Below are 41652 nucleotides of genomic sequence, written 5' to 3' on the forward strand. Positions count from 1 at the left end.
GCGGACGAGCTCTGCTTCCTCGACATCACCGCGAGCAGCGAGGATCGCGGCATCCTGTTCGACGTGGTGACGCGCACGGCGGAGGCCTGCTTCATGCCGCTGACCGTCGGCGGCGGGGTGCGCTCGATCGAGGATATCAGGCAGTTGCTGCTGGCCGGGGCCGACAAGGTCTCGATCATGACGGAAGCGGTGAAGCGGCGCGAATTCGTGCGCGAGGCGGCGCAGAAATACGGCGCGCAATGCATCGTCGTCGCGATCGACGCCAAGCAGGTTTCGCCGGAGCGCTGGGAGGTCTTCACCCATGGCGGGCGCAACCCGACCGGGCTCGACGCGGTAGCCTATGCCCGCGAGGTCGCCTCCTTGGGCGCCGGCGAGATCCTGCTGACCTCGATGGACCGCGACGGCGCCAAGACCGGCTTCGACATCGCGCTGACGCGGCGGGTCGCGCAGGCGGTATCCATCCCGGTGATCGCGTCGGGCGGCGTCGGCACGCTCGACCATCTCGTCGCGGGCGTGCGCGACGGCCATGCCTCGGCCGTGCTCGCCGCCTCGATCTTCCATTTCGGCACCTTCACCATTCCCCAGGCCAAGGCGCATATGGCGGCTGCGGGCCTGGCGATGCGGCTGGATTGAGCAGATGGCGAACGGCACGCCGTCTTTCCGTCATTGCGAGCGAAGCGAAGCAATCCAGTCTCGTAGAGCTCTGCCGCCCCTGGATTGCTTCGTCGCTTCGCTCCTCGCAATGACGGCCCGGAAGACCCGATGACCACCTTCACCCTCACCGATCTCGAACGCATCGTCGCCGAGCGCGCCAAGGCCTCGCCCGAGGAATCCTGGACGGCGAAGCTCGTCGCCGCCGGGCCCGAGCGCGCCGCCAAGAAGCTCGGCGAGGAGGCGGTCGAGACCGTGATCGCCGCGGTGAAGGGCGATCGGGACGAGCTGATCGCCGAAAGCGCCGATCTGCTGTATCATCTTTTGGTCGTGCTCAGGGTCCGCGATGTTGCATTGCGGGATGTATTGAGCCAGCTTGAGGCTCGTACCGTGCGCTCCGGCCTGGCCGAAAGGGCGTCGCGGCCCGAATGAACACGAGGCAAGTGTAGAGTTGAACCTCGAAGCCTGGAATGCGGGTCGCTTCACCATGGACCAGCGTCTCGTCCCGCCCCCGCCCGATCCCGACCTGGTCTCGCCCTATCGCGCCTTCACGCGCGACGAGTGGGCGCATTTGCGTGCCGACACGCCGCTGACGCTCTCGGTCGACGACCTGACCAAGCTGCAGTCGATCAACGATCCGATCTCGCTCGACGAGATCGTGGCGATCTACCTGCCGCTGTCGCGCCTGCTCTCGCTCTATGTCGCGGCGACGCAAGGGCTGTTCAAGGCGACGCAGCGCTTCCTGATGGCCGAGGCCGAGGTCAAGGTCCCCTATATCATCGGCGTCGCCGGCTCGGTCGCGGTCGGCAAGTCGACCACGGCGCGCGTGCTGAAGGCGCTGCTCTCGCGCTGGCCGAACACGCCCAAGGTCGAGCTCGTCACCACCGACGGCTTCCTCCTGCCCAATGCCGAACTCGAGCGGCGCGGCCTGATGGAGCGCAAGGGCTTCCCGGAAAGCTATGACGGCAACGCCATCCTGCGCTTCCTCTCGGACGTGAAGGCCGGCAAGCGCGCCGTCTCGGCGCCGGTCTACTCGCATCTGGTCTACGACGTCGTGCCGGGGGAAGAGGTCACGGTCGAGCGGCCGGACATCCTGATCCTCGAAGGCCTCAACGTGCTGCAGCCGAGCCGGATGCCGCGCGACGGCAAGGTCATCCCCTTCGTCTCGGATTATTTCGACTTCTCGGTCTATCTCGACGCCGACGAGAACGACCTGCACCGCTGGTATGTCAACCGCTTCATGACGCTGCGCCAGACCGCCTTCCGCGACCCGCGCTCCTTCTTCCGCAAATATGCCGAGATCGCCGAGGACGAGGCACTCGCCATCGCGCAGCGGCTCTGGACCGGCATCAACCTGCCGAACCTGCGCGAGAACATCGTGCCGACCCGCCAGCGCGCCAGCCTGATCCTGACCAAGGGCGCCAGCCATCGCATCCAGCAGGTCGCGCTGCGGCGGCTGTAGCGCGGGCGTGAAAGCGCCATGACGACCTATGTCGCTCTCCTGCACTCGATCGTGCTCGGCCCCGGCAAGCGTCTGGTGATGGCGGATCTGAAAGCCATGGCGGCAGAGCTCGGTTTTGGCGATCCGCGCACCTGGGTCGCCACCGGCAACCTGATCTTCGAGGGCGACGATGCGCCCCTCGCAGCGATCGAGAGCCGGTTGGAAGCGGCTTTCCGCTCCCGTTTCGGGAAGCATGTCGATATCATCCTGCGCACGGCGCCGGCCTGGCAGCAGCTTGCCGTCCAAAATCCCTTTCCGCGCAGGAATGGCGCCGATATCGGCATCCGCGTCATGCGAACGCCTTTAGGCCCGGACGCCCTGTCCACCCTCGGCAGGATCGCGACGCCCGGCATTGCGCTCGCCCTCGCCGAAGGCAATTTATGGATCGATTTCGGCGGCAAACCGAGCGAGACTAGGCTGCTCTCGCATCTGACGACCAAGAAGCTCGGCGTTGGTACGCTGCGCAACGCCAACACCGTCAATGCACTTGCCGCGATGCTGGCCTGATGCCCCGGCCAGCTCGTTCGGCGCGTTAGGAACCTGGCGGTGCTGGAGCAGCTCGATCTTTCCGCCCTCGGCCTGATGGCCGGTGCGGCCTTCGTCGCCGCGACGCTGCTGCCGGCCCAGTCGGAGGCGGTCTTCCTCGGGCTGCTGGCGGCGAAATCGGCCGATCCGACGCTGCTCTTCACCGTCGCGAGCATCGCCAACACCGCCGGCTCGGTCGTCAACTGGTGGCTCGGCCGGCTGATCGCGCAAGGCGGACTGGAGCGCCTGCCGAAGCGGCTGCGACCCGATCCCGCCCGCTTCGCCAAGGCACAGGGCTGGTTCGCCCGCTTCGGCTGGCCGTCCCTGCTCTTCGCCTGGCTGCCGATCGGCGGCGACCCGCTGACCTTCGTCGCCGGCTCGCTGAATTATCCGCTCGGGCGCTTCGTCCTGCTGGTGTTCATCGGCAAGGCGGCACGCTACGCCCTGCTCTGGGCCGGCTGGGTGGCGGCGTTCTAGACCGCCGTGCGTCCATCCGGACGCAGAGATGGCGATCTAGCTCCTTGTTGTAGCATCGGATTCAACCGAAAATCGGATTCCACTTTTCGGTCCGATGCTCTGGGCAATTGCGCGGCCGGAGGTCTCGGGCTACCAGCAAGCTCCACCCTTCTGGAGACTGAGACCATGAGCATCAAGCGCATCGCCCCCGGCCCCCGCATGTCCAAGGCCGTGGTGCATGGCGACACCGTCTATCTCGCCGGTCAGGTCGCCGACAAGGCGGCGGGCAAGAGCGTCGCCGAGCAGACCAAGGAGATCCTCGGCATCATTGACGGGCTTCTGGCCGAGGCCGGCTCCGACAAGAGCAAGCTGCTGATGGTCAATATCTGGCTCTCCGACATGTCGACCTTCGCCGAGATGAACGGCGTCTGGGATTCCTGGGTCTCGCAGGGCAACACGCCCGGCCGCGCCACCGTCGAGGCCAAGCTCGCCGGCCCGCAGTTCACGGTCGAGATCGCGGCCATCGCCGCCCGCTGACGTCAGCGTCCATGAGGCCAGCGACCCATGAACCAGGAAATCACGGCCATCCTGGCGCGGGTCTCGCAGCGCGAGGGCGTGCCCCCCGCGCTGCTGCTGGCGGTGCTCGCGGCGATGGGCCAGGCCTCCGGCAAGCCGGATTTCAGCCGCATCGAGCATGATCTGACACGCAAGGCCGGCGAGTTCCGCAGCCTGCGCGAGCGCCTGCTGAAGCCCTCGGGCACCGATCCGGAGCTCGACCGGCTGCGCGCCGAGGCGGCCAGCAGCCTTACCGAGGGGCGCTTCGCCGAAGCCGACCGGGCACTGGCCCAGGCCGAGCTCAGCAATCTCGACGGCACCGTCGCACTCGACAAGATGTCGCAGGAGAAGCTGCTCGCCGCCGCGGCGGGCAGGGCCGACCGCGGCGCGACCGCGATGCTGCGCCTCAATGCGGAGGCCTATCACGATGCCGCCCAGCGTTTCGCCGAAGCGGCGCTGATCGCCGGTACGGCCAGTTCCGAGCAGGCCCGCATCTACGCATGGCAGCAGGGCGACGCGCTCGCCCGGATCGGCGCCGATTTCCGCGACAAGACCGGCTTCACCGCCTCGATCGCGCATTTCCGGGCGATGCTGAGCAAGCTCGACAATTTCGAGGAGACCGTGCCCTGGGCGGCGACGCAGCAGCGGCTGGCGCGGGCGGTCAACGGGTTGGCGCGGCTGCAGGGCGACCGGGCGCTGCTGCGGCAGGCGATCGAGCTCTACCGCACCGCGCTCGAGGACCTCGGCCAGAAGCAGGCGCCGGCGCTCTGGGCGGCGATCCAGAGCCGCTTCGGCGAGACGCTGACCACGCTCGGCGAGGCCGAGGACGACGCCTCGATGCTCGAGGAGGGTATCGCCGCCTTTCGCGCCGCGCTGGCGGCGACCGACCGCAGCAAGATCCCGGCGGAGTGGACGCGGCTGAATTTCGAGCTCGGCCGGGCCTATGTCGCGCTCGGCCTGCGCGCCAGCGGCGCAGCCGCGCTCGAAGCCGCGATCAACGCCTTCAAGCGCGTGCTGGACGACTGGCAGCAGGCCGCCCGCCCGCTCGACTGGGCCGAGGTCCAGGACCGCATCGGCGCCGCGCTCTGCGGCCTCTCCAGCTATTATCGCGAGCCGGTCGTGCTGGAAGAGGCGATCGCCGCCTTCGATGCGGCGCTGCTGGAAAGGCGGCGCGAGATGGTCCCCGAGCTCTGGGCCGCGAGCAGCGGGAACCGCGCTGAGGCAAGGCTGCGGCTTGCCGAGCAGTTGCGCGAGCGCCGGATGGCCGAAGCGGCGGCGGCGGAGCTGATGGACGCGATCGAGACCTTGCGCGGCCTCGGCCTCGCCGCCGAAGCCAAGCGCTTCGAGCCCGGCCTGATCCGGGCCGGCGCCCTCGTCGAGAAGCTGCGGAAGACCTGATCAGCCCCTGCGGGCGGCCGCGAGCCGTTCCAGCGCCGCATCGAGCGTGGCGTCGTGCTTGGCGAAGCAGAAGCGCACGACATTGCGCACCGCCCCTTGCGCATAGAAGGCGCTGACCGGGATCGCGGCGACGCCGTTCTCCGTCACCAGCCGCTGGCACCAGGCGACGTCGTCGCTCTCGCCGAGCGGCGCGATGTCGACATTGAGGAAATAGGTGCCGGCGCTCGGCAGCACGCTGAAGCCGAGATCGGCGAGCCCCTTGGCGAAGCGGTCGCGCGAGCGCTGGAAATCGGCGCGCATGCCCTCGAAATAGGAATCATCCTTGCCGAGCCCATAGGCCACCGCTGTCTGCAGGTTCGGCGGGGTGGTGAAGGTCAGGTACTGGTGCGCCTTGGCGAGCACGCGCATCAGTTCGGGCGCAGCCATGACCATGCCGACCTTCCAGCCGGTCAGCGAGAAGATCTTGCCGGCCGAGGAGATCTTCACCGTGCGCTCGCGCATGCCGGGGCGGCTCATCAGCGGCCGGTGGCGGTGGCCGTCGAAGACGACATGCTCCCAGACCTCGTCGCAGATCGCGACCGCGTCGTGGCGCACGCAGAAATCGGCCAGCAGATCGAGATCGGCGTCGCTGAAGATCGTCGCCGTCGGGTTCAGCGGGTTGTTGAACAGCACGATTCGGGTCTTCGGCGAGAAAGCCTGCGCCAGCGCCGCCTCGGAGAGGCCGAACTCCGGCGGGGTCAGCGTCAAGAATTTCGGGATGCCGCCGGCACGCCGCACCAAGGGCACATAGGCGTCGTACATCGGCTCGAACAGCACGACCTCGTCACCCGGCGAGACCAGCGCCATCAGCGCGCCGGCGATCGCCTCGGTCGCGCCCGAGGTCACCATCACCTCGCTGTCGGGGTCGAGCTCGAGCCCCTGCCAGTGCCGGAAATGCGTCGCCGTCGCCTGCCGCAATTCCGGCAGGCCCATCATCGGCGGATACTGGTTCCAGCCGGCCATCACCGCATCGGCCGCCTTGCGCCGCACATCCTCGGGACCGGGATCGTCGGGAAAGCCCTGGCCGAGATTGACGGCCTGGTGCTCGCGGGCGAGCCGCGACATCACCTCGAAGACGCTGGTCTGGAGAGCGGAGAAGATCGGGTTCATCGGAGCGTCTTGGACCTGTCCGGGAAGGCGGGAAGCCGGCCATAGCACGCGCCGCCGCGGCGCGCACTCACCCGGAAATTGCTTCGAAAACTATGGAATGATGAATATTGACATTCGTCAAAGCTCAGTGTCTGTTGCCGCCAGCCGGTTCACGACAGCCGCCTGCGGTTTCTTCGCCCCTTTGAGGCCGCAGGATGCTGGCGTGGATCGGTGAGCTTTTTCAGGGCCGGCCGCCTGCTTGCCGGCGCCGCGGCCACCGCCTATCAGGCGCACATGGCCCAGCTTCGCCCCACCCCCGCGCTGATGGTGCTCGGCACCGGTTCGAATGTCGGCAAGTCGCTGATCGTCGCCGGGCTGTGCCGGCTGTTTGCCGATCGCGGCCTGAAGGTGCGCCCGTTCAAGCCGCAGAACATGTCGAACAACGCCGCGGCGACGCCGCTGGGCGAGATCGGCCGGGCACAGGCGCTGCAGGCGCGCGCCGCCCGCATCGCGCCGCATGTCGACATGAACCCGGTGCTGCTCAAGCCGGAAAGCGACACCGGCAGCCAGATCGTGCTGCAGGGCCGCGTCGCCGGCCGTCTTTCCTCCGGCGACTTCACGCGGCGCGGCGATTTCCTGCCACAGGTGCTGGAGAGCTTCGGCCGGCTCTGCGACGGCGCCGACCTCGTCATCGTCGAGGGCGCCGGCTCACCGGCCGAGACCAATCTGCGCGCCCGCGACATCGCCAATCTCGGCTTCGCCCGCGCCGCCGGGGTGGCGGCCATGCTGGTCGGCGACATCGACCGCGGCGGCGTCATCGCCAGCCTGGTCGGCACGCATGCGGTGCTGGGCGAGGCCGACCGCGCCATGATCCGCGCCTTTGCGATCAACCGCTTCCGCGGCGACGTCACGCTGTTCCACGCGGGTATCACAACCATCGAGGCCGCCACCGGCTGGCCCTCGCTCGGCGTCGTGCCCTGGTTCCCGCAAGCCGCGCGCCTGCCGGCCGAGGACGGGCTCGATCTCCAGCGCGATGCCGGCAAGACGGGCGGCGCGCTGAAGGTCGTCGTGCCGATGCTGCCGGGCATCGCCAATTTCGACGATCTCGACCCGCTGAAACAGGAGCCCGAGGTCGATCTGGTCTTTGTCGGCCCCGGTCAGCCGCTGCCGGGCGATGCCGGTCTCGTCATCCTGCCCGGCTCGAAGACGACGCTGCGCGACCTCGCCCACCTGCGCGCCGAGGGCTGGGACATCGACATCCTGGCGCATCACCGGCGCGGCGGACATGTGCTCGGCCTCTGCGGCGGCTACCAGATGCTCGGCCGCGTGGTGCGCGATCCGCGCGGGCTCGAAGGCCCGCCCGGCGAGGCTCCCGGCCTCGGCCTGCTCGACATCGAGACCGAGCTCTCGCCGGAGAAGACCGTGCGCGAGGTCGCGGTCGTGCATGCGGCGAGCGGCGCGGCGGGGCAGGCCTATGAGATCCATCTCGGCGCCAGCTGCGGGCCGGACACAAGCCGCGCGCCCTTCCGGGCCGGCGGCGAACCGGAGGGCGCGCAGAGCCCGGACGGACACGTCACCGGCACCTATCTCCACGGCGTGCTCGCCTCCGACGCCTTGCGCGCCGCTTGGCTCGGCCAGATCGCCGGCCGCAGCCTGGCGGCGGGGCCGGGCTTTGAGGCCGGCGTCGAGGCGGCGCTCGACGCCCTGGCCAGCCATCTCGAGCGCCATCTCGACATCGAAGCGCTGCTGGACCTGGCGCGCTCGCGCGATTCCGGCCCCGCGTGACCCCCAGGTGACCTGCCGTCAAGAAATTGTCAGGAGCGGCTAAATAAAGCCAGCCAACTCAACTTGTTGACGAATGATGAAAATCGTCATACTGATTGATGGCGTCCCTTGACAATCGAGCAACCGGAGCGGGAAGCCGCTTGGCATGACCAGTTTAGAGCGCGATACCAGGCAGGACATCGTCGATGTCGCCGAGCGGTTCTTCCGCCAGATCGGCTATCAGAAGACCACGGTCGCCGACATCGCCAAGTCGCTGCGGATGAGCCCCGCCAACGTCTATCGCTTCTTCGATTCCAAGAAGGCGATCAACGAGGCGGTCGCGGCGCGCTCGATGGCCGAGCTGGAAGCGCTGGTGGTGGCGATCGCGGCCGAGCCGCGCCCGGCGGCCGAGCGGCTGCGCGAGATCCTGGCCACGACCTGCCGGCTCAACTCGGCCCGCTATCTCGACAATCACCGGCTGCACGAGATGGTCGCCTGCGCCATGGAGGAAAGCTGGGACGTCATCCGCGGCCATGTCGAGCGCTATGACGCGATCCTGCGCGGCGTCGTCGCCGACGGCATGGCCAAAGGCGAGTTCACCGCCCGCGATCCGCGCATCGCGACCTATTGCGTGCGCGCCGCGATGATACGCTTCTGCAATCCGCTGCTGCTCAGCCAATGCGCCGCCCTGCCCGGCCCCGAGGTCGACGAGATGATCGATTTCGTTCTCGCCGGTCTTGGCCATCCCGCGCCCGCCGGCTGAGCCGCCGGCTTATCGACGGGAAAGCGATCCCGCCGCCCGCCTTGCGTTGACAAGGCTTCACGGGAGCGGGATACCCCGCCGCGCATGCTGAACCTCACCAAACCGGGCGCCAAGAAGCTCGCCGTGATCGTCCACGACCTGGCGATGACGGCCCTGGCGATTCTGTTCGTCTTCGCCGTCCGCTTCGAGGGCGCGCAGTTCGACGAGCGCATGCGCGACCTGCCGAGCTTCCTGCCCTTCTTCGTCATCTATGCCGGCGGGATCTACTGGTTCTTCTCGCTCTACCGCTCGAAATGGCGTTTCGCCTCGCTGCCGGACCTCTCCAACATCGTCCGGGCGGTGAGCATTTTGGCGCTGACCCTGCTGGTCGCCGACTATGTGCTCGTCGCGCCGAACCTCTACGGCTATTTCTATTTCGGCAAGATCACCATCGTCCTGTACTGGCTCGTCCAGAATGCGCTGCTCGGCGGTCCGCGGCTGGCCTATCGCTACTTCAAATATTCGCGGTCGAAGCACCATGCCGCCCGCGAGGCGACGTTGCCGGCCCTGCTGCTCGGCCGCGGCGCCGATGTCGAGGTGGTGATCCGGGCGATGGAATCGGGCACGATGGGCAAGATGCGCCCGGCCGGCATCCTGACGCCGCGCAACGACGATCTCGGCCAGTCGATCCGCGGCGTGCCGGTGCTCGGCCTGCTCTCGCAGATGGAGGCGATCGCCACCGACGCGGCCGAGCGCGGCGAGCCCTTCCGCCGCATCGTCGCGACGCCGAGCGCGCTTCTGCCCGAGGCCGAGCCGGACAAATGGCTCGCCCGCACCCGCAAGCTCGCCATCCCGATCTCGCGGCTCGACACGCTCGGCGAAGGCGTGCGCGGCAACGAGCTGGCGCCGCTCGAGATCGAGGACCTGCTGGTGCGCCCCTCGGTCAAGATCGACCGCGAGCGCCTGGAGGGTTTCCTCAAGGGCAAGCGCGTCATCGTCACCGGCGGCGGCGGCTCGATCGGCTCGGAGATCTGCCTGCGCTGCGCCGCCTTCGGCGCCGCCGAGCTGCTGGTGGTCGAAAGCTCGGAGCCGGCGCTGTTCCATGTGACCGAGGCGCTGCTGGCGCAGGACCTGCCGATGCGCGTCACCGGCGCGCTCGCCGATGTCCGCGACGCAGGCCGCATCAGCCCGCTGTTCAAGGCCTTCGCGCCCGACATCGTCATCCACGCCGCCGCGCTGAAGCATGTGCCCTATCTCGAGACCGATTGGGGCGAGGGCATCAAGACCAACATCTTCGGCTCGGTGACGGTCACCGAGGCCGCGATCGGCGCCGGCGCCGGCATCTTCGTGATGATCTCGACCGACAAGGCGATCGAGCCGGTCTCGATGCTCGGCGCGACCAAGCGCTTCGCCGAGATGTACGCGCAGGCGCGCGACGCCGAGTTCGCCGCCGAGGAGCGCGGCATGCGCCTCATCGCCGTGCGCTTCGGCAATGTGCTCGGCTCGGTCGGCTCGGTGGTGCCCAAGTTCAAGGCGCAGATCGAGCGCGGCGGCCCGGTCACCGTGACCAGCCCGGAGATGATCCGCTATTTCATGACCATCCGCGAGGCCTGCGACCTCGTCCTGAGCGCCGCCTCGCATGCACCCGAGCACGAGGCACAGGACGAGCGCGCCGCCGTCTATGTGCTGAAGATGGGCCAACCGCTGAAGATCATCGACCTCGCCGAGCGGATGATCCGCCTCGCCGGCTACGAGCCGGGCAGCGATATCGAGATCGCCATCACCGGCGTAAGGCCGGGCGAGCGCCTGAACGAGATCCTGTTCGCCCGCGACGAGCCGATGGCCGAGACCGGCCTCGACGGCGTGATGGCGGCCAAGCCGATCTTCGCCGGGCGGGAGCGCATGCTTGGCTGGCTGGAGGAACTGGAGCGCGCCGTCGTGGCTCACGACCGCCTGGGGGCCGAAGCGGTGCTCGACGCCGCGATCCCCGATTTCAGGCTTCGCCAGCCGGCGCCGCCGCCAGCCGCGCCAGCGCCGCCTCCGTCGCAACCCGCGGCTGCCAGCCAGCGCTGAGCAGGGCGTCCGGCGGCGCCACCAGGCCGCTCGCCAGCCGATCATAGACACCGGGACGGCCGGCCAGGCGTGCCGCGAGCTTGAGCAAGCCGGGCGGAACGGCGACGAGCCCTGGTCGGCGCCCGAGCCCGGCGCGCAGTGCCGCCAGCATCTGCGCGACGCCGAGCGCACCCGGATCGGAGACGATATAGCTGCGGCGCGGCGGGCAGGCCTCGCTGAGGGCGAAGGCGACGGCCTCGCAGAGGTTCTCGACCGCCAGCAGCGAGCGCGGCGCCGACAGCCCGCCGAAGGGCAGCGGCAGCGGCAGGCGCGCCAGCTTGAGCAGCCCTGCCATATTGGCCTTGACGCCGACCCCGTAGATCAGCACCGGCCGCAGCGCGACCCAGTCGAGATCGCGCGCCGCCAAGCCCTCTTCGGCGGCGAGCTTGGAGCGGCCATAGGCATCGCTCGGCTCCGGCCGGTCGGATTCGCTCAAGGAGCGGTCGCTCGCCGGGCCGCTCTGCGCCCGGATCGAGGACAGGAAGACGAAGCGCGCGATACCGGCCGCCTTGGCGGCGTCGGCGAGGGCGAGCGTCGCCTGCGTGTTGATGCGCCGGTAGGCCTCCTCCGGCAGGGTGCCATCGGCATGGGCGAGGCCGGCGCCGTGCACGACATGGCGAACGCCGGCGAGCGCCGCCGACCAGTCGACCGGCGTACCGAGATCGCCGATCGCGACGTGCTCGACATCGGCGAAGTCCGGCAGCGGCCGGCGCAAGGCGGCACGCACCCGATAGCCGGCCCGCCCGAGTTCGCGCACGAGATGGCGGCCGACGAAGCCGCTCGCGCCGGTGACGAGGACGCGCTCTCCGGTCACGTCACCCGCCCATGGGCGAAGCGGCGCAGCAGCAGCCCGACGAAGGCCAGCCCCGCGAGCAGGCCGGCGAGTTGCGCCCAAAGGGCGGGGATGACGACGGTGAAAGCGGCCAGCGCCGCGAGAGCGAGATTGAGCAGCGCCACCTGCGCCACGACCTCCCGGACCGGGAAGCCCTTGTCGGTGGCCTGCTGGTAGAAATGCATGCGATGCGCCTGCCAGACCTTGTCGCCGCGCAGCAGGCGCCGGAACAGGGTGATGGTCGAATCCATCACATGGTAGAGCGGCAGAATCAGCGCTGCCGCCAGCGCGCCGGTGCCGGCGAGCCGGTAAAGCAGATAGGCGGTGAGCAGGCCGAGCGGCAGCGAGCCGACATCACCGAGGAAGATCTGGGCCACCGGCCGGTTGAACGGCGCGAAGCCGAGAAGCCCGCCGAGCAGGGCCGCCGCCAGCAGGCCGGTGGCGGGGTCGAGCCCGCCATAAAGGCTCAGCAGCACCAGCGCGGCGCAGAGCGGCACGATGCCGGCAACGGTGATCCAGTCGATGCCGTCCATGAAGTTGACGAGATTGACGAACCAGACGCCGGCCAGCAAAGCGAGGCTGCGTTCGGCCCAGAGCGGCAGCGTCTCGGGCAGGAGGCGCATCCCGGGCGCGGCATAGAACACGACCAGCGCGACGCAGAAGGTCTGCAGCACCAGCCGGAGACCGGCCGGCAATGGTCTGATGTCGTCCCAGGCGCCGACCAAAGCGAGCAGGATCGCCGCGGCCATCACCAGGAGCAGGCCGTGGCGCGCGCCGGGCGGCAGCGGCCACAGCAGCAGCGCCAGCCCGAGCGCGAGGAAGGCGCCGGCGAGCACGGCGATGCCGCCGCCCTGCGGCGTCGGGATGCGGTGGCTCGAGCGGGCGTTGGGCCGCGCCATGGCATAGCGCGCCATCAGCGGGCGCAGCAGCAGGCAGAGCCCCCAGGCAAGGCCGGCGGCGGCAAGGGCGATCAAAAGGGCTGGGACGATGGTTTCCAAGGCGCGCGGACCATAGCCAGCCTTCGGCCGGCCGCAAGCGCTTGTTGCCTCGGACGGCGTCCGAAGCGGCCTCGGACCTTGCATCGCCAAGCACAAAAGAAGAACATGCCGGCATGAGCACCGCCGATTCCACTCTCAACCCGGCACCCACGCGGCCGGAGGTCACCCGCGCCGTCTGCCGCGGCGCCGCGCGTCATCTGCGCGAGCGCGGCTATGGCATCGTCAAGGAGATGACCTTCGCCAATGGGCGGCGCGGCGACATCGTGGCGCTGTCCGGGAGCGGCGAATTGCTGGTGGTCGAGGTAAAGTCGAGCCTGGAGGATTACCGCGTCGACGGCAAATGGCCGGATTACCGCGATTATTGCGACGCCTTCCTGTTCGCCGTCGCGCCCGAATTCCCGCGCGAGATCCTGCCCGAGGATGTCGGCCTGATCGTCGCCGACGCCTGGGGCGGCGAGCTTTTGCGCGAGCCCCCGCGCCATCCGCTCGCACCGGCAAGGCGCAAGATGCTGACCATCGCCTTCGCCAGGCTGGCGGCGGGAAGACTGGCGACGCTGGACGATCCCGAGCGCAGTTGAGCCCGGCGAATGCTCCGGCCGGCCGGGGGCGATGAGGGCCGATATACAAGGTTAACGTAACGTTATAGGCTTCGCCGCTGGTCCAGGTGATGGCTGGAGGCGGCGATGTCGCGTCGAATTCTGCTTGTGGTCGCTATCCTCTTCTGTGCCTTTGCCGACGCAGCCCATGGGCAAGCCCCTGAAGAGATCGTGCGCGGGATCTATGAGGGCGGCGGCGCCCGCAGCTCGATCGACCGCCTGAGAGCGCCGGGCGCCCGCAGCCGCTATTTCCAGCCGGCCCTGGTGCGCCTGTTCGATGCCAACGACCGCGACGAGTGCATCGATTTCGGCCTGCACATCAACGGACAGGACTTCGACGAGGCGGAGATCGCGCGCAGCCTGCGCCTGCAAACCCGGCAGGATGGCGACCGGGCCGCCGTCGACGCCCGCTTTCGCAGCTTCGGCAAGGCCAATCACTTCCGCTTCGACTTCCAGCGCTCCGGCGATGCCTGGAAGATCGCCGATATCGCGTCCCTGACCCCGGATGCCCGCTGGCGCCTTTCGGCGGTGCCATGTCGCGGGATCACCGCCGCCGCGGCGCCAGCCAGCGCTCCGCCGAACGCTTCGGGACTGGAGGCGCTGCGCCGCCCGGGCCGGTATTGCTTCGCCAACCGGTTCTCGGAACTGACGATCGCCGTCGAGGCGTCGGGCTCGGCCCGGATCGGGATCGAGCATCTCGGCGGTGGGACGCACACCTGCGGGCTCGAAGGCAGGGGCCGGCCCGTCGCAGCCGGCTGGCAGCTCGAGCTCGAAGGCGTGGAGGGCACCTGCCGGCTCGAACTCGTCATGTCGCCGGCCGGGCGCCTGACGACGCGCGATCCCGGGGGCGCCTGCAAGGCGACCTATTGCGGGCTCCGTGCCGACATCGCCGACCTCGCTCTCGATCTGCGGCGCGACAAGCGCCGTTGTAGGGGCTGACGCCGCCCCCGCAGCCTCTCCGGGCGGGTTCCAGAGACAGTCGCTGCGGAAAAAGCCGGCTCCCGGCTCTTCGGATCCTGGCTCCAGCGACCGGCGAGCCCCGCCCTCGCCATGGCCGCCATGCCGGAAATGTGCGATCATGGGGAATGGCGGAAAAAGCTCCGAAGCGTCCGACCGCACCGGAAGACATCGGCTTCGCTCTCGCGCGCTGGGAGGGGGAAGGCGGAGCGCCGGCCTTGCGGTATGAGCCGAGCGATCTGGCCGAGGCGGAACGCCGCGTCCTGGAATGCCTCGGCGCCGCGCTGGTCAGCGAATGGCATCAGCTTCCGACCACGGTTCAGCGCGCCATCTTCCAGCACGCCGCCGCCGGCGAGGCCTATGATGTCATGCAGTTGAAAACGCGGATTGCCCGGTTCCTGCACGACCACAAGGGCTATTCAGGCGCGCGGTAGCTCGCCCCGCCGCGTTTCCTCGATCTCGCAGCGAGGCCGATCCCGACCGGTTGGAGGCTGCCGCGCTTTCAGGGTTTCACGGGGTCATGGCGGGGCTGCGCGTAAACGGAAGCGGCGCGCGCGCCTGGCGCAGTTTCACCGGCCGCTTTCAGAGCCATGGCCGGGCGCCGCGAAAGCCAGCGCCTTCGGCCCGATATTGAGCCCGATCTGCAGGCTTTCGGCGATGCGACGGGCGCGGTCGATGAAGAGGGCCGCCGCAGGGCCGGCGCAGTTCTCGGCGACGGTCGCCTCGAACAGGCAAAGCCAGCGTGCGAAATGTTCAGGGGCAAGGCCCAAGGGCTGATGCGCCTGCTGGGGCCGGCCGCGATAGCGCCCGCTCTGCAGCGCCACGGAAGACCAGAAATCGCGCAGCGCCGCCAGATGCTCGTCCCAGCGCTGGCCGAGCTGCGCCTCGAAGATCGGGCCGAGCAGCGGGTCGCGGCGGGCGCGGCCGTAGAATTCGTCGACCAGCCGCGCGATCAGCGCTTCCGAAATCTCCTCCGGCAGCGCCGCCCGGCTCATCGCGGGGCGCGCTTGGCCAGGATCCGCTGCAAGGTGCGCCGGTGCATGCCGAGCCGGCGCGCCGTTTCGGAGACGTTGCGGCTGCACAGCTCGTAGACGCGCTGGATGTGCTCCCAGCGCACCCGGTCGGCCGACATCGGGTTCTCGGGCGGGACCGGGCGCGAATCCGGCGCCGCGGCGAGCGCCGAATGGATCTCGTCGGCATCGGCGGGCTTGGCCAGGAAATCATAGGCGCCGAGCTTCACCGCGCTGACCGCGGTCGCGATATTGCCATAGCCGGTGAGCACGACGCCGCGGGCATCCGGGCGCTTTTCCTTCAACCTGGCGATCACGTCGAGGCCATTGCCGTCGCCGAGGCGCAGATCGATGACGGCGAAGGCCGGGGCATGCTCCTCGACCGCGGCGATGCCGGCCTGCACCGACTCGGCGATCCGCACCAGATAGCCGCGGCTCTCCATGGCGCGGGCGAGACGGTTGAGGAACGGCTTGTCGTCATCGACGATCAGCAACGACATGTCCCTGCCCACACCGTCCTGGGCCAGGGCTGCATTGAAAGCCGTTTCCATTACCTTCATCTCCTCCGGGTTCTGGCCCGGCTCCTCACTCTGGAGCCGGCGCAGGATCGATTGCGAAGAGCCGTTTCCGCATTCGCATCGACACCGCTCCGGCATCGATTGTCCGGCGCGCGCGCATGCCGCAACGCATCATTCTGTCGCATATGGGGCCGAAAGCTCCGGATTTGAAGGCCCGAGCAGCCGATCATCCCTCTCGAACACCTCGCGCAGCCAGGTCATCCGGATGCTCGCGCCGGTCGCCGGCAGCGGCAGATTGGAGAATTCCAGCACCGCGCCGCTGCGCTCGAGCAGCGTCTTGGCGATGAACAGGCCGAGGCCGAGGCCGCCGCCGGCACGCGATTCCTTGTCCTGCGAATCCTTGTCATGCGATCGCGACAGATAGGGGTCGCCGGCGCGCATCAGCACTTCCGGGGTGAAGCCGGGACCGTCATCGGCAATGGTCAGGATCACCGCGCCCTGCGTCCACTGCGCCGTGATCGTCACCTTGGCGCGGGCGAAGTCGACGGCGTTGTCGACGATGTTGCCGAGCCCGTAGATCATCCCGGGATTGCGGCGGCAGACGGGCTCGGGCTTGTCGCCGGTCAGCGCGATCTCGAAGGGCACGCCGAAGGGCCGCTGCGGCCCCGCCGCTTCCTCGATCAGCAGGCTGAGCGAAAGCTGGTCGAGCGGGCCTGCATCGTCGTCCTGCAGCGAGGCGAGCTTGCCGAGGATGCCGCGGCAGCGCTCTACCTGCTCGCGCAGCAGGTTGATGTCGTCGGCCATCTCGCCTTCCGGCGGGGCGAGGCGGGAGAGTTCGCGCGCGACGAGCGTGATCGTCGCCAGCGGCGTGCCGAGCTCGTGCGCAGCGGCGGCAGCCAGCCCGTCGAGCTGCGAGAGATGCTGCTCGCGCGCCAGCACCAGCTCCGTCGCCGCCAGCGCCGCCGAGAGATCGCGGGCCTCCTTGGTGACGCGCCAGGCATAGATGCCGGTGAAGCCGAGTCCGAGCAGCAGCGCGATCCAGTTGCCGGCCTGGTAATAGGGCGGCAGCACCGGGCGGTCGGCGCCGGACCAGGGCAGCGGCCAGTGCACGAAGGTGAGCAGGCTCGCCAGCCCGGCGGCGAGCAGGCCGAGCGCCAGCGTATGGCGCGGCGGCAGCGCCGTCGCCGAGATCATCACCGGCGCCAGGAACAGGATCGAGAACGGATTCTGCAGACCGCCGGTGAGATAGAGCAGCGCCGCGAGCTGCAGGATGTCGAAGCCGAGCAGCGCCGTCGCCGCGCCCTCGCGCAGGCGGTGGCTGAGCGGGAAGCGGATGCGCAGCGCGATGTTCAGCCAGGCCGAGACGGCGATGACCACGAAGCACCAGCCGAAGGGCAGGGAAAAGCCGAGGCCGAAATGCACGCCGGCGACGGCGAGGCTCTGGCCGGCGATGGCGAGCCAGCGCAGGCGCACCAGCGTGTCGAGGCGCAGATGGCGGAGCGCACGGACCGGCGCTTCCGGGAACAGGTCGGGCATGGTCAGGGCGCGCAATCTTCGGAACGGCAGAGGCTCTTTTGCGGTGCAAAGCTGTGTCTAACCGGCTTCACAAGGAAATCTTAGCCCTTTGAACGATTGAATGAGAACAAATTCCATCTACGCTGCGTTCCCTTGTTGCGGTGCATCCAGGATATCGCGCTGCAAAAGCAGAAGCTGCCGGGACGAAAGGGCTGCCATGTCGTTCGCCTATCATGCCTATGAAGCGGTTCATATGATGGTCAGCCCGGCGCGGGCGCTGTCCGACGCCATGCAGCTCGCCTTCAGGAATCCGGCGAATCCGCTGACCTACACGCCGTTCGGACGCTCCGTCGCCGCCTCCTGCGAATTGTTCGAGCGGACGACGCGGCGCTATGGCAAGCCGGCCTTCGGCCTGGCGGAGACCACGGTCGGCGGCGTCAAGGTCGCGGTCGAGGAGCGCGTCGTCTGGCAGCGCCCCTTCTGCAACCTGATCTATTTCGACCGCCAGAGCGCCCAGCGGCGCAAGCCCCAGCCCAAGGTCCTGCTGGTCGCGCCGATGTCGGGGCACTACGCCACGCTGCTGCGCGGCACCGTCGAGGCCTTCCTGCCCGACCATGAGGTCTACATCACCGACTGGACCGACGCCCGGCTTGTGCCGGTCGCGGCCGGCAGCTTCGATCTCGACGACTATATCGACTACGTCATCGCCATGCTGCAGAAGCTCGGCCCCGACACCCATGTCATGGCGGTCTGCCAGCCTGCGGTACCGGTGCTCGCCGCGATCGCCCGCATGGAGGCCGAGGGCGACGCCAATGCGCCGCGCTCGATGACCCTGATGGGCGGGCCGATCGACACCCGCCGCTCGCCGACCGCCGTCAACCAGCTCGCCATGGAGCGGGGCACCGACTGGTTCCGCCGCAACTGCATCACCCGGGTGCCGTTCCCGCATCTCGGCGCCTTCCGCGAGGTCTATCCCGGCTTCCTGCAGCTCTCGGGCTTCATGGCGATGAATTTCGACCGGCACCTGACCGCGCATTACGACATGTACAAGCACCTGGTCGACGGCGACGGCGATTCGGCCGAGAAGCACCGCGATTTCTACGACGAGTACATGGCGGTGATGGACCTGACGGCGGAGTTCTACCTCCAGACGGTCGACACGGTGTTCGTCCAGCACGCCCTGCCGAAGGGCGAGATGATGCATCGCGACAAGCCGGTCGATCTCACCGCGATCCGCGGCGTCGCGCTGATGACGGTCGAGGGCGAGAAGGACGACATCTCCGGCGTCGGCCAGACCAAGGCGGCGCACGACCTTTGCGTCAACATCCCCGCCGAGATGCGGGTCGAGTACCTGCAGAAGGGCGTCGGCCATTACGGCGTCTTCAACGGCTCGCGCTTCCGCTCCGAGATCGCGCCGCGCATCGCCGACTTCATGCTGACGCTCGACATGAAGGCCGCCAGCGAGCGGCGCAGCGACAACGCCAAGACCGCCCGCAAGGCGCTGAAGGTCGCGAGCTGAGGCGGCGGGCTACCGCCGGGGTGGCTTCGGCAGCCGCTTCGCCTCGGCGGCAAGGTCGGCGATGTGCTCGTCGGCCTCGCGCTGCCGCTCCAGCTTTCGCTCTCCGTCGAATTTGAGATAGCCGCGCTCGGCATGGGCCTTGGCCTCCTCGGCACGGACTGAGCCGCCGCCTCGCAGCACGGCGCGGCCGAGATTCTGCAATTGCCCGTCGAGCAGCCGACCGGCATCCTCCATCAGGACGAGGCGGCCGATGGCCAGCTGATCCTCGAAGATATCGAGCAGGATCGAAGTGAGGCGGTTCAGCTCCTTGATCTCCGCCTCGGCGAGATAATTCTTCGATATCACCACATCCTGCTTGCGGATGTTGTCGTTCGGCCAGCTCCTCAAGCCCATGTTCGGCGCTTCGCCATCGGCGCGCGCCGCCACGATCTCGGCCGGTGTGTGCGAGGTCACGGCATAGACCAGCTTGGCCTGGACGCGCTGGTAGAATTCGCGCGCGGCAGCGGCCGAGCCGTCGTAGTCCTGGCAGAGCGAACAGATCTGGCGCAGTTCGCGATAGAGGTTCGCCTCGTCGGAGCGAATGTCGCGGATGATCTCGCGCAGCTCGGCGACACGGTCGGCGCTATCGGGATTCTTGAGCCGCCTCGCATCGACGACGAAGCCCTTCTTCGCGAACTGGACGAGAATGCCGGTGGCCCAGCGACGGAACAGTGTCGCTTGCGCGGAGGAGACCCGGTAGCCAACGGAGATCACCATATCGAGGCTGTGGAGGGTCACTGGGCGGTCCGAGCCAGCAATATGCACTTTCTGCATATTGCTCTCCTCGGCCAATTCGCCTTCCGCGAGGATGCTGCCGATATGCCGGGAGATGACGGATTGATCGCGGCCGAAAAGCCGGCTGATCTGCGCCTGCGTCATCCAGAGCGTCTCGCCCTCATAGCGGATGTCGATCCGGACGCCGCTATCGGTCCCGTAGACGAGGAAAAGATCGCCGGTTTCGGTGTCTTCTTCCAGCCGCACCGGTTCGGTCTGATCCTGCGCCATACTAGCCTCTGGTTCCGAGAATAGAACAAATAGAATACACGGGCTTTGCGCGAGGCAAGTGGCGCGCAGCGACTGTGCACAATCCAGACAGAGATCTTCGTCGACGAGGCGCACGCGACCCGTCTCCACCGCCCCTTCCGCTTCCCGCGCGAATCCCGCACAATCGCGGCGATGCGGTTCTCCCTGTTCAAGCGGCAGCCCGATCCCGACCTGATCGAGGTCGCGCATGCCGGCATGCTCTATCCGGTCGCGGTCAAGCGGCGCGCCGCGGCGCGGCGCCTGACCCTGCGGGTCTCGCAGGCGACCGGCGAGATCACCCTGACCCTGCCGGAGCGTGTCGACTTCGCCAGCGGCCGCAGCTTCGCCGAGAAGCATGGCGGCTGGATCGCGGCGCGGCTGGCAAAGCGCCCGGCAGGAGTTCCGTTCGAGCCGGGCGCGCTGGTGCCGCTGCGCGGCACGCCGCACCGCATCGTGCACTGGACGAAGGTGCGCGGCCTCACCCGCGCGACGCGCTCCAGCGAGGGCGAACCGATCCTCGCCGTCTGCGGCGAGGCGGCCCATGTCGCGCGCCGGGTCAAGGATTTCCTGCGCCGCGAGGCGCTCGCCGATCTCGAGAAGGCGGTGCGGATCCATACCGCCGCCCTCGGCATCCCGGCCCGCAAGATCACCATCCGCGACACCACGAGCCGCTGGGGCTCATGCTCGTCGAAGGGTCATCTCAATTTCTCCTGGCGGCTGATCCTGGCGCCGCCCCTGGTGCTCGACTATCTCGCCGCCCATGAGGTCGCGCATCTCAAGGAGATGAACCATTCGCATCGCTTCTGGGCGCTGACGCACAAGCTCTGCCCGCGCACCGAAGAGGCCGAGGCCTGGCTGAAGCGCCAGGGCGCCGGCCTGCACGGCTATGGCTGAGCGCTCGGAACGCCCTCGCGAATCAGCCGCGAGAAGTCGGGACTGTCGAGCGACACCGTCCTGGCCCTCTCGCTGATGCGGCCGAGCCGGACAAGCTCCGCCAGCGGCAGGTCCTGCCTGACCGCACCGATGTCCTTGAGGTAGCCCGGCAGATAACCGGAGAGCACCACGCGCGGGTCGAGCGGCAGCGTGAAGCTCCAGCCCGGCGCCACCGAGCCGACCAGCCGGTAGACCACCGTCGTGCAATTGGTGGCGATCGTGTTGTACCAGCGCGGTTCGCGCGCCAGGCGGTTGATGTCCTCGACATAGGCGAGCAGCACGTCGCGTGCCCGTTCCGGCGAGGCGCGCAGCCGGAACATCCGGACATCCTCGCCGCGCGCATGGGTCCGCAGGCCGACGACATCGCGTTCGTCGGCGGCGACATAGGCCATCTCGTAGACCCGGAAGAAACCGGCCAGCGAGGACCACTCCTCGCCCTTCTCGCGCCGGACCTCGATCGAGAAGGTCAGCGGCAGCGAATCCTCGAAGGTGAAACTGACGAGCAGATGGGCGATCGCCTCACCCGACCAGTAGGACAGGAAGAGATCGACGCCCTCGACCTTGGCCAGATCGTAGCTGCGCGTCTCCCAGCGCTCGTCATAGTCGGCTTCGGTGCGCCAGCGGAAATTGCGCAGGTTGGTTACGGTGAGACGCTCGCCCTCGCGGGCGATCTGCGGAAGCCGGGCGAGCTCGGGAATCCATTCGCGGTTGTGCGAGGGCTGCAGGCTGCTCCACCAGCCGAGCAACCCGACGAACAACACGGCGAAGGAGAGCGGCAGCCGGGGCGCACCGGTCCAGAGGCCGATGGCGCCGGCAAGGCCGGCGAGGCCGAAGCCGATCGCGCCGGCGATACCGGTCGCGCCAGGCAGGCGGAAGACCAGCAGTCCGGCGCCCCACAGGGCGGCGCCGAGAACCACGAGCGTCAGCAGCAGTTGCAGGAGAAACAGAAAGAGGCGGCTCATCGCCGCCTCTCATAGCATGACGTTACGGCGCGCGTTCAAGCCGCGAGCGAATTCGTCGGGGCCGCGGCCTTCACCGCATCGTCGACATGGCCCTCGAATTTCTCGAAGTTCTTGGCGAACATGCCGATCAGGTTCTTCGCCGTCTCGGCGAAGGCCGCCTTATCCTGCCAGGTCTTGACCGGATAGAGGATGTGCGGCTCGACGCCGGGCACCGAGGTCGGCACCGCGAAGCCGAAATAAGGGTCGCGGCGGAAATCGGCACGATTCAGCGAGCCGTCGAGCGCCGCCGTCAGCAGCCGCCGCGTGACGCGGATCGGCATGCGCCGGCCGACGCCGTATTGGCCGCCGGTCCAGCCGGTGTTCACCAGCCAGCAATCGACATGGTGCTTGGCGATGAAATCGCGCAGCAGATTGGCGTATTCCGACGGATGGCGCGGCAGGAAGGGCGAGCCGAAGCAGGTCGAGAACTCGGGCTCGACACCGGTAAGGCCGCGCTCCGTGCCGGCGACCTTGGCGGTGTAGCCGGAGAGGAAATGGTACATCGCCTCGGCCGGGGTCAGCTTGGCGATCGGCGGCATCACGCCGAAGGCGTCGGCGGTCAGCATGACGATGTTCTTCGGCGTGCCGGCGCGGCCGCTGCGCGAGGCATTGGGGATGAAATCGAGCGGATAGGCCGAGCGGGTGTTCTCGGTCTTGCTTTGGTCGTCGAAATCGACCTCGCGCGAGATCGGATCCATCCCGATGTTCTCGAGCACCGTGCCGAAGCGCTGCGAGGCTGCGTAGATCTGCGGCTCGGCCTCGGCCGAGAGCTTGATCGTCTTGGCGTAGCAGCCGCCCTCGAAATTGAAGATGCCCTCCTTCGACCAGCCATGCTCGTCGTCGCCGATCAGGGTACGATCGGGATCGGCCGAGAGCGTGGTCTTGCCGGTGCCGGAGAGGCCGAAGAAGATCGCCGGGTCTTCATTGCGCCCGACATTGGCCGAGCAGTGCATCGGCACGACGCCCTTGGTCGGCAGGGTGTAGTTCAGATAGGTGAAGACCGATTTCTTCATCTCGCCGGCATAGGCCGAGCCGCCGATCAGCACGATCTTGCGGGTGAAGTCGATGGCGATCACGGTCTCGCTGCGGCAGCCATGGCGCTTCGGATCGGCCTTGAAGCTCGGCAGGTCGACAATCGTCAACTCGGGCACATAGGAGGCGATCTCGCCCGCTTCCGGCCGGATCAGTAGGTTGCGGATGAAGAGCGAGTGCCAGGCGAGCTCGGTGAAGACGCGGGCCTTGACCCGGTGGGCCGGGTCGGCGCCGCCATAAAGGTCCTGCGCGAACAGCTCGCGCCCCTCGACATGCTTGCGGAAATCATCGAGCAGCGTCTCGAACTGCTCGGACGAGATCGAGCCATTGTTCTCCCACCAGACGGTGCTCTCGGTCGTCGCATCCTTGACGACGAACTTGTCCTTGGGCGAGCGGCCGGTGTGGCTGCCGGTATCGGCACAGAGCGCGCCGCCTTTGGCGATCTGCGACTCAGCCCGCTTGAGAGATTCCTCGTAGAGCCGCGCCGCCTCCAGGTTCCAGTAGACCGCCTTGAGCCGGCGCAGCCCGAACTTGTCGGCGCCATGGGCGGCGTTGACGTGACCGATGGTCTCCACTGGCAAATCCTCCTGCCGTGTAGCCGCCCGCTGGAACGCCGGCGCTGTGATTGAAGCCGGGTCAGACCCGGGCCTGACCCGTCCGAGCCGAAAGGCGACGAATTCGACGGCTCTTTAGGCGCATGATGGCGCAGGCTCAAGTCGCTTGGAAAGCCTCCGGGAAAACCAAAGCGACCTAAATCGTTTGAATCACCCGGAGTGGTGAATCGTCGCGATCACGCGGCCCGCGCCCTGCCGGCGAGCGCGACCAGGGTTTTACGCAGGGCATCGGGATCGGTCACCGGCTCGTCGAAGGGCAGGCGCAGCGCCTTGTCGCCGAGCGTAAGATCGCAGCCATCGGGGTCGAGGCCGCTGATCCGCCAGGCGCCGTCCCGGGCGCCGAGCAGGGCGCTGGCATAGAGCCTGACCGCATCGGCATGGTCGGCGTTCATATGGGCGATCGCGCCTTCCTCGGCTTCGATCAGCGCCTGCGCCCGCGAGCAGTCGCTGAGGATGTCGGCAGCATCGAGCTCATAGGCCCGGCCGAAGCCGCCGTTCAGGCTAGCGCGCTCGATTCCGAGGGCGAAGAAGGAGAAATCGGGGAAATCGGCATAAAGGGCGGCCTTGGGCTGGCGGGCGAGGAAGCGGCGACGGATGCGCCGGCCGTCCTCGCTCTCGCGCTCGACCTTCTGCGCCCGCACCAGCAGCGTGATGCGCGGATGGGCGAGCGGATCGCCCTTGCCGCCGGGCGCGATCAGCAGCGAGGCGCGCGGATCGGCCTCGAGATTGGCGGTATGGCCCGAGAGCGCGGAGACCAGGATCAGCGGCGTGCCGTCAACATCGGTGGCGAGGCTCGCCAGGCTGGCGAAGGGATGGCCCTTGGCGGTCAGAGTCGCCAGCGCGGCAGAGCGCGCGCTGCGCAGCAGGGTCTTCGCCAGACCGCGCGCCTTCGCGTCGGTCGGCCGGATCGGCTCGATCGCCATGGCACTTTTCCGTTCCTGCGGGGTTTCCTCCGACGAAGACGTAGCGAAACCGCCTTGGCTTGGCTAGATTGCAGCCATGCTTTGGCCGTTCTCGCGCGAGAGTGGACCCTTTGATTGCAACATCGAAAGATGAAAACCTTATGCCAACCATTGCGCTGGTCGACGACGACCGCAACATTCTGACGTCGGTCTCCATTGCGCTCGAGGCCGAAGGCTATCGGATCCTGACCTATACCGATGGCGCTTCCGCGCTCGACGGGCTGAAGCAGAACCCGCCCGACCTCGCCATCTTCGACATCAAGATGCCGCGGATGGACGGGATGGAGCTGCTGCGGCGCCTGCGCCAGAAATCCGACCTGCCGGTGATCTTCCTGACCTCGAAGGACGAGGAGATCGACGAGCTCTTCGGCCTGAAGATGGGCGCCGACGATTTCATCCGGAAGCCGTTCTCGCAACGCCTGCTGGTCGAGCGCGTCAAGGCGATCCTGCGCCGCGCCGGCGCCAAGGACGCCAGCGCGCCGGCCCGCACCGAGGATGCCAAGGCGCTGGAGCGCGGGCTTCTGCGCATGGACCCGGAGCGCCATACCTGCACCTGGAAGGGCGAGCCGGTGACGCTGACCGTGACCGAGTTCCTGATCCTGCAGTCGCTGGCGCAGCGGCCGGGCGTGGTGAAGAGCCGCAACGCCCTGATGGACGCCGCCTATGACGACGAGGTCTATGTCGACGACCGCACCATCGACAGCCACATCAAGCGGCTGCGCAAGAAATTCAACCAGGTCGATGCCGAGTTCGACATGATCGAGACGCTCTACGGCGTCGGCTACCGCTTCAAGGAGAGCTGAGACCGGCATCGGTGCCGCCGATAACGGATTCACAGGCTCGCATGGCGAGGGTATGAGCCGGTTATGGCGACGACCGAACAGGATGGGGCCCGCCCGATGGGGCCAGGCTGGGCCGCGACGCTGCGCCGCCGGCTGGCGCTGATCGGCCGGCGGGCGCTGCGCGCCGTCTCGGCGCGGGCTGCCTCGAGCCTGACGCGACGCATCGTCGTGCTCAACCTCGCCGGGCTCGTCGCCCTGCTGGTCGGCTTCCTCTATCTCAACCAGTTTCGCGAGGGCCTGATCGAGGCGCGGGTGCAGAGCCTCTTGACCCAGGGCGAGATCATCGCCGGCGCGATCGCGGCCTCGGCCACGGTCGAGACCGACACGATCGCGATCGACCCCGACAAGCTGCTCCAGCTCCAGGCCGGCGAGAGCGGCTCGATCGCCGAGGACCCGCTCGACTTCTCGATCAATCCCGAAAAGGTCGCGCCGCTGCTGCGCCGGCTGGTGACGCCGACCAAGACCCGGGCCCGGATCTACGACAAGGACGGGATGCTGACGCTCGATTCGCGCAATCTCTATTCGCGCGGCGACATCATGCGGCTCGACCTGCCGCGTGTCGGCGAATCCGACGAGCCGCCGCTGCTGGAGCGGACCTGGAACCTGTTCCGCAACCGGCTCGGGCGCGCCGACCTGCCGGTCTATGACGATTTCGCCAATGCCAACGGCAAGTCCTATACCGAGGTCGCCCGCGCCCTGAACGGCTCGCCGGCGAGCGTGGTGCGCGTCAACACCCGCGGCGAGACCATCGTCTCGGTGGCGGTGCCGGTGCAGCGTTTCCGCTCGGTCCGCGGCGCGCTGCTGCTCTCGACGCAAGGGGGCGACATCGACAGCGTCATCGCCTCTGAGCGCTACGCCATCTTCCAGGTCTTCGCCGTCGCCGCCGGCGTGATGATCGTGCTCTCCGTCCTGCTCGCCGGCACCATCGCCGAGCCGATCCGCAAGCTCGCCGACGCCGCCCAGCGCGTGCGCCGCGGCGTCAAGTCGCGCGAGGAGGTGCCCGATTTTTCCAGCCGCCATGACGAGATCGGCCATCTCTCGGTCTCCTTCCGCGAGATGACGCGGGCGCTCTACGACCGGATCGAGGCGATCGAGAGCTTCGCCGCCGACGTCGCCCATGAGCTCAAGAACCCACTGACCTCCATGCGCAGCGCCGTCGAGACCCTGCCGCTGGCGAAGAGCGAGGAGTCGCGCGGACGCCTGCTGGCGGTGATCCAGCACGATGTGAAGCGGCTCGACCGGCTGATCTCCGATATTTCCGACGCCTCGCGCCTCGACGCCGAGCTCGCCCGCGACGACGCCGTGCCGCTCGATGTCGCGCAGCTGCTGGAGACGGTGGTTTCGGTGCAGAACCAGACCCGCCATGAGGGCCAGCCCAAGGTCGAGCTTTCGGTCGAGCGGCGCGGACAGCGGCCGGCGGCGCCGGCGGGAAGCGGCGCCTTCCGCGTGCTCGGCCATGATTCCCGCCTCGGCCAGGTCATCGTCAACCTCATCGAGAACGCCCGCTCCTTCTCGCCGCCGGACAAGCCGGTCAGGGTCAAGCTCTCGCGCGTCGCCGGCGATGTGCTGATCACCGTCGAGGATGACGGGCCCGGCATTCCGCCGCATGCGCTGGAGCGGGTCTTCGAGCGCTTCTACACCGACCGGCCGGAGCATGGCTTCGGCCAGAATTCGGGCCTCGGCCTGTCGATCTCGCGCCAGATCATCGAGGCGCATCGCGGCGCGATCCGGGCCGAGAACCGCTATGAATCCGCGCAGTCCGAGGGCGAGGACAAGCGCCTCGGCGCCCGCTTCGTCGTGCGCCTGCCGGCGGCGCCGCAACCGGCATGAACGCCATGCGGCCGAAGAACCTGCATGCGAAGAACCTGCACGCGCAAAACTTGCACGCAGAGAACCTGCACGCCAGCGCCGTCGCGATCGGCGAGGCCGGCATCCTGATCCGCGGCGCCTCGGGCGCCGGCAAGTCGAGCCTGGCGCTGGCCCTGATCGGGCTGGCGCGAGCGCAAGGGCGCTTCGCCCGGCTGGTCGCCGACGACCGCACCGCGATCGCGCCGAGCGCCGGCCGGCTCGTCGCCCGCCCGGTCCCGCCGCTGGCCGGGCTGATCGAGCGGCGCGGGCTCGGCCTGACGCCGGAGCCGCATCTTTCCGCCGTCGTGATCCGCCTCGTCGTCGACTGCGGCGCCGAGCCGCAGCGCATGCCGGAGCCGGAAGAACTGGTCGAAACCCTGGCCGGCATCGCCCTGCCGCGGCTGCAGGTGCCGGGCCGGGCCGGCGACGAGCGCCTGGTGCTGGCCGCGCTGGCGCTGTTCGCCGAGGCCGGTTAAGCCAGATTCGTCAAGTTCAAGACAAGCGCTTGCCTATCCTTCGCACCTGCCGCATAAACCGCGACCTTGTCCGGGCGCCACAGGCGCTCTCCGGTGGTGTTGAATGATCGGACTCGTGCTTGTGACGCATGGGCACCTGGCGACGGAATTCCGCGCCGCCCTGGAACACGTCGTCGGCCCTCAAGCCAACCTCGCCACCATCGCCATCGCGCCCGATGACGACATGGAGGGGCGCCGTCGCGACATCATCGCCGCGGTCGAGCAGGTCGAGACCGGCAGCGGCGTCATCGTCCTGACCGACATGTTCGGCGGCACGCCCTCGAACCTCGCCATCTCGGTGATGGAGCCCGGCCGCATCGACGTCGTCGCCGGGATCAACCTGCCGATGCTGATCAAGCTCGCCAGCGTGCGCGAGGAGAAGACCCTCGACGAGGCCGTGACCAGCGCCCAGGATGCCGGACGCAAATACATCACGGTCGCCAGCCGCGTGCTTGCAGGCAAGTGAGGGCCGAATTGGACGAGATGCGCGAAGAGGATTGCGACTGCCCCGAGGTCGAGATCCCGGACGGCGCCATCCATGGCGAGTTCCTGATCGTCAACAAGAAGGGGCTGCACGCCCGCGCCACGGCGAAGTTCGTGCAATGCGCCTCGAACTTCGACGCCGAGATCACCGTGACCCGCTGCGGCGAGACGGTGGGCGCGACCTCGATCATGGGCATCCTGACGCTCGGCGCCGGCATCGGCTCGACCATCACCGTGGTGGCCAGGGGAGCCGATGCGCAGCCGGCCCTCAACGCACTGGAAGCGCTCATCGCCGACAAGTTCGGCGAGGGCGAGTAGCAGGCACATTTGACCGGCTCGCGCCGGCCTCAGAATTCGAGGCCTCAACCTTGTGCGGGGCATCTTCGAAACAGGTGCTCAAGCCAAGGGCCGTTTTCGAACGAAGAGGCTTCCAGTGACCGACCGGACGAGTCGTTTCGGCTATTCCAACCACGCCGCCGCCATGCTGGTCGAGCGTGACATCGCGCGCGAGTGGGTCGAACGGACGATTCTCAGTCCCGATCAGGTGGAGTCCGATCCCAGGCACGTCCAACGGACAAGGGCATACAAGGCTGTTGCCGGAACGCGACGGAAGAGTTCTGCGTGTGGTATATGCTCGGTCAGGTCAGGCCTATCGCGTGATCACGCTCTTCCTCGACCGGGGCCGCAGACAATGAAGACCCATTACGATGCCGAGACCGACGCGCTCTATCTTCGTTTCGCCGAGGCGCCGGTGAGCGAGAGTGAGGAAGTGCGTCCCGGCATTGTCTTCGACTTCGATGCCGACGGCAGGATCGTCGCGGTGGAAATCCTGGACGCCAGCGAACATCTCGCAAGCGGCGCGGATCTTACGAAGCTGGTTGCGGCCTGAGTTCGGTCGGCAAATCCCAAGATCAAGACGAGAGCACCGCGCCATGGCCGGGCACGGAGAGCTCGGCTTGAGTATGGCAGCGCATATAAAGACATCTTTATATCTTTGATTGCGTTCCGGCGCCGTCGCTGCTAGAGAGCCGCGCATCATTCAGCGCGACCATTGGAGCAGCCCCCGTGTCGAAGCAGGACTACGTCGTCAAGGACATCACGCTTGCGGATTATGGCCGCAAGGAAATCAACATGGCCCAGGACGAGATGCCGGGCCTGATGGCGATCCGCGCCGAGCACAAGGGCAAGGCCCCGCTCAAGGGCGCCCGTATCGCCGGCTGCCTGCACATGACGATCCAGACCGCGGTGCTGATCGAGACGCTGACGGAACTCGGCGCCGATGTGCGCTGGTCCTCCTGCAACATCTTCTCGACCCAGGATCATGCCGCCGCCGCGATCGCCGCCACCGGCGTGCCGGTCTTCGCGATCAAGGGCGAGACGCTGGAAGAGTACTGGGAATATGTGCTGCGCACCGCGACCTGGGGCGATGGCGGCACGCCGAACATGATCCTCGACGATGGCGGCGACCTGACCATGCTGATCATCCTCGGCGCCGAGGCCGAGGCCGGCAAGGCCGAGTTCCTCGACAAGCCGGGCAATGAGGAAGAGACGATCTTCTTCAAGCTGATAAAGCGCGAGCTGAAGGCCAATCCGGGCTGGTTCACCAAGACCCGCGCCGCGATCAAGGGCGTCTCGGAAGAGACCACCACCGGCGTGCACCGGCTCTACGAGCTCGCCAAGGCGGGCCGCCTGCCCTTCCCGGCGATCAACGTCAACGACTCGGTCACCAAGTCGAAATTCGACAACCTCTATGGCTGCCGCGAATCGCTGGTCGACGCCATCCGCCGCGGCACCGACGTGATGATGTCGGGCAAGGTCGCGGTCGTCGCCGGCTATGGCGATGTCGGCAAGGGCTCGGCCGCCTCGCTGCGCCAGGCCGGCTGCCGCGTCCTCGTCACCGAGATCGACCCGATCTGCGCGCTGCAGGCGGCGATGGAGGGCTACGAGGTCGTCACCATGGAGGAGGCCACCGCGCGCGGCGACATCTTCGTGACGGCGACCGGCAATTGCGACGTCATCACCGTCGACCACATGCGTTCGATGAAGCACCGCGCCATCGTCTGCAATATCGGCCATTTCGACTCGGAGATTCAGGTCGCCGGCCTGAAGAACTTCAAGTGGGACAACGTCAAGCCGCAGGTCGACGAGATCGAGTTCCCGAACGGCAAGCGCATCATCCTGCTCTCGGAAGGCCGCCTGGTGAATCTCGGCAACGCCACCGGCCACCCGTCCTTCGTGATGTCCTGCTCGTTCTCGAACCAGACGCTGGCCCAGATCGAGCTGTGGAAGCACCACGCCAAATACGAGAACAAGGTCTACACGCTGCCCAAGCACCTCGACGAGAAGGTCGCCGCGCTCCACCTCGCCAAGGTCGGCGCCAAGCTGACCGTGCTCACCGACGCCCAGTCGAAATATCTCGGCGTCGCGCAGGCCGGCCCGTTCAAGCCGGAACTCTACCGCTACTGAGCGGCAGTTCCCGGCAAACCGACGAAAGCCCGGCCTCGCGCCGGGCTTTTTTCATGGACCGCCCGTCGCCCTGCTATCGGGCAGCGGCGGCCGGCGCTTCACCCGGCATATCCTCATCGGCCAGGACGGCCTCGATCACGTGCCGGATGTCATGGGCGACGAAATCCGCGTCGGCCGCCGCGGCGTTCTCATCGGCTCCGCCCGTCTCCGCCGCCTCGCGCCAGAATACCAGGCCGACCCGCAGATCGGGCCGCGCCCGCTTCAGGCGACGCACGAGGAAGCGGCCATGGCGCAGCGAATCCCGGCTCAGCAGGCAGATCAGGGCCACCCGGGTGTCGTCGAGCGGCAGCGCCCGCAGCCTTGCCGGCTCGAGATCGGCGAAGCTCGCGCTCGAGGCCGATGCGCCCTGATGGTCGAGCGCCTGGGCGAGCATGGCCGCGCTCGCATCGTCCAGGGTGTTCCGGCCGCCGAGGCAGAGGATTTTCCGGCCGTCCAGCACAGGCGGGCTGGTTTCCTCGTCCGGTTCCCCGCCGTCCTCGGGATCGCCGTCCTTCCCGGCTTCCTCCACCCCGGCCCGCGGCTCGACCAGCTCGCCCAGATTGGCGATCACCGACATGGCCGTCGCCGAGACGGCCTTGCGCTGCTCGGCGTTCATGACGCCGCGCGCCCGGTCGCGCTCGGCCAGGATCAGGGCCGGGATCGCGACCTGGCTGTAGATCTCGATCAGCGACTGCTCCTCGAGCAGTTCGTCGAGCTGGTCGGTGGCCTCGTCGGGATCATTGGCGAGCAGCCGCTGATAGAGCCTGGTCTGCGGGTCGAGCACGGGCTCGGTGCCGAACAGGACCTCGAAGAAGCGGAACTGCGGGACATGCTTGCCCAGCACGACGAGGCAGACGGTCAGCGGCGTCGACAGGACCAGCCCGACCGGCCCCCACAGCCAGGTCCAGAAGATCGCGGCGACGATGATGGCGAGCGGGGAAAGGCCGGTCCGGGAGCCGTAGAGCCAGGGCTCGACGACATTGTTGCTGATCAGCTCCATGCCGATGAACAGCGCCGCGACCCAGAGCACCAGAGACCAGTCCGGCGAGACCGCGATCGCCAGGAAGAGCGGCAGGACCATCGAGATGACCGGCCCGATATAGGGCACGAAGCGCAGGATGATGGCGAGCGCGCCCCACAGCATCGCATTGGGAATGCCGATCAGCCACAGGCCGATGGCGATCGGGATGCCATAGGTGATGTTCACCACCAGCTGCATCAGCAGATACCGCCCGACGCGGCTGCCGGCGTCCTGCAGGGCCTCGGTCGTTCGGTGCAGGTCGCTGTAGCCGACCAGGCGGATGAAGCGGTCGCGCAGATCCTCCCGCTCGAGCAGCATGAAGATCACCACCACGATGACCAGCCCCGCCGTCGCGAGCGGGCCGATCAGGGGCAGGATCATGCTCGTCAGGATCTGGATCGGCTTTTCGGGCGTGTAGATCTCGACGAGAAGCGGATCTGGCGGGCGCGCGCTTTCGGCGGGCTTGCCGGCATCCTCCCTCTGGTTGATCTCCTTGCCGACGCGCTCGACGGCGTCGGTGATCCGCTTGATGACGCCGCTGCCGTCGCCGGAATCCTTGACCGACCTGATCTTGGTCAGGATGTTCGACTGATAGGTCGGCAATTGCTGCGCAAGCTCGGTGACCTGCGTCACGACGACGAAGCTGAAGGCCGAAATCGCGATGAAGGCGGCCGTGACGGCGGCGATCACCGCCGGCATGCGCGGAATGCCGGTTTTGCGGATGAGCGACACCACCGGCGCCAAGGCGAAGGTCAGAAGCACCGCGATGGCGAGCGGCATGAACACCTCGCGCGCGAAATACAGCACCGCGATCGCGCTGAGGAGCACGAGCAGCGGCGGCAGGGTCTCGGGCATGATCGGCGGGCCGGAGAGAGGTCCCCCCGTCCCCGAATCCGGCAGGCGTCCCTGCCCATTGTCGCGCCCGGCTGCCATCGTGCCCCCCTGCGTGTTCGAGGCGACAACGCTCTGGAACCAGGAATGATCCTGACCGGTGAAGCCGGCGGCGCGGCTGGTCCCAAACCGCTCGAACGGCCCTGGGCGCCCAGAGCCGCATCGCGGCGCCGAACGAACCGAATGCAGTCGCGCTCGATCCGAAGATGGGCGGTTTTCCCGGCCGATCGCAAGCCCCGGCGCCACCGTCATGCTTTACCGTCGATTAAGCACTTCCTGCCGGACTCTCGCGATGATTAGAGTGGCAGTGATTCGGACCGACGACCGGCCAGGCGGGTTGCGGCCGGATCTCGTTCACAAGTGGCTTTGCGGCGTTGCGGGCGTGGACATTTCCCGGAGCCGTGGCGCGTGCGCGCAATGGCGGCCGCCCTACCCGATTCCGGCCATCCGAGGCTGGCCGAACGAGATGACGGAAGCGATGATGAGACGTGCAAGGCAGTTGGGGCGACGATTGGACGGAGCGGCGACCCGCCTCGTCCTGCCCGGCCTGGCCGGCGGCCTGAGCCCGACCCCGGCCCTGGCGCAGGCCGAGGGCCTGTTCTCGCTGCACGGCGACACCCTCAGCGCCGGCGGCCTCTCGCTGATGTTCACCGGCCTCATCGTCTTCGCCACCACCACCTCGATCCTCTACATCCGCGAGCGGGCGCGCTGGCAACGCCGCGAAGCCGAGCTCGCCGCCGGGCTGGAGGCGGTGCGCGGCCATCAGGAACGGCTCGCCGCCCTGCTCGCCGCCGATCCGCAGGTGGTGCTGAGCTGGGACGGCCCCGGCGCCAAGCCGATCTTCGAGGGCGATAGCGGCTTCCTCGGCGTCAGCGGCGCCGCCATGGCGCTGGCCTATGGCTCCTGGGCGGCGCCGGCCGAGGCCAAGCGGCTGGAAGTCGCGACCGAGGCGCTGAAGGAGCGCGGCGAGGCTTTCGCCTTCACCTTCAGGGCCAAGGGCGGGCACTATGTCGATGCCGAGGGCCGCCCGGTCGCCGGCCGGGCCGTGATCCGCCTGCGCGAGGCCAGCGGCGAACGCGCCCGGGCGCTGAACCTGCAGGACGAACTCGTCCGGGTCGGCACCGACCATGCGACGCTCGCCGCGCTGCTCGCCAGCCTGTCCCAGCCGGTCTGGACGAGAGGCGCCGACGGGCAGCTGAACTGGGCCAACGCCGCCTATGCCCGCGCCGTCGAGGCGACGGACGGCGCCGAGGTCGTCAAGAACGGCCTCGAGCTGTTCGACCGTTCCGAGCGCGAGGCCGCCGCCAAGGCGCGCCAGGAGGGCCGCGCCTTCACAATGCGGGCTCCGGTCGTGATGGCCGGCCAGCGCCGCATCGTCGATATCCTGGAGGCGCCGACGCCGTCGGGCTCCGCCGGCATCGCCACCGATATGAGCGAGCTGGAAGCGGTGCGCGCCGATCTGCAGCGCCAGATGGACGCGCATGTGCGCACGCTCGACCGGCTGAAGACCGCGGTCGCCGTCTTCGACGCCTCGCAGCGACTGGTCTACAACAACAGCGGCTACGAGACGCTGTGGTCGCTCGACCCCGCCTTCCTCGAAAGCCGCCCGAGCGATGGCGAGATCCTCGACCGGCTGCGCACCGAGCGCCGCCTGCCCGAGCTCGGCGACTACCGGAGCTGGAAAGCCGGCGTACAGGCCGCCTATACCGCGACCCGCGCCAGCGAGGACTGGTGGTACCTGCCCGATGGCCGCACCATCCACGTCGTCGCGAGCCCGCATCCGCAGGGCGGCGTGACCTATCTCTTCGACGACGAGACCGAGCGCTTCACGCTCGAATCGCGCTTCAACGCGCTGTCGCGCACCCAGCGCGAGACGCTCGACTCGTTGCGCGAAGGCGTCGCCGTGTTCGGCTCCGACGGGCGCCTCAAGCTCTCCAACCCGGCCTTCTCGCAGCTCTGGAAACTCGATCCCGAGCGCAGCGCCGGCGCCCCGCATATCGACGAGGTCGTGACCTTGTGCCGGCCGCTCTTCCCGGAGGACGGGGTCTGGACCGAAATCCGCAGCGCGGTCGCCGGCGTGCGCGACGCACGCGAGGATTATCGCTGCCACATGGCCAGGCGCGACGGCTCGGTGCTCGACTGCACCGCGGCGCCGCTGCCCGACGGCGCGACGCTGATCACCTTCGCCGACGTCACCGCCGGCGTGAATGTCGAGCGGGCGCTGACCGAGCGCAACGAGGCGCTGGAGAAAGCCTCGCGGCTGCGCGACGAGTTCGTCCACCACGTCTCCTACGAGCTGCGCTCGCCGCTCACCAACATCATCGGCTTCGCGCAGCTGCTCGGCGAGGAGACGATCGGCGCGCTCAACGAGAAGCAGCGCGACTATGCCGGCCACATCGTCCGCTCCTCCGGCGCGCTGCTCGCCATCATCAACGACATTCTCGACCTCGCCTCGATCGACAACGGCGCGCTGGCGCTCGACATCGAGGAAGTCGACGTCGCCGAAACGATCGCGCAGGCGGCGACCGGGCTGCAGGACCGGCTGAGCGACAGCAAGCTCAGGCTGCAGGTCGAGATCGCCCCCCATACCGGCCCGCTGCGGGCCGACGGCAAGCGCCTGCGCCAGATCCTGTTCAACCTGATCTCCAACGCCATCGGCTTCTCGCAGCCAGGCCAGACCATAAGGGTCAGCGCCGGGCGCGTCGGCGGCGAGATCCGCATCACCGTCGCCGATGACGGCCGCGGCATTCCCGACGAGGTCAAGGAAAAAGTGTTCGACCGCTTCGAGAGCCATTCGCTCGGCTCGCGCCATCGCGGCGTCGGCCTCGGCCTGTCGATGGTGCGCTCGATCGTCGAGCTGCACGGCGGCCGGATCGAGCTCGATTCGGCGCCGGGCGCCGGCACCCGCGTCACCGCCGTCTTCCCGCCGGAGGGCATGCGCATCTCGGACGCTGCCGAATGAGCGACGAAGCCGCGAAAGCGGGCACACACATCCTCGTCCTTCCCGACGAGGCCGCGACGACGAGACTGGCGCGCGACATCGCCGACATCCTCAAGACCGGCGACATCGTCGCGCTCTCGGGCCATCTCGGCGCCGGCAAGTCGCTGCTTGCCCGGGCGATGCTGCGGCGGCTGGCCGAGAACCCGGCACTCGAGGTGCCGAGCCCGACCTTCACTCTGGTCCAGAGCTACCAGACCCGGGGCGGCGACCTGCTGCTCCATGCCGACCTCTACCGCGTGCGCAGCCCCGACGAGCTCGACGATCTCGGCCTGATCGAGGATCTGGAGCGGGCGATCACCCTGGTCGAATGGCCCGACCGCGCTGGCGCAAGGCTGCCGGCCGGGCGCCGCCTCGACATCGTCATCGAGGTCGATCCCGAGAATCCGGAGAGCGGGCGGATCGCCACCCTGTCGGGCGGCGTACTCTGGCGCGCCCGCCTTTCCATCGCCATCGGCGCGCGCCGGCTGATCGACGCGGCCGGCTGGAGCGAGGCCGACCGCGACTTCATGCTCGGCGACGCCTCCAGCCGCGCCTATGAGCGGCTGACCCGGGAAAACGGCGAAAACGCGATCCTGATGATCTCGCCGCCGCGCCCGGACGGGCCGGCGATCCGGCACGGCAAGCCGTACAGCGCCATCGCCCATCTCGCCGAATCGGTCGACGCCTTCGTGGCGATGGACAAGGGCCTGCGCTCGCTCGGGCTCTCGGCGCCGCATATCCTGGCGCAGGACCTCTCGACCGGGCTGCTGCTGATCGAGGATCTCGGGCCCGGCCTGGTGATCGACGAGAACGGGCCGATCCCGGAACGCTACGAGGCGGCGGCGCGGCTGCTCGCCGAACTGCACCGCCACGCCTTGCCGACGATCCTGCCGGTGGCCGAGGCGCGCGACCATGTCATCCCCGACTACGACCGCGAGGCGCTGGCAATCGAGACCGAGCTGGTGCTCGACTGGTATGCGCCGCATATCGCCGGTGTCGCGCTGCCGGCGGTGACCCGGGCCGAGTTCGGCCGGATCTGGGACCGGCTGTTCGACGAGATCTTCGCGAGCTCCACGACCTGGACGCTGCGCGATTACCACTCGCCCAACCTGATCTGGCTGCCGGACCGGGTCGGCCATGCCAGGCTCGGGCTGATCGACTTCCAGGACGCGGTGCTCGGCCACCCGGCCTATGACCTGGTCTCGCTCGGCCAGGATGCGCGCGTCGACGTGCCGGCGGAGCTGGAGCTGAAGCTGCTGGCGGCCTATGCCGGGGCGCGGCGCGGAAACGACCCGGAATTCGACCTTGCCGGCTTTGCCGGCGCCTATGCCATCCTCGGGGCGCAGCGCAACACCAAGATCGCCGGCATCTTCGCCCGCCTCGACAAGCGCGACGGCAAGCCGGGCTATCTCAAGCACCTGCCCCGGATCGAGACCTATCTGCGCCGCGATCTCGAGCATCCGGCGCTGGCGGAGCTGAAGGCCTGGTACCAGGCGCATCTGCCGAAGCTGTTTGCCGGGCAGGCGGAGACGGCTGCCGAGCCGGCAGAGGCCGGAGCCAAAGGCGAGCAAGATCCGGCGCCGCCCGAAAGCGTGTGACGCTGGCGGCGGCCACCGTCGTTGCGGGCGGAGCGAAGCAATGACGGGCCGATGGCCGCCACGGGGCTTGAGCAATCGCGCCCGCCATGGCTGATAGGCTGCTGCGCGGGACGGGCAGGAGATTCGCTTGATGCAGATGGAAGCGCCGCCGGTCCGCCGGGCGATCGTGCTCGCGGCCGGGCTCGGCCAGCGCATGCGCCCGATCACCGACACCCTGCCCAAGCCGCTGGTCGCGATCGGCGGCAAGACCATGCTGGACCATGCGCTCGACCGGCTGGCGGAAGCCGGGGTCGAGCAGGCCGTGGTCAATGTCCACCATCTGCCCGAGCGGATCGAAAGCCATCTCGCCGCGCGGCTTCAGCCGGGCATCGCGATCTCGGACGAGCGCGGCCTGCTACTGGAAACCGGCGGCGGCGCCAAGAAGGCGCTGCCGCTGCTCGGCCAAGAGCCGTTCTTCAGCGTCAACGCCGATTCGCTGTGGAGCGAGAACGGCGTCTCCAACCTCGCCGCCATGGCGGCCGCCTGGGACCCGGCGCGGATGGACCTGCTGCTGCTGCTGGCCGAGCGCGAGGGCAGCGTCGGCTTCGACGGGGCCGGCGACTTCTTCCGCGACGGGCAGGGCCGGCTGGCAAGGCGCGGCGCGGCCGCCAACGCCCCCTTCGTCTATGCCGGCGTCGCGATCCTCAAACCGGAGCTGTTTGCCGATACGCCGGAGGGCTCGTTCTCGCTCAACCTGCTGTTCGACCGAGCGATCGCTGCCGGCCGACTCTTCGGCCATGAACTCGACGGACGCTGGCTGCATGTCGGCACGCCGGAGGCGATCCCGCTCGCCGAAGCCGCCTACGCCGCCCATCAAGGCTGAGGGCGATGGCCGCGCTCAAGCTGTTCAGCATCCCGGCCGGCGCCCCCTTCCTCGACGTGCTGGCGCAGGCGCTGCTGGCCGGGCGCTTCGGCAAGGCCTTCGATCCCGACGACCCGGCGGCGCTGTCGCGCACCACGCTCTACCTGCCGACGCAGCGCGCCGCCCGCGCGCTCGCGGCGATCCTCTCGGAAAAGCTCGGCGGCCGCGCTTTGCTGCTGCCGCGCATCGTCCCGCTCGGCGATGTCGACGAGGCCGAGACGGCGCTGATCGCCGGGGCCGGGGCCGAGCTGGCGCGCCTCGCGCCGATCGAGCCGCTGCGCCGCCGCTTCGTGCTGACCCAGCTGATCGCGCAATGGGGCAAGGCCGCGAACCGCCGGCATCTGCGGCTCGACCCGGCCGAGCCGGCCCTGGTTCCGGCGACGCTGGCCGAGGCCTGGGGGCTCGCCGGGGACCTCGCCGCCCTGCTCGACCAGATGCAGACCGAAGGCGTCGCGCCGCAAAGGCTGAAAGGCCTCGACGCCGCCCGCTTCGACGAGATCTGGCAGTTCAACGCCCGCTTCCTCGACATCGTCGCCGAAACCTGGCCGGCGATCCTGGCCGAGCGCGGCGAATGCGACCCGGCCGAGTTCCGCAACCGCATGCTGGAGGCCGAGCGCCAGCGCCTCAGTGCCGGCGGTCTCAGCGGCCCGGTGATCGCGGCAGGCTCGACCGGCACGGTGCCGGCGACGGCGCGGCTGCTCGCCGCGATCGCGCGCCTGCCGAACGGCGCCGTGGTGCTGCCCGATCTCGACGAGACCCTGCCCGAGCCAGCCTGGAAGGCGATCGCCAGCGAGCCCGCCCCCTCGCATCCCCAGGCCGCCCTGCATCATCTGCTGGAGGTGACCGGCGCCGGCCGCGACGAGGTCGAGACGCTGGCCCCGCCGGCGGCAGGGCTCGCCGTCCGCCGCGACCTGCTGCGACAGGCGATGCTGCCGGCCTCGGTCACCGATGGCTGGGCCGGCCTCGCCGCGGCACCGGGCGCCGCCGGGGCGCTCGTCGGCCTGCGCGTCGTCGAGGCCGCCGACGAGCGCGAGGAAGCCCTCGTCGCCGCGCTCGCCCTGCGCGAGGCCCTCGAGCGACCGGGCGAGCGGGCGGCGCTGATCACGCCCGATCGCGGCCTTGCCGAACGCGTCGCGGTCGAGCTTCGGCGCTGGGGCATCGTCGCCGACGATTCCGCCGGGCTGCCGCTCGGGCGCTGGCCGGCGGGCGCGCTGCTGCGCCTCGTGCTCGATGCCGTCGCGAGCGAGCTTGCGCCGGCCAGCCTCGTCGCCCTGCTGTCGCACCCGCTCTGCCGCCTTGGCCTCCCCGAAGCCATCCTGCGGCAGGGTGCGGCGACATTGGAGATCGGCACCTGGCGCGGCGAGACGGTCGGCAAGGGTTTTGCGGGGCTGCGCCGCGCCTTCGTGGCGATACAGGACCGGATCGACGCCAAGCATGCACCCCGGCCGCGCCGCAGGCTGACGCCGGAGGATCGTGCCGCTGCCGAGCAGGTCCTGGCCGGGCTCGAAGAGGCGCTGTCGCCGCTGATCGCGGCGCTCGCCCGTCCCGACCCGGTCGCCGTCGCGCTGGCGGAGGCCGCCAGACACGCGGTCATGCTGCTGGGGAGCGACGAGAATGGCGCAGCGCTCGCCTTCCATGGCCCCGATGGCGAGGCCCTGAGCACGCTCTTCGACGAGATCGAGGCCGCAGCGCCGGATGCCCCGCGCGAGGGCCGCGCCCGCGACTGGATCGCGATCCTCACCGGGCTGATCGACGCGCGCGCGGTGACGCGGCGCGAGCCCGGCCATCCGCGCCTGAAGATCTGGGGCCTGCTCGAGGCGCGCCTGCTCGAGGCCGAGCATGTCGTCCTCGGCGGGCTGATCGAAGGCGCCTGGCCGCCGGCGACGCAGACCGATTCCTTCCTCAACCGGCCGATGCGGGCGGAGCTCGGCCTGAGCTCGCCCGAGCGCCGCATCGGCCAGACCGCGCATGACTTCGTCCAGGCGGCGATGGCGGGGTCGGTGACGCTGACCCGCGCCCGCAAGGCCGGCGAGGCCGAGACCATCCCCTCGCGCTTCTGGCAGCGGCTGAAGGCGGTTTCGCCCAAGGACGCCTGGCAGGCGGCGGAGGCGCGCGGGCAGGAACTCTCCGACTGGGCCGCGCTGCTGAGCGCGCGCGCCAACGCGGTGCCGGCAAGCCGGCCGAAACCGGTGCCGGCGCCGCATCTGCATCCGCAGCGCCTCAGCGTCACCGAGGTCGAGACGCTCTACCGCGACCCCTATGCGCTGTTCGCCCGCAAGATCCTGAAGCTCGATGTCCTGCCGGAGATGGTCGAGGATCCGAGCGCCGCCGATCGCGGCTCGCTGCTGCACGACATCGTCGCGCAGTTCGCGCAGACCTATCCCGAACAGATGCCGGCCGGCGCCGCCGGCAGCCTGGTCGAGATCGGCGAAAACCTGTTCCGCGCCTATGACGAGACGCCGGAGGTGCGCGCCTTCTGGTGGCCGCGCTTCCTCTTGATCGTGCAGAACTTCATCGACTGGGAGGGGAGGCGGCGGCCTGAGCTGGCGCGGGTCGCGGTCGAGCAGGAGACGCTGGGCGAGTTCGCCCTGCCCGGCGGCGGCAGTGTCCTTTTGACCGGCCGGGCCGACCGCATCGAGGTGACGCGCACAGGCACGCTCAGGATCATCGACTTCAAGACCGGGGCGGCGCCGAGCGAGGAGCAGGTCCGGCTCGGCTTTGCGCCGCAATTGACGCTCGAGGCCGAGCTCGCCCAGCGCCACGGCTTTCCGCCCGGCATCCTGCCGGCGCCAGTCGAGGCGCTGCTCTATCTCAAGCTCGGCCATGATCCGAAGAGCTGGCAGAAGGACAAGAAGCTCGGCTTCAAGGAGGAGGAGCAGGCCGACGTTACCGCCCGCCATCTCGCCCATCTGCTCGGTCATCTCGCCGTCTTGCGCGCCGGCAAGGAGCCCTATCTCTCGCGCCGCGCCCCGGCCTACATCAAATACGCCAGCCCCTACGACCAGCTCGCCCGCGTCAAGGAATGGTCGGCGGCGCCCGGCCTCGGCCTTGAGGCCGGAGACGAGGCATGACCGCGAACGCCGCCCCCGCCGGCTGGATCATCCCGGCGCTGACGCAGGCGAACCAAGCGCTGGCCGCGGAGCCCGATCTCAGCGCCTGGGTCGCCGCCAATGCCGGCTCGGGCAAGACGCATGTGCTGGTCAACCGGGTGCTGCGGCTGCTGCTCGACGGCGTCGCGCCCGGCCGCATGCTCTGCATCACCTATACCAAGGCCGCCGCCGCCAACATGTCGAACCGCCTCTTCCGGGCGCTCTCGGCCTGGGCGGTGGCGCCGGACGAGGCCTTGCGGACCGAGCTGGCGAAGCTGACCGGAGAGGCGCAAGGCGCTACCGGCCTTGCCCGGGCACGCCGGTTGTTCGCCCAGGCGCTGGAGACGCCAGGCGGGCTGAAGATCGAGACCATCCACGCCTTCTGCACCCGCGTGCTGCAGAGCGCGCCCTTCGAGGCGAACGTGCCGGCGCGCTTCGAGGTCGCCGACGACCTCGCCCAGGACGAGCTGATGCGCGATGCCAGGCGCGAGTTGCTGGCGGTCGCGGCCGCCAACCCCCAGGGCAGGCAGGCGAAGGCCCTGCACTTCATGGCGCAGAACGCCGCGCAGGACAGCTTCGACCAGATCATGCGCGAGGC

General features: G+C 68.8%; 38 protein-coding genes and 1 pseudogene. 28 read left to right on the top strand and 11 right to left on the bottom strand.

Translation table 11 applies throughout. From position 1 onward, the window contains the following. The 7 genes from hisF to V6M56_RS19050 form a co-directional block, all read left to right on the top strand. Positions 1-633: imidazole glycerol phosphate synthase subunit HisF (gene hisF, locus V6M56_RS19020; protein ID WP_332685921.1), on the top strand; the 633-nt coding region annotated here is incomplete at its 5' end. A gap of 129 nt (positions 634-762) precedes the next feature. Continuing rightward, a complete protein-coding gene (locus V6M56_RS19025; RefSeq protein WP_332685923.1) occupies positions 763-1083 on the top strand; it encodes a phosphoribosyl-ATP diphosphatase in 321 nt (106 codons plus the stop codon). Positions 1084-1138: 55 nt separating this feature from the next. Beyond that, on the top strand, positions 1139-2113 hold the full coding sequence (gene coaA / locus V6M56_RS19030) for a type I pantothenate kinase (protein WP_332685986.1): 975 nt from the start codon (positions 1139-1141) through the stop codon (positions 2111-2113). 18 nt (positions 2114-2131) lie between these two features. Then, positions 2132-2659, top strand: a complete 528-nt coding sequence (locus tag V6M56_RS19035; protein ID WP_332685925.1) for a DUF1697 domain-containing protein — start codon at positions 2132-2134, stop codon at positions 2657-2659. 39 nt (positions 2660-2698) lie between these two features. Beyond that, a complete protein-coding gene (locus V6M56_RS19040) occupies positions 2699-3154 on the top strand; it encodes a YqaA family protein (RefSeq protein ID WP_332685927.1) in 456 nt (151 codons plus the stop codon). 165 nt (positions 3155-3319) lie between these two features. Continuing rightward, entirely contained in the window at positions 3320-3670 is a 351-nt protein-coding gene (locus V6M56_RS19045; RefSeq protein WP_332685929.1) for a RidA family protein, read from the top strand. A 27-nt stretch (positions 3671-3697) separates the two neighbouring features. Then, positions 3698-5086, top strand: a complete 1389-nt coding sequence (locus V6M56_RS19050; RefSeq protein ID WP_332685931.1) for a hypothetical protein — start codon at positions 3698-3700, stop codon at positions 5084-5086. Here V6M56_RS19050 and V6M56_RS19055 read toward each other — a convergent pair whose 3' ends face one another. Next, positions 5087-6235, bottom strand: a complete 1149-nt coding sequence (locus tag V6M56_RS19055; RefSeq protein ID WP_332685934.1) for an aminotransferase — start codon at positions 6233-6235, stop codon at positions 5087-5089. It abuts the gene before it with no gap. 273 nt (positions 6236-6508) lie between these two features. Here V6M56_RS19055 and V6M56_RS19060 point away from each other — a divergent pair, with 273 nt between their 5' ends. From V6M56_RS19060 to V6M56_RS19070, 3 genes are all read left to right on the top strand, one after another. Next, complete coding sequence (locus tag V6M56_RS19060; protein ID WP_332685987.1) at positions 6509-7999, top strand: cobyric acid synthase; 1491 nt, start codon at positions 6509-6511, stop codon at positions 7997-7999. A 145-nt stretch (positions 8000-8144) separates the two neighbouring features. Then, complete coding sequence (locus V6M56_RS19065; RefSeq protein ID WP_332685936.1) at positions 8145-8741, top strand: TetR/AcrR family transcriptional regulator; 597 nt, start codon at positions 8145-8147, stop codon at positions 8739-8741. A gap of 84 nt (positions 8742-8825) precedes the next feature. Then, positions 8826-10793: an SDR family NAD(P)-dependent oxidoreductase gene (locus tag V6M56_RS19070; protein WP_332685938.1), complete on the top strand. Its 1968-nt coding sequence runs from the start codon at positions 8826-8828 to the stop codon at positions 10791-10793. Here V6M56_RS19070 and V6M56_RS19075 read toward each other — a convergent pair. Together V6M56_RS19075 and V6M56_RS19080 are read right to left on the bottom strand one after the other, a co-directional pair. Beyond that, the gene (locus V6M56_RS19075; RefSeq protein WP_332685940.1) at positions 10714-11646 is read right to left on the bottom strand and encodes an NAD-dependent epimerase/dehydratase family protein; all 933 of its coding nucleotides are present in this window, start codon (positions 11644-11646) and stop codon (positions 10714-10716) included. The two genes, V6M56_RS19070 and V6M56_RS19075, sit on opposite strands and share 80 nt — an antisense overlap. Next, complete coding sequence (locus V6M56_RS19080) at positions 11643-12653, bottom strand: MraY family glycosyltransferase (RefSeq protein WP_332685988.1); 1011 nt, start codon at positions 12651-12653, stop codon at positions 11643-11645. Before V6M56_RS19080 ends, V6M56_RS19075 begins: the two co-directional genes overlap by 4 nt. A gap of 122 nt (positions 12654-12775) precedes the next feature. Between V6M56_RS19080 and mmcB the strand changes: the two genes are divergently transcribed. The 3 genes from mmcB to V6M56_RS19095 all read left to right on the top strand — a co-directional run bounded on the left by mmcB (position 12776) and on the right by V6M56_RS19095 (position 14649). After that, complete coding sequence (mmcB, locus tag V6M56_RS19085; RefSeq protein WP_332685942.1) at positions 12776-13240, top strand: DNA repair putative endonuclease MmcB; 465 nt, start codon at positions 12776-12778, stop codon at positions 13238-13240. Between the two features lie 189 nt (positions 13241-13429). Continuing rightward, complete coding sequence (locus V6M56_RS19090) at positions 13430-14197, top strand: hypothetical protein (RefSeq protein ID WP_332685944.1); 768 nt, start codon at positions 13430-13432, stop codon at positions 14195-14197. 236 nt (positions 14198-14433) lie between these two features. After that, positions 14434-14649, top strand: coding sequence for a hypothetical protein (locus V6M56_RS19095; RefSeq protein ID WP_332685946.1), 216 nt, complete (start codon positions 14434-14436; stop codon positions 14647-14649). Positions 14650-14784: 135 nt separating this feature from the next. Here V6M56_RS19095 and V6M56_RS19100 read toward each other — a convergent pair whose 3' ends face one another. The 3 genes from V6M56_RS19100 to V6M56_RS19110 form a co-directional block, all read right to left on the bottom strand. Then, the gene (locus V6M56_RS19100) at positions 14785-15210 is read right to left on the bottom strand and encodes a group III truncated hemoglobin (protein WP_332685948.1); all 426 of its coding nucleotides are present in this window, start codon (positions 15208-15210) and stop codon (positions 14785-14787) included. After that, positions 15207-15776: an ActR/PrrA/RegA family redox response regulator transcription factor gene (locus tag V6M56_RS19105; protein WP_332685950.1), complete on the bottom strand. Its 570-nt coding sequence runs from the start codon at positions 15774-15776 to the stop codon at positions 15207-15209. The genes V6M56_RS19100 and V6M56_RS19105 overlap by 4 nt, the downstream gene beginning before the upstream one ends. A gap of 138 nt (positions 15777-15914) precedes the next feature. Further along, positions 15915-17279, bottom strand: a complete 1365-nt coding sequence (locus V6M56_RS19110; RefSeq protein ID WP_332685952.1) for an ActS/PrrB/RegB family redox-sensitive histidine kinase — start codon at positions 17277-17279, stop codon at positions 15915-15917. Positions 17280-17475: 196 nt separating this feature from the next. Here V6M56_RS19110 and V6M56_RS19115 point away from each other — a divergent pair, with 196 nt between their 5' ends. After that, entirely contained in the window at positions 17476-18777 is a 1302-nt protein-coding gene (locus V6M56_RS19115) for a polyhydroxyalkanoate depolymerase (protein WP_332685954.1), read from the top strand. A gap of 9 nt (positions 18778-18786) precedes the next feature. Here the strand turns inward: V6M56_RS19115 and rhuM are convergent, their stop codons facing one another. Beyond that, positions 18787-20049 (bottom strand): RhuM family protein, encoded by a 1263-nt coding sequence (gene rhuM / locus V6M56_RS19120; RefSeq protein ID WP_332685956.1) that lies wholly within the window; start codon positions 20047-20049, stop codon positions 18787-18789. On the opposite strand from rhuM, the gene V6M56_RS19125 reads away from it, so the two are divergent. After that, entirely contained in the window at positions 19993-20733 is a 741-nt protein-coding gene (locus V6M56_RS19125) for a M48 family metallopeptidase (RefSeq protein WP_332685958.1), read from the top strand. The two genes, rhuM and V6M56_RS19125, sit on opposite strands and share 57 nt — an antisense overlap. Here the strand turns inward: V6M56_RS19125 and V6M56_RS19130 are convergent. The 3 genes from V6M56_RS19130 to V6M56_RS19140 all read right to left on the bottom strand — a co-directional run bounded on the left by V6M56_RS19130 (position 20724) and on the right by V6M56_RS19140 (position 24342). Next, positions 20724-21734, bottom strand: a complete 1011-nt coding sequence (locus tag V6M56_RS19130) for an Lnb N-terminal periplasmic domain-containing protein (protein WP_332685960.1) — start codon at positions 21732-21734, stop codon at positions 20724-20726. The two genes, V6M56_RS19125 and V6M56_RS19130, sit on opposite strands and share 10 nt — an antisense overlap. A gap of 35 nt (positions 21735-21769) precedes the next feature. After that, positions 21770-23380, bottom strand: coding sequence for a phosphoenolpyruvate carboxykinase (locus V6M56_RS19135; RefSeq protein WP_332685962.1), 1611 nt, complete (start codon positions 23378-23380; stop codon positions 21770-21772). Positions 23381-23595: 215 nt separating this feature from the next. Continuing rightward, entirely contained in the window at positions 23596-24342 is a 747-nt protein-coding gene (locus V6M56_RS19140; RefSeq protein WP_332685964.1) for a HugZ family pyridoxamine 5'-phosphate oxidase, read from the bottom strand. Positions 24343-24482: 140 nt separating this feature from the next. Here V6M56_RS19140 and V6M56_RS19145 point away from each other — a divergent pair, with 140 nt between their 5' ends. The 8 genes and pseudogenes from V6M56_RS19145 to ahcY all read left to right on the top strand — a co-directional run bounded on the left by V6M56_RS19145 (position 24483) and on the right by ahcY (position 30535). Next, positions 24483-25184: a response regulator transcription factor gene (locus V6M56_RS19145; protein ID WP_332685966.1), complete on the top strand. Its 702-nt coding sequence runs from the start codon at positions 24483-24485 to the stop codon at positions 25182-25184. 96 nt (positions 25185-25280) lie between these two features. After that, complete coding sequence (locus tag V6M56_RS19150; RefSeq protein WP_442881190.1) at positions 25281-27053, top strand: stimulus-sensing domain-containing protein; 1773 nt, start codon at positions 25281-25283, stop codon at positions 27051-27053. Positions 27054-27103: 50 nt separating this feature from the next. Beyond that, entirely contained in the window at positions 27104-27547 is a 444-nt protein-coding gene (locus V6M56_RS19155; RefSeq protein ID WP_332685970.1) for an HPr kinase/phosphorylase, read from the top strand. 103 nt (positions 27548-27650) lie between these two features. Continuing rightward, entirely contained in the window at positions 27651-28052 is a 402-nt protein-coding gene (locus V6M56_RS19160; protein WP_332685972.1) for a PTS sugar transporter subunit IIA, read from the top strand. 17 nt (positions 28053-28069) lie between these two features. After that, entirely contained in the window at positions 28070-28387 is a 318-nt protein-coding gene (locus V6M56_RS19165) for an HPr family phosphocarrier protein (protein WP_442881191.1), read from the top strand. A 163-nt stretch (positions 28388-28550) separates the two neighbouring features. Then, a pseudogene (locus V6M56_RS19170) lies at positions 28551-28595 on the top strand (hypothetical protein); the annotation flags it as partial. Positions 28596-28760: 165 nt separating this feature from the next. Beyond that, a complete protein-coding gene (locus tag V6M56_RS19175) occupies positions 28761-28958 on the top strand; it encodes a DUF2283 domain-containing protein (RefSeq protein WP_332685989.1) in 198 nt (65 codons plus the stop codon). 176 nt (positions 28959-29134) lie between these two features. Beyond that, positions 29135-30535, top strand: coding sequence for an adenosylhomocysteinase (gene ahcY, locus V6M56_RS19180; RefSeq protein ID WP_332685976.1), 1401 nt, complete (start codon positions 29135-29137; stop codon positions 30533-30535). A gap of 73 nt (positions 30536-30608) precedes the next feature. Here the strand turns inward: ahcY and V6M56_RS19185 are convergent, their stop codons facing one another. After that, the gene (locus V6M56_RS19185; protein ID WP_332685978.1) at positions 30609-32450 is read right to left on the bottom strand and encodes an AI-2E family transporter; all 1842 of its coding nucleotides are present in this window, start codon (positions 32448-32450) and stop codon (positions 30609-30611) included. Positions 32451-32964: 514 nt separating this feature from the next. On the opposite strand from V6M56_RS19185, the gene V6M56_RS19190 reads away from it, so the two are divergent. The 5 genes from V6M56_RS19190 to V6M56_RS19210 form a co-directional block, all read left to right on the top strand. Then, positions 32965-35448: a sensor histidine kinase gene (locus tag V6M56_RS19190; protein ID WP_332685980.1), complete on the top strand. Its 2484-nt coding sequence runs from the start codon at positions 32965-32967 to the stop codon at positions 35446-35448. After that, positions 35445-37064: a tRNA (adenosine(37)-N6)-threonylcarbamoyltransferase complex ATPase subunit type 1 TsaE gene (gene tsaE, locus V6M56_RS19195; protein WP_332685982.1), complete on the top strand. Its 1620-nt coding sequence runs from the start codon at positions 35445-35447 to the stop codon at positions 37062-37064. The genes V6M56_RS19190 and tsaE overlap by 4 nt, the downstream gene beginning before the upstream one ends. Positions 37065-37194: 130 nt before the next feature. Continuing rightward, positions 37195-37926 (top strand): nucleotidyltransferase family protein, encoded by a 732-nt coding sequence (locus tag V6M56_RS19200; protein ID WP_332685983.1) that lies wholly within the window; start codon positions 37195-37197, stop codon positions 37924-37926. A 5-nt stretch (positions 37927-37931) separates the two neighbouring features. Then, positions 37932-41036 (top strand): double-strand break repair protein AddB, encoded by a 3105-nt coding sequence (gene addB / locus V6M56_RS19205; RefSeq protein WP_332685984.1) that lies wholly within the window; start codon positions 37932-37934, stop codon positions 41034-41036. Further along, a partial coding sequence (locus tag V6M56_RS19210; protein WP_332685985.1) for a UvrD-helicase domain-containing protein occupies positions 41033-41652 on the top strand: 620 nt, incomplete at its 3' end. The genes addB and V6M56_RS19210, both read left to right, overlap by 4 nt.

This window comes from Allobosea sp. (genome assembly GCF_036675845.1).
Lineage (GTDB): Bacteria > Pseudomonadota > Alphaproteobacteria > Rhizobiales > Beijerinckiaceae > Allobosea.

Bases quoted from the DNA above. Each gene is read 5' to 3' on its own strand.
- V6M56_RS19025 (WP_332685923.1), top strand. From the start codon at position 763: ATGACCACCTTCACCCTCACCGATCTCGAACGCATCGTCGCCGAGCGC.
- coaA (WP_332685986.1), top strand. From the start codon at position 1,139: ATGGACCAGCGTCTCGTCCCGCCCCCGCCCGATCCCGACCTGGTCTCG.
- V6M56_RS19035 (WP_332685925.1), top strand. From the start codon at position 2,132: ATGACGACCTATGTCGCTCTCCTGCACTCGATCGTGCTCGGCCCCGGC.
- V6M56_RS19045 (WP_332685929.1), top strand. From the start codon at position 3,320: ATGAGCATCAAGCGCATCGCCCCCGGCCCCCGCATGTCCAAGGCCGTG.
- V6M56_RS19050 (WP_332685931.1), top strand. From the start codon at position 3,698: ATGAACCAGGAAATCACGGCCATCCTGGCGCGGGTCTCGCAGCGCGAG.
- V6M56_RS19055 (WP_332685934.1), bottom strand. From the start codon at position 6,235: ATGAACCCGATCTTCTCCGCTCTCCAGACCAGCGTCTTCGAGGTGATG.
- V6M56_RS19060 (WP_332685987.1), top strand. From the start codon at position 6,509: ATGGCCCAGCTTCGCCCCACCCCCGCGCTGATGGTGCTCGGCACCGGT.
- V6M56_RS19065 (WP_332685936.1), top strand. From the start codon at position 8,145: ATGACCAGTTTAGAGCGCGATACCAGGCAGGACATCGTCGATGTCGCC.
- V6M56_RS19070 (WP_332685938.1), top strand. From the start codon at position 8,826: ATGCTGAACCTCACCAAACCGGGCGCCAAGAAGCTCGCCGTGATCGTC.
- mmcB (WP_332685942.1), top strand. From the start codon at position 12,776: ATGAGCACCGCCGATTCCACTCTCAACCCGGCACCCACGCGGCCGGAG.
- V6M56_RS19100 (WP_332685948.1), bottom strand. From the start codon at position 15,210: ATGAGCCGGGCGGCGCTGCCGGAGGAGATTTCGGAAGCGCTGATCGCG.
- V6M56_RS19105 (WP_332685950.1), bottom strand. From the start codon at position 15,776: ATGGAAACGGCTTTCAATGCAGCCCTGGCCCAGGACGGTGTGGGCAGG.
- V6M56_RS19110 (WP_332685952.1), bottom strand. From the start codon at position 17,279: ATGCCCGACCTGTTCCCGGAAGCGCCGGTCCGTGCGCTCCGCCATCTG.
- V6M56_RS19115 (WP_332685954.1), top strand. From the start codon at position 17,476: ATGTCGTTCGCCTATCATGCCTATGAAGCGGTTCATATGATGGTCAGC.
- V6M56_RS19125 (WP_332685958.1), top strand. From the start codon at position 19,993: ATGCGGTTCTCCCTGTTCAAGCGGCAGCCCGATCCCGACCTGATCGAG.
- rhuM (WP_332685956.1), bottom strand. From the start codon at position 20,049: ATGCGCGACCTCGATCAGGTCGGGATCGGGCTGCCGCTTGAACAGGGA.
- V6M56_RS19130 (WP_332685960.1), bottom strand. From the start codon at position 21,734: ATGAGCCGCCTCTTTCTGTTTCTCCTGCAACTGCTGCTGACGCTCGTG.
- V6M56_RS19140 (WP_332685964.1), bottom strand. From the start codon at position 24,342: ATGGCGATCGAGCCGATCCGGCCGACCGACGCGAAGGCGCGCGGTCTG.
- V6M56_RS19145 (WP_332685966.1), top strand. From the start codon at position 24,483: ATGCCAACCATTGCGCTGGTCGACGACGACCGCAACATTCTGACGTCG.
- V6M56_RS19150 (WP_442881190.1), top strand. From the start codon at position 25,281: ATGGGGCCAGGCTGGGCCGCGACGCTGCGCCGCCGGCTGGCGCTGATC.
- V6M56_RS19160 (WP_332685972.1), top strand. From the start codon at position 27,651: ATGATCGGACTCGTGCTTGTGACGCATGGGCACCTGGCGACGGAATTC.
- V6M56_RS19165 (WP_442881191.1), top strand. From the start codon at position 28,070: ATGCGCGAAGAGGATTGCGACTGCCCCGAGGTCGAGATCCCGGACGGC.
- V6M56_RS19175 (WP_332685989.1), top strand. From the start codon at position 28,761: ATGAAGACCCATTACGATGCCGAGACCGACGCGCTCTATCTTCGTTTC.
- V6M56_RS19185 (WP_332685978.1), bottom strand. From the start codon at position 32,450: ATGCCCGAGACCCTGCCGCCGCTGCTCGTGCTCCTCAGCGCGATCGCG.
- V6M56_RS19190 (WP_332685980.1), top strand. From the start codon at position 32,965: ATGATGAGACGTGCAAGGCAGTTGGGGCGACGATTGGACGGAGCGGCG.
- tsaE (WP_332685982.1), top strand. From the start codon at position 35,445: ATGAGCGACGAAGCCGCGAAAGCGGGCACACACATCCTCGTCCTTCCC.
- V6M56_RS19200 (WP_332685983.1), top strand. From the start codon at position 37,195: ATGCAGATGGAAGCGCCGCCGGTCCGCCGGGCGATCGTGCTCGCGGCC.
- addB (WP_332685984.1), top strand. From the start codon at position 37,932: ATGGCCGCGCTCAAGCTGTTCAGCATCCCGGCCGGCGCCCCCTTCCTC.